The organism is Mesorhizobium prunaredense, from assembly GCF_900156895.1.
Taxonomy (GTDB): Bacteria; Pseudomonadota; Alphaproteobacteria; order Rhizobiales; family Rhizobiaceae; genus Mesorhizobium; species Mesorhizobium prunaredense.
Genome location: NZ_FTPD01000001.1, coordinates 137327 through 194997, shown reverse-complemented (window position 1 = coordinate 194997; position 57671 = coordinate 137327). Strand labels below are relative to the sequence as shown.

53 protein-coding genes (1 of these 53 cut by a window edge) are annotated in these 57671 nt (G+C 58.9%); 24 read left to right on the top strand and 29 right to left on the bottom strand.

Translation table 11 applies throughout. The features are described 5' to 3' along the window. The 9 genes from BQ8794_RS00990 to BQ8794_RS00955 all read right to left on the bottom strand — a co-directional run. Positions 1-1770 carry the 5' portion of a HAMP domain-containing histidine kinase gene (locus tag BQ8794_RS00990; protein WP_077371805.1) on the bottom strand. It extends 885 nt beyond the left edge of the window, so the window shows 1770 of its 2655 coding nt (coding positions 1-1770); it begins with the start codon at positions 1768-1770; its stop codon lies off the left edge, out of view. Next, positions 1736-2320, bottom strand: coding sequence for an SCO family protein (locus BQ8794_RS00985; RefSeq protein WP_077371802.1), 585 nt, complete (start codon positions 2318-2320; stop codon positions 1736-1738). The genes BQ8794_RS00990 and BQ8794_RS00985 overlap by 35 nt, the downstream gene beginning before the upstream one ends. After that, positions 2317-3327 carry an ABC transporter substrate-binding protein gene (locus BQ8794_RS00980; RefSeq protein WP_077371799.1) on the bottom strand — a complete coding sequence of 337 codons (1011 nt, stop codon included), beginning with the start codon at positions 3325-3327 and terminating at the stop codon, positions 2317-2319. Before BQ8794_RS00980 ends, BQ8794_RS00985 begins: the two co-directional genes overlap by 4 nt. A 30-nt stretch (positions 3328-3357) precedes the next feature. Next, complete coding sequence (locus BQ8794_RS00975; RefSeq protein ID WP_167378582.1) at positions 3358-4365, bottom strand: ABC transporter substrate-binding protein; 1008 nt, start codon at positions 4363-4365, stop codon at positions 3358-3360. 45 nt (positions 4366-4410) lie between these two features. Next, positions 4411-5424: an ABC transporter substrate-binding protein gene (locus BQ8794_RS00970; protein ID WP_077372447.1), complete on the bottom strand. Its 1014-nt coding sequence runs from the start codon at positions 5422-5424 to the stop codon at positions 4411-4413. Between the two features lie 42 nt (positions 5425-5466). Beyond that, positions 5467-6477, bottom strand: a complete 1011-nt coding sequence (locus tag BQ8794_RS00965) for an ABC transporter substrate-binding protein (protein ID WP_077371792.1) — start codon at positions 6475-6477, stop codon at positions 5467-5469. Positions 6478-6506: 29 nt separating this feature from the next. Further along, positions 6507-6611, bottom strand: a complete 105-nt coding sequence (locus tag BQ8794_RS34305) for a twin-arginine translocation signal domain-containing protein (RefSeq protein ID WP_143744420.1) — start codon at positions 6609-6611, stop codon at positions 6507-6509. 345 nt (positions 6612-6956) lie between these two features. Then, positions 6957-7964 (bottom strand): ABC transporter substrate-binding protein, encoded by a 1008-nt coding sequence (locus BQ8794_RS00960; RefSeq protein WP_077371789.1) that lies wholly within the window; start codon positions 7962-7964, stop codon positions 6957-6959. A 447-nt stretch (positions 7965-8411) separates the two neighbouring features. Continuing rightward, positions 8412-8630 carry a DUF2842 domain-containing protein gene (locus BQ8794_RS00955; protein WP_023798362.1) on the bottom strand — a complete coding sequence of 73 codons (219 nt, stop codon included), beginning with the start codon at positions 8628-8630 and terminating at the stop codon, positions 8412-8414. A 152-nt stretch (positions 8631-8782) separates the two neighbouring features. Here BQ8794_RS00955 and BQ8794_RS00950 point away from each other — a divergent pair, with 152 nt between their 5' ends. Continuing rightward, a complete protein-coding gene (locus BQ8794_RS00950; protein ID WP_077371787.1) occupies positions 8783-9874 on the top strand; it encodes a COX15/CtaA family protein in 1092 nt (363 codons plus the stop codon). Here BQ8794_RS00950 and BQ8794_RS00945 read toward each other — a convergent pair. From BQ8794_RS00945 to speB, 3 genes are read right to left on the bottom strand one after another with little or no spacing between them, the layout of a single operon-like run. After that, complete coding sequence (locus BQ8794_RS00945) at positions 9864-10703, bottom strand: aminoglycoside phosphotransferase family protein (protein ID WP_077371784.1); 840 nt, start codon at positions 10701-10703, stop codon at positions 9864-9866. The genes BQ8794_RS00950 and BQ8794_RS00945 overlap by 11 nt on opposite strands. After that, entirely contained in the window at positions 10704-11636 is a 933-nt protein-coding gene (gene argC, locus BQ8794_RS00940) for an N-acetyl-gamma-glutamyl-phosphate reductase (protein ID WP_077371781.1), read from the bottom strand. A 30-nt stretch (positions 11637-11666) separates the two neighbouring features. Then, complete coding sequence (speB, locus tag BQ8794_RS00935) at positions 11667-12674, bottom strand: agmatinase (protein ID WP_077371778.1); 1008 nt, start codon at positions 12672-12674, stop codon at positions 11667-11669. Between the two features lie 419 nt (positions 12675-13093). On the opposite strand from speB, the gene BQ8794_RS00925 reads away from it, so the two are divergent. Then, a complete protein-coding gene (locus BQ8794_RS00925) occupies positions 13094-14143 on the top strand; it encodes a glycerophosphodiester phosphodiesterase family protein (protein WP_077371772.1) in 1050 nt (349 codons plus the stop codon). Positions 14144-14417: 274 nt separating this feature from the next. Here the strand turns inward: BQ8794_RS00925 and BQ8794_RS00920 are convergent, their stop codons facing one another. Further along, the gene (locus tag BQ8794_RS00920; RefSeq protein WP_077371769.1) at positions 14418-15290 is read right to left on the bottom strand and encodes an aldo/keto reductase family oxidoreductase; all 873 of its coding nucleotides are present in this window, start codon (positions 15288-15290) and stop codon (positions 14418-14420) included. Between the two features lie 95 nt (positions 15291-15385). Here BQ8794_RS00920 and BQ8794_RS00915 point away from each other — a divergent pair, with 95 nt between their 5' ends. Beyond that, on the top strand, positions 15386-16288 hold the full coding sequence (locus tag BQ8794_RS00915) for a LysR family transcriptional regulator (protein ID WP_077371766.1): 903 nt from the start codon (positions 15386-15388) through the stop codon (positions 16286-16288). A 237-nt stretch (positions 16289-16525) separates the two neighbouring features. Here BQ8794_RS00915 and BQ8794_RS00910 read toward each other — a convergent pair whose 3' ends face one another. After that, entirely contained in the window at positions 16526-16828 is a 303-nt protein-coding gene (locus BQ8794_RS00910; protein WP_077371763.1) for a hypothetical protein, read from the bottom strand. Between the two features lie 220 nt (positions 16829-17048). Between BQ8794_RS00910 and BQ8794_RS00905 the strand changes: the two genes are divergently transcribed. Further along, a complete protein-coding gene (locus tag BQ8794_RS00905) occupies positions 17049-17999 on the top strand; it encodes a COG3904 family protein (RefSeq protein WP_244554816.1) in 951 nt (316 codons plus the stop codon). 78 nt (positions 18000-18077) lie between these two features. Then, a complete protein-coding gene (locus BQ8794_RS00900; protein WP_077371760.1) occupies positions 18078-19613 on the top strand; it encodes a hypothetical protein in 1536 nt (511 codons plus the stop codon). A 317-nt stretch (positions 19614-19930) separates the two neighbouring features. Here the strand turns inward: BQ8794_RS00900 and BQ8794_RS00895 are convergent, their stop codons facing one another. Beyond that, positions 19931-20161, bottom strand: a complete 231-nt coding sequence (locus tag BQ8794_RS00895) for a hypothetical protein (protein WP_077371757.1) — start codon at positions 20159-20161, stop codon at positions 19931-19933. A 371-nt stretch (positions 20162-20532) separates the two neighbouring features. Then, complete coding sequence (locus BQ8794_RS00890) at positions 20533-21006, bottom strand: hypothetical protein (protein WP_077371754.1); 474 nt, start codon at positions 21004-21006, stop codon at positions 20533-20535. Between the two features lie 370 nt (positions 21007-21376). On the opposite strand from BQ8794_RS00890, the gene BQ8794_RS00885 reads away from it, so the two are divergent. From BQ8794_RS00885 to BQ8794_RS00865, 5 genes are all read left to right on the top strand, one after another. Then, positions 21377-23806: a DEAD/DEAH box helicase family protein gene (locus BQ8794_RS00885; RefSeq protein ID WP_143744419.1), complete on the top strand. Its 2430-nt coding sequence runs from the start codon at positions 21377-21379 to the stop codon at positions 23804-23806. Between the two features lie 109 nt (positions 23807-23915). Then, on the top strand, positions 23916-25742 hold the full coding sequence (locus BQ8794_RS00880) for a type I restriction-modification system subunit M (RefSeq protein WP_077371748.1): 1827 nt from the start codon (positions 23916-23918) through the stop codon (positions 25740-25742). Further along, complete coding sequence (locus BQ8794_RS00875) at positions 25739-27049, top strand: restriction endonuclease subunit S (RefSeq protein WP_077371745.1); 1311 nt, start codon at positions 25739-25741, stop codon at positions 27047-27049. The genes BQ8794_RS00880 and BQ8794_RS00875 overlap by 4 nt, the downstream gene beginning before the upstream one ends. Next, a complete protein-coding gene (locus BQ8794_RS00870; RefSeq protein ID WP_077371742.1) occupies positions 27046-30174 on the top strand; it encodes a type I restriction endonuclease subunit R in 3129 nt (1042 codons plus the stop codon). The genes BQ8794_RS00875 and BQ8794_RS00870 overlap by 4 nt, the downstream gene beginning before the upstream one ends. Positions 30175-30226: 52 nt before the next feature. Next, positions 30227-30715, top strand: a complete 489-nt coding sequence (locus tag BQ8794_RS00865) for a hypothetical protein (protein ID WP_143744418.1) — start codon at positions 30227-30229, stop codon at positions 30713-30715. 226 nt (positions 30716-30941) lie between these two features. On the opposite strand, the gene BQ8794_RS34300 is transcribed toward BQ8794_RS00865, so the two are convergent. Then, positions 30942-31142 (bottom strand): hypothetical protein, encoded by a 201-nt coding sequence (locus BQ8794_RS34300; protein ID WP_143744417.1) that lies wholly within the window; start codon positions 31140-31142, stop codon positions 30942-30944. A gap of 21 nt (positions 31143-31163) precedes the next feature. Then, positions 31164-31724, bottom strand: coding sequence for a recombinase family protein (locus tag BQ8794_RS00860; RefSeq protein ID WP_077371736.1), 561 nt, complete (start codon positions 31722-31724; stop codon positions 31164-31166). Between the two features lie 155 nt (positions 31725-31879). On the opposite strand from BQ8794_RS00860, the gene BQ8794_RS00855 reads away from it, so the two are divergent. After that, entirely contained in the window at positions 31880-32872 is a 993-nt protein-coding gene (locus BQ8794_RS00855) for a DUF4062 domain-containing protein (RefSeq protein WP_077371733.1), read from the top strand. 135 nt (positions 32873-33007) lie between these two features. Here BQ8794_RS00855 and BQ8794_RS00850 read toward each other — a convergent pair whose 3' ends face one another. The 6 genes from BQ8794_RS00850 to BQ8794_RS00825 all read right to left on the bottom strand — a co-directional run bounded on the left by BQ8794_RS00850 (position 33008) and on the right by BQ8794_RS00825 (position 36815). Next, complete coding sequence (locus BQ8794_RS00850; protein WP_077371732.1) at positions 33008-34315, bottom strand: tyrosine-type recombinase/integrase; 1308 nt, start codon at positions 34313-34315, stop codon at positions 33008-33010. A gap of 157 nt (positions 34316-34472) precedes the next feature. Next, a complete protein-coding gene (gene rpsI / locus BQ8794_RS00845) occupies positions 34473-34955 on the bottom strand; it encodes a 30S ribosomal protein S9 (RefSeq protein ID WP_023717316.1) in 483 nt (160 codons plus the stop codon). 1 nt (position 34956) lies between these two features. After that, positions 34957-35421: a 50S ribosomal protein L13 gene (gene rplM, locus BQ8794_RS00840; protein ID WP_023798353.1), complete on the bottom strand. Its 465-nt coding sequence runs from the start codon at positions 35419-35421 to the stop codon at positions 34957-34959. Between the two features lie 278 nt (positions 35422-35699). Then, positions 35700-36098: a type II toxin-antitoxin system HicB family antitoxin gene (locus tag BQ8794_RS00835; RefSeq protein WP_077371729.1), complete on the bottom strand. Its 399-nt coding sequence runs from the start codon at positions 36096-36098 to the stop codon at positions 35700-35702. Between the two features lie 19 nt (positions 36099-36117). Further along, the gene (locus BQ8794_RS00830) at positions 36118-36309 is read right to left on the bottom strand and encodes a type II toxin-antitoxin system HicA family toxin (protein WP_077372441.1); all 192 of its coding nucleotides are present in this window, start codon (positions 36307-36309) and stop codon (positions 36118-36120) included. Between the two features lie 50 nt (positions 36310-36359). After that, positions 36360-36815: a PaaI family thioesterase gene (locus BQ8794_RS00825; protein WP_077371725.1), complete on the bottom strand. Its 456-nt coding sequence runs from the start codon at positions 36813-36815 to the stop codon at positions 36360-36362. Between the two features lie 131 nt (positions 36816-36946). Here BQ8794_RS00825 and BQ8794_RS00820 point away from each other — a divergent pair, with 131 nt between their 5' ends. The 5 genes from BQ8794_RS00820 to BQ8794_RS00800 all read left to right on the top strand — a co-directional run bounded on the left by BQ8794_RS00820 (position 36947) and on the right by BQ8794_RS00800 (position 40653). Continuing rightward, entirely contained in the window at positions 36947-37768 is an 822-nt protein-coding gene (locus tag BQ8794_RS00820; RefSeq protein ID WP_077372438.1) for an enoyl-CoA hydratase, read from the top strand. Between the two features lie 15 nt (positions 37769-37783). Next, positions 37784-38206 carry a VOC family protein gene (locus BQ8794_RS00815; RefSeq protein WP_077371722.1) on the top strand — a complete coding sequence of 141 codons (423 nt, stop codon included), beginning with the start codon at positions 37784-37786 and terminating at the stop codon, positions 38204-38206. Positions 38207-38312: 106 nt separating this feature from the next. Further along, a complete protein-coding gene (locus BQ8794_RS00810; RefSeq protein WP_077371719.1) occupies positions 38313-38834 on the top strand; it encodes a CoA-binding protein in 522 nt (173 codons plus the stop codon). 178 nt (positions 38835-39012) lie between these two features. Next, complete coding sequence (locus BQ8794_RS00805; protein ID WP_077371716.1) at positions 39013-40293, top strand: O-acetylhomoserine aminocarboxypropyltransferase; 1281 nt, start codon at positions 39013-39015, stop codon at positions 40291-40293. Between the two features lie 9 nt (positions 40294-40302). Further along, positions 40303-40653 (top strand): cupin domain-containing protein, encoded by a 351-nt coding sequence (locus tag BQ8794_RS00800; protein WP_077371714.1) that lies wholly within the window; start codon positions 40303-40305, stop codon positions 40651-40653. Here the strand turns inward: BQ8794_RS00800 and BQ8794_RS00795 are convergent, their stop codons facing one another. Continuing rightward, a complete protein-coding gene (locus BQ8794_RS00795) occupies positions 40654-41907 on the bottom strand; it encodes a cytochrome P450 (protein WP_077371709.1) in 1254 nt (417 codons plus the stop codon). Positions 41908-42162: 255 nt separating this feature from the next. Here BQ8794_RS00795 and BQ8794_RS00790 point away from each other — a divergent pair, with 255 nt between their 5' ends. The 5 genes from BQ8794_RS00790 (at position 42163) to BQ8794_RS00765 (ending at position 49126) form a co-directional block, all read left to right on the top strand. After that, a complete protein-coding gene (locus tag BQ8794_RS00790) occupies positions 42163-43266 on the top strand; it encodes an NAD(P)/FAD-dependent oxidoreductase (protein WP_077371706.1) in 1104 nt (367 codons plus the stop codon). A 322-nt stretch (positions 43267-43588) separates the two neighbouring features. Beyond that, on the top strand, positions 43589-44218 hold the full coding sequence (gene clpP, locus BQ8794_RS00780) for an ATP-dependent Clp endopeptidase proteolytic subunit ClpP (protein WP_077371702.1): 630 nt from the start codon (positions 43589-43591) through the stop codon (positions 44216-44218). A gap of 294 nt (positions 44219-44512) precedes the next feature. Next, positions 44513-45787 carry an ATP-dependent Clp protease ATP-binding subunit ClpX gene (gene clpX, locus BQ8794_RS00775; protein WP_027155315.1) on the top strand — a complete coding sequence of 425 codons (1275 nt, stop codon included), beginning with the start codon at positions 44513-44515 and terminating at the stop codon, positions 45785-45787. 321 nt (positions 45788-46108) lie between these two features. Next, positions 46109-48520, top strand: coding sequence for an endopeptidase La (gene lon / locus BQ8794_RS00770; RefSeq protein ID WP_077371699.1), 2412 nt, complete (start codon positions 46109-46111; stop codon positions 48518-48520). Positions 48521-48853: 333 nt separating this feature from the next. Next, positions 48854-49126, top strand: coding sequence for an HU family DNA-binding protein (locus BQ8794_RS00765; RefSeq protein ID WP_023798342.1), 273 nt, complete (start codon positions 48854-48856; stop codon positions 49124-49126). Between the two features lie 396 nt (positions 49127-49522). Here BQ8794_RS00765 and BQ8794_RS00755 read toward each other — a convergent pair whose 3' ends face one another. The 4 genes from BQ8794_RS00755 to BQ8794_RS00735 all read right to left on the bottom strand — a co-directional run bounded on the left by BQ8794_RS00755 (position 49523) and on the right by BQ8794_RS00735 (position 54705). Beyond that, positions 49523-50545 (bottom strand): aldo/keto reductase, encoded by a 1023-nt coding sequence (locus BQ8794_RS00755; RefSeq protein ID WP_077371693.1) that lies wholly within the window; start codon positions 50543-50545, stop codon positions 49523-49525. A gap of 344 nt (positions 50546-50889) precedes the next feature. Beyond that, complete coding sequence (locus BQ8794_RS00745; protein WP_077371690.1) at positions 50890-51807, bottom strand: carbohydrate ABC transporter permease; 918 nt, start codon at positions 51805-51807, stop codon at positions 50890-50892. 11 nt (positions 51808-51818) lie between these two features. After that, positions 51819-52940: a carbohydrate ABC transporter permease gene (locus BQ8794_RS00740; RefSeq protein ID WP_143744415.1), complete on the bottom strand. Its 1122-nt coding sequence runs from the start codon at positions 52938-52940 to the stop codon at positions 51819-51821. A 100-nt stretch (positions 52941-53040) separates the two neighbouring features. Further along, entirely contained in the window at positions 53041-54705 is a 1665-nt protein-coding gene (locus tag BQ8794_RS00735) for an ABC transporter substrate-binding protein (RefSeq protein WP_077371687.1), read from the bottom strand. 282 nt (positions 54706-54987) lie between these two features. Between BQ8794_RS00735 and BQ8794_RS00730 the strand changes: the two genes are divergently transcribed. From BQ8794_RS00730 to rbsK, 3 genes are all read left to right on the top strand, one after another. Then, positions 54988-56046 (top strand): ABC transporter ATP-binding protein, encoded by a 1059-nt coding sequence (locus BQ8794_RS00730; protein WP_077371684.1) that lies wholly within the window; start codon positions 54988-54990, stop codon positions 56044-56046. A 96-nt stretch (positions 56047-56142) separates the two neighbouring features. Next, positions 56143-56595: an RbsD/FucU family protein gene (locus BQ8794_RS00725; protein ID WP_077371681.1), complete on the top strand. Its 453-nt coding sequence runs from the start codon at positions 56143-56145 to the stop codon at positions 56593-56595. Positions 56596-56599: 4 nt separating this feature from the next. After that, positions 56600-57541, top strand: coding sequence for a ribokinase (gene rbsK, locus BQ8794_RS00720; protein WP_077371678.1), 942 nt, complete (start codon positions 56600-56602; stop codon positions 57539-57541). Positions 57542-57671: the final 130 nt, after the last annotated feature.

Below are 57671 nucleotides of genomic sequence, written 5' to 3'. Positions count from 1 at the left end.
CGGAACGATCAGGATACCGCGGTATCCGGCTTCGACGATCGTCTTTCTTACAAGGAAGGATGAGGCCTCCTCGCTGAGGTCGGGAAACTGAACCGGCATACAGCGCCCGGGTGCGTCGCCGATCCCCATGTCGGCCAGCCCGATCGTCTGGTGTGAGACTGCGGCGATAAGCTCATCGCTCATACCGAAGTTGGCGCGCGGACGGAATTGCTGCCGCGTGGTGCTGAACACGTAGATGGTGCCAGCATCCGTCTCCGACAACTGGACCGCTTTGGCGACGATCGTTTTCAGCACCGTGTCGAGATCCAGCGTCGAATTGACCGCCTTGCTCACCTCACCAAGCGCCTCGAGCTCACCAACAGACGCGGCGAGTTCGCGCGTCCGTGACTGCACCGCCTCGAAGAGCCGCGCATTCTCGATGGCGATCACCGCCTGGTCGGCGAATGTCTCGACGAGCGCGATCTCCTTGGGATTGAAAGGTTGCGGCTCAACCCTCGTCATGACGAATACGCCAACGAGATCACCTTCCCGCAACAGCGGGGCAGCGAGGACGGTGCGGAATCCGCCTGCCTCAGCGATCAAGGCAACGCGGTAGTCCGGATCAGCGGTCACGTCTTCGATTTGCACGATCCGCCGTTCTTCGATTACGCGCCCTACGGCGGAGCCTCGGCCTGCGGCAAGCGCTGGAAGTGGATTGGCGTCGACATAAGCACGGAAACTGGGCGGGTAGCCATGCGTCGACACATAGCGGAATACGCCATCCAGCAACTGCACGATACCACCCTTGTCGGCACGGCAGAGCCTGACAGCCGATTCCACCAACGTATCGAGCACGACCTGCAGATCGAAGGTAGAGCGGCTGATGACCTTCAGAACGTCTGCGGTGGCTGTCTGCTGCTGAAGGGCTTCGTCGAGCTGCTGGGTGCGCGTCTCAATCTCCTGATACAGGCGCCCCAGCTGGTCGGAGGTCTGGTTGACGTTAGCGGCGAGTACTCCAAGTTCGTCGCGATTGGCGACGGCAACCTGTTGGGCGAAATCGCCGGCCGCTATCTGGCTGAGACGCGTCTCGATCTTCTTGACCGGTTCGATCAACGACCAGGAGATGATGTAGCCGAGCCCCAACGCCAGCAGGATACTGCCCACCGCAAACGAGACCACGATCAGTCTGGACGTGCCGTACGCACCCTCGGTCGTTTCGATGGCCGCCACCATGTCGGCTTCGGCCATGTTGACCAGCTGGTTTGTCAGCCGCTCGAGGCTATCAGCCGACGGTATGATTTCATCAAGCTGAACTTTGCGCGCCTCCTCAGTGCGGCCGGCGCGGACGAGCTCTGCCACGTGCGTCACCCCGGCCGTCAGCCGTTCGTACTCTTGCCTGACCTGGCCGAGCACTTCCACCTCGGCTTTGGCGACGAACTCCATGCGGTCGAGGTCGTAGCCGAACTGATTGAGCTGGCGCAGCGCCGCATCCAGCATCCGGTCGTCCTGAAGCAACAGGGCGGTGGAGATGCCATAGAGCTGGGTGGTCGTATCGTGCTGTACCTGGCGGTAGGCCGCGATCCTGCGCTGCAGCTTGATCAGCTCGTTGGTCTGATCGTTCACCCCACTCAGCACCTGCAACCCGACGGCCCCGAGCACGATCAGCAGGCCGACGATCGACAGGAACGCGATCAAGAGCTTGGTCTGGACGCGCGCCGGCAGCCGGGCAACCCAGCCAACGAGCCGGTTCGTTATGCTATTTGGATTCGTCCAAGAGGCTAAGAAGGTCATCCCGGAACTCCTCCAGGTCGAACCGGACACCAAGATACTGTACTCGCAAGATGCCACCGGGGTCCACGAGCGACGTCAACAAGGTATGGTCGACATCTCCGTTCGCCGCCTTCTTCGCGATGACCCCGTATTTCCGTCCCACCTCATGGACGACCGCCGGATCACCGGTAAGAAACGACCAGCCCTTCAGGTCGGCGCCAAAACTCTGCGCATATTCCTTCAAGACATCGGGCGTATCGCGCTCCGGGTCGACGGTGATCGAAACGAAGGCGATTTTGGGTCCGAATGCACTACCCAACTTTTCCTGCACGCTGGCCATATGGGCGGTCAGCATGGGGCAGACGTCGGTACAGTACGTATAGATGAATGAGACCGCGACCACCTTGCCGCGAAAGTCGTGCAGCGACACACGCACGCTGTCCTGCGATACCAAGGTAAAGTCCGGCGCCGGTCCGATCGTCGGCAGGCGCTCGTCGTGCGGCGCGTCGTGCGCGTGTGCCGGCCCGGCCATCAGCGCCAGCAGCAAGATGCGCGCCGGCCACTCGCTCACGTTTTCATCTCGCGCTTGACCTCGTTGAGGAAACGCCAATCCGTGCCGTTGGCGATGATCTTGTTAGGGCCGGCCTTGATGAAGCCGACTTCATTCATCCGCAGTGCGTAGAAGCGCATTGTGTCTTCGGGGTCGAACTCCCGCCACACGTCGTAGCGCGCTTCACGCAAGCCTTCCAACGCATGGTCGTATCGATCGGTGAACTTGCCATCGACCGATAGTTGCGCAGCCAGTTCCGGATCCGACGCGCAGATGTCGGCGGCCTTGAGAATGGCTCGCAGCACGCGTTTGGTCGCGGCCGGGTGTCTGTCGACATAGTCCGCGCTGCCGGCAAGCATACAGCAGTAGTGTTGCGACCATGGCCGGTCGGCGGTCGTATTGAGGATCGTGTGGCCGAAGTTCCGGACGCGCTGCTCCTGCGGCTCGGGTGGCACCGCCAGAAAGGCATCGACCTTTCCTTCGTTAAAGAGTTGCATCGAGCTGACGTCCGGGTTCGCGACCCACTCGAGATCGGTGGCGGGATCGAGACCTACATAGGCGGCCATGAGGGTCACGAGCACGTGCGGAGCTGACGTCAGCGCGAACACGCCCACCCTCTTGCCCTTGAGGTCGGAGATGCTGTTGATGCTTTCCTTGACGATCAGTTCGAGGCAGCCGGAGTGCAGGCCGGTGACCACCTTTATCGGCATGCCGGCGTCGATCGCCATGATGTGCGCTGGTGGAAAGTCGGTGGTGAAATCCAGTTCGCCGCTTGCGAGCATCGCGGACGGGTCGGAGTCGGCGGCCAAGTCTATGTAGCGTACATCGGTGAACCCTTCGGCGCGCAATAGCTCCCCGGCGATATTCTTGGGCGCTTCGCAAAGGGCGCGGAACGTCCTTGGCAAACGCACTGTCGTGGTTTCTGGTGCCGGCTCGGCATTAGCCGATGTTGGCACGCTGACGAGGCCTGCGGCGCCGACCGCCGATAGGCCCACCATGAAACGGCGTCGATTCTGAATGATCCCCATGTCACGCTTTCTCCCTGGGACAAAGCAGGCTCAGATTTTCAACTCACGCTTGACCTCGTTGAAGAACTGCCAATCGGTGCCGTTCGCGATGATCTCGTTTGGGTTCGACTTGACAATCCCGGCTTCATGCAACCGCAACGAGAAGAACCTGATCGTGTCCTCGGGATCGAAGTCGCGCCAATTGGAATATGGGAGCTCGCGGAGCGACTGCACGGCGTAGTCGTATTGATCGGTGTGTCCGCCATCCACCAGGAGGCGTGCCACCCTTTCCGGTTCGGCCGCGCAGATGTCGGCCGATTTGATGATGGCCCGGATGACGCGCTTGGTGGCAGCTGGATTTTTCTCGGCATACGCGGCGTTGACCGCCAGCATGCAGCAGTAATATTGCGACCACGGCCGGTCCTTGGAACTGTCGAGGATGACGTGACCGACTTTGCGGGCGCGGAGGTCTTGAGCCTCAGGCGGAAAAGCCAGGAAGGCGTCGACCTTGCCCTCGGCGAAGAGTTCCGCCGGCTTTGCCTCGCCGACGATCCATTCGATGTCGCGTTGCGGATCGAGGCCGACATAGGTCGCCATCGCACTGACGAAGATATGCGGATCCGACGACAGATTGCCGCCGACGCCGACTTTGCGGCCCTTGAGATCCGCGATGCTCTTGATGTCCTCGCGTCCGAACAACTCGTAGCAGCCGACATGTACTCCGGAGATCACCTTGATCGGGGCGCCAGTGTCGACCGGAATGATTAGGGCCGTGGCAAAGTCTATGCCGAAATCGATGTCGCCGCGCGCCAGCATCTCGGTCTGGGCGATACCGGCGTCGGCGGCCACGAAGCCAAAATCCGAGAACCCCTCTGCGCGGATCAGATCCTCGGCGACGTACTGCGGAGCGATGCAGATACCCGGCGCCGCCGCAAAGCGGGCGACCGTGGTTTCAGGTGCCGCTTCGGCGGCGGCCGCGTTGCGGCCCCTTGCAAGACCCGCACCTGCGAGCGCGGACAGGCCTGTGAGGAAACGGCGACGGTTCTGGACAATCTGCACGAGTCTCTCCTTCCCTTGAAAAGGCGCCACGTGTCGGCGATAGGTCTACGTCTTCAGCTCACGCTTGAGCTCGTCGAGAAAGCGCCAGTAAGTGCCTTCGGTGATGATCGTTTGCGGGCCCGGCTTGACGATGCCCGTCTCCTGCATGCGAAGGGCGTAGAAGCGGATCGTATCCTCCGCATCGTATTCCCGCCATTTGTCAAAGCGCGCATCGGTCATCGCCTGCAGCGCGTAGTCGTAGCTGCTAGCGAAGCGCTTTTCGACCACGACTCTGGCCACTTGCTCTGGATCAGACACACAGAGGTCGACGGCCTTCAGCATGGCGCGCAGCACGCGCTTCGTCGCCACTGGATACCTTTGAACAAAATCCGAAGTTCCAGAGAGCATGCAACAGAAGTATTGCGACCACGGGCGGTCGAGGCTCGTGTTTAGAATCACATGGCCTAGCTTCCTGACACGCATTTCCTGCGGTTGGGGTGGTCCAGCGAGAAATGCATCAATCTTGCCGGCGGCAAACATTTCCACTGGGTTGAAGTTCGGGCTGGCAATCCAGTTGATGTCGTTGTTCGGATCAAGCCCAACGCTTGCCGTCATGATCACCAGGAGCATGTGGGGAACCCCAAAAATTGCATCGACACCGACGCGCTTGCCCTTAAGGTCTTTAACGCTGCGGATGCTGTCATTCGCGAACAGTTCGAGGCAGCCTGCATGCATGCCAGCCAGTACCGTGATAGGCACGCCGTTGGCGATCGAGCGGATATGTGCGGGCGGGAAGTTCCAATCGAAATCCAGTTCGTTGTTCGCTAGCCAGTCCGCGGAATCCGGGCCCGTGCCGGATGTTACGAACTGTACGTCCATGATGCCTTCGGCGCGCAGCAGTTCCTCCGAAACGTACATGGCCGCCTGGCAATCTGAGACATTGGGGAACGCGGGCAAACGGACGCTGGTGACTTCGGGCGGCGCCTCGGCCTGCGCTCGTGTCGTCGTGCCGATAAGTCCCGCGGCGCCTACGGCCGCGGCGCCGGCCAGGAAATGACGGCGGTTCCGGATGATCTGCATAAGCCTCTCCTTCCCTGATGGGCACGGCGTGTCGGCGATTGCCTACGTCTTCAACTCCCGCTTCAACTCGTCGAGGAAGCGCCAGTCCGTCCCGGTGGAGATTATCTCTTGCGGACTCGACTTGATCATGCCCGTTTCGTACATGCGCAGCGCGTAGAAGCGCATCGAGGCTTCGGCATCGAAATCCCGCCATCTGTCGTACCGGATGTCGCCAAGCGTTTGCAGCGCGAGTTCGTAGCTGGGGACGAAACCTCGATCGACCATCTGCCCTGCAGTCCACGACGGATCCGACGCGCAGAGGTCGGCGCCCTTGAGAATGGCCCTGAGCACGCGCTTCGTCGCCACCGGATGTCTGTCGACATAATCCGCAGTCGCGGAAATCATGCAGCAGAAATGCTGCGACCACGGCGGGTCGGTGGTCGAGTTGAGGATCGTATGGCCTACTTTCCTGGAGCGAAGTTCCTGCGTGCGGGGCGGTTGGCCGAGTACTGCATCGTACTTTCCTTCGACGAAGCCTTCAGCAAAATTGTGTTCTTCGATGACCCATTCGATGTCGTTGACGGGATCGAGCCCAACATAGGCGGCCATTAGAGAAACCAACACGTATTGCGGCGAATCAAGCGTAAAGACCCCAACCCGCTTTCCCCGCAGATCCGAGATGCCCTTGACGCTGTCGTTGGCGATCAGTTCGAGGCACCCGGAGTGCAGTCCGCTTAGTACCCTGATCGGCACTCCTGCATCGATCGATGCCAGATGAATCGGCACGTAGTTCACACTGAAATCCGTCTCGCCGTTTGCGATCCACGCCGAATGATCAACCTTCTTGTCACCTTGCACATAGCGGACATCGGTGAACCCCTCGGCGCGCAGCATCTCTCCGGCGAGGTACAGGCCCGCCCAGCAATAGGCGCCGCCGATGTACCGTGGCAGGCGGACGGAGGTGGTCTCCGGCGGCGGTTCGGCCCAGGCGGGTGTCGAGGTGCCGATAAGGCCCGCGGCGCTGGCTGCCGCAGCGCCGGCTAGGAAACGGCGGCGGTTCTGGATGAACTGCATGTCCACGTCTCCCCTTGAGACAAATGGGATCAGGTTTTCAGCTCACGCTTCAACTCGTCGAGGAAGCGCCAGTCCGTTCCGTCGGCAGCGCCTGTCATTGCAGCGCCGGCCAGGAATCGGCGGCGGGTTTGCATGATCTGAATCGGAACGCTCCTCTCTTCCGAATTGCAAAAAGGCAATTCTGGCCGAAACCGAGCAAAAGAGGTTTCGGCAGAGGCAGGTGGTCTCGTGAGCGCGACGAGTAGTTGTGGTTCTAGCGCGCCCAGTCCGATGCGGGAGTCTTGCGCTCTCAGTCGTCGGCGCATCTATTAGCAATCGACGATATGCCACGATACGCCCAATTTGCGTTGGTTGCGAGCGCAAAACTTACTCCGCCAAACGTCCTGCCCCCGCCTCGCGGCCAAGAGACCGTTTGCGCGGTTGAATGCGCCGGCAAGCAACGAGCAGCGCCAATAGCAAGACGCGTGCCGGCCTCATATTCACGTCTTCAACTCGCGCTTGAGCTCATTGAGGAAGCGCCAGTCCGTGGCCTTGGCGATGATCTCCTGGGGACTCGCGGCGATAGCGCCGGCCTCGCGCAGGCGCAGTGCATAGAATCGCACCGTGTCTTCCGCGTCATAGTCCCGCCACCGCTTGTAGGGGACTTCGCCAAGGGCTTGGAGCGCATAGTCATAATTAGCGGTGAATTTTCCCTCGACGAGACGGCGCGCGACCATGGCAGGGTCGGCGACGCACAGATCGGCTGCCTTGAGAATGGCACGCATCACCCGCTTCGACGCGACGGGATTGGCGGCGACGAAGCCGGGATTGCCGGCCAGCAGGCAGCAGAAATACTGCGACCACGGCCGATCGAGCGCACTGTTGAGGAGGACGCGGCCAGCCCCCTTGGCGCGCAGCTCCTGCGGCTCCGGCGGGAAGCCGAGAAAGGCATCGACATCGCCACGCAGGAATAATTCCTTCGGCTTCACGTCGGGATCGCTCACCCAAACGATGTCGCGCACCGGGTCCAGCCCGACATGGGCCGCTATGCTGACGATGAATAGATGCGGACTGGATCCGAGTGCCTGGACACCGACTTTCCTGCCTCTGAGTTGGAGGATGCTGTCGATGCCTGGCTGGACGAACAGCTCGAAACAGCCCGGATGAACGCCGCCCATCAATGTCAGCCTGTGCCCCTGATCGACGGCGACAATCGTGGGCGCGATGAAGTTCAGGCCAAAATCGATCTTGCCGCTCGCCGTATCTGTCGCCATCACAGTGCCAGGCTGGGTTTCGACATAATCCACATGCGTGAAACCCTCGGCATACAGCAGATCCTCCGCGACAAATTGCGGTGCGAGGCAGATGCCGAAGGTCTTGCTCAGACGAATCCGGCTGGTCTCGGGCGGCGGCTCGGCGCTGGCCGGGGTCGCGGCGCCGACGAGGCCGACAGCACCGGCTGCCGAGAGACCAGCCAGAAAGCGGCGGCGGCTTTGGATGATCTGCATCAGAACGCTCTCCGAACCGCGAAAATGTGCCTGGACCGGAATCGAGCAAAGAAATCCGGCAGAGGTGACATCTTGTCGTCGCGCCCGAAGGCTTGTGAGCTAGAGCGCGCTAGCCAGCGATAAACATTCATACGCCTTATTTCGGCGACTGTCAGTGGCGGCTTCGAGCTGCTTCTGGACGGCCTAGCTTACCCATCCCGGAACGACCGGATCAGATCACGTCACGACAATATTCCCACCGAGCTGAGGGTCCGCGATTTAAGATCCCGGACCCAAGGCTGTCGGTCTGCAATCGGCCCCAAACGCAACGCCTGAGTAGTGGTTCGGCAATGACCACTCTTGGCGCCGCGTTCCGATCGGCGACACGGAAGACGGAAACCCACCCTGAGCTGCCCTACGCGTCGGGTAGCAAACGTCAGGCTTTCACCATCTGGCGGCGAGCGAGCCTCAGTTCTTCGGCCGCGGCGGCTCCAGGATCAGCCATTTGATGATGCCCATGGCCGGCAGCACCCAGAGCATGCCGCTGAGCAGGAAGAACAGGAAATGCGCCCACGGACCCGATTCCGCCAGTTGGGCAACCGCCACGATCGATGCGACCAGCGCATAGACGATGACCAGCGCCACCAGCAGGATTGTTCCGATCAGCTTTTTCAGGCGAATGGGCATTTCGCGATCCGGTTGATCCCTATCGCTTAGGCCCAACGGAAGAGGCACGCAACCCGCAAGAAGCGGCGCGACGGCGTGCCGCGCTGTCCGGTCTTGCCAGTTGGATTGCGATGGTTCACCAATCCGCGACTGCAACCTGCCGGGACAAGTCTATGGCTGCCATATCAGCTGCCGCGCCATTCATGGCTCGCGACCGCGACCTGCGTAACCGGGCGCTGCTGCGCGGCTGGCTCTACGTCGTGCTCCTGGTGCTGTTTGTGCTGGTGCTGGTCGGCGGCGCCACCAGGCTCACCGAGTCCGGCATGTCGATCACCGAATGGAAGCCGATCCACGGCATCATCCCGCCGCTCAACGACGCCGAATGGCAGGAGGAATTCCAGCGCTACCAGCAGATCCCGCAATATGCCGAGCTCAACAAGGGCATGAGCATCGAAGCGTTCAAGTCGATCTTCTGGTGGGAATGGTTGCATAGGATCCTGGCGCGCGGTGTCGGCGTGGTTTTTGCCGTGCCGCTGGTGTTTTTCTGGGCGACGCGCCGCATCGAGCGCGGTCTTGGGCCGAAACTGTTGGGCATTCTTCTTCTCGGCGGCCTGCAAGGCGCGATCGGCTGGTGGATGGTGGCGTCCGGGCTGGTCGACCGGGTCTCCGTCAGCCAGTACCGGCTGGCGACGCATCTGACGCTGGCGGCGCTGATCTTCACCGCGACCATGGTGGTCGCGCGTGGATTGGCCCCGCATTCCGAGCCCGCCGCCGACCGTGCGACCCAGCGTCTGGCCGGCTTTCTGGTGTTGCTGGCGCTGATCCAGATCTATCTCGGCGGGCTGGTCGCCGGGCTCGATGCCGGCCTGAGCTACAACACCTGGCCGCTGATGGACGGCAAGCTCATTCCCGGCGATCTGTTGATCCTCGAGCCGGCATGGCGCAATTTCTTCGAGAGCCCGAAGACGGTCCAGTTCATCCACCGGCTCGGCGCCTACGCGATGTCAGTCGCAGCACTTTGGCACATGATCGCCACCCACCGCCGCCAGCCCGGCACCACCCATGCGCGCCGCGCGACGCTGCTGTTTCTGCTGGTGCTGGTGCAGGCCCTGATCGGCATTGGCACGCTGCTGATGCAGGTGCCGCTGCACATGGCGCTGACGCATCAGGCTTTCGCGCTTGTTCTGCTGGGGTTTGCCGCAGCGCATTGGCGCGGCACCAAAGGCGCTTATCCCATGCCCAACCAGATCGCCGTCAGAGGCTGAGCCGCACCGTCCTGATCGCCGTGGCAATGGACAATTCGCGGCTCTCATCGACCGCGTTGCCGTCTTCATGATGCCATGACGCCGACAGGCAGCCATAGGCAATGGCGTGATCCAGGATGGCTGGTGGCGTTTGGCCGAGCGTCCTGGCGAAGATTTCTGCCATGTCGGCAATCCGCCGGGGATCACGGCAAAGGTCGTCGCGGTCGAGCGGATTGTAGAACATGTTCGCCGCGTCGAAGCCGGGATCGCCGAGAACGCCCTTCGGGTCGATCGCCAGCCAGCCGCGCGCTCCGTGCAGGATGTTGTCGTGATGCAGGTCACCATGCAGCGGCAGCACGCCGACAGGATCGGCCAACAGCCGTTCCGCGGTCGCAGCCGCTTCGACATAGAGGGTCTTTTCGCCGGCGTCGCGATCGATCCTCGCCTTGTTGAACAGGCTGGAAAACCGTACCCGCAGCGGCTGCAGATCTGGTGGGGCAGGGTGGTCGGATGGCGAGAACAGTCTTGCCATCACTTCGGCCGCGATTGCTGTAGCGGCATTGTCTCCCTGCTCGGCGAGAACCTGTGACAGCAAGGTTTCACCGGCATATTCGAGCAGCATGCAGTGGCCGTCGCGGCCGAGCAGCCGCACCGCGCCTTCGCCGCGCCGCCAGGCGAGGAAATGGGCGCCGCGCAACTCGTCTTCGACGTCGTCGAAAGCTTTGAGCGCCTTGACGATCGCCGGCGAGCCGTCTGCGCGAACAACCTTCCAGATGCGGCTGCTGAACGTCTCGGCAATCAGTTCTGGCGCGGTGACCTTCCAGCGGCCTGGAAATGCCGGAGCGTCCATTCAGTGCCTGAGGCCGAGCATCAGATCCATGTTCTGCACGGCAGCACCCGAGGCGCCCTTGCCGAGATTGTCGTAGACGGCGAGCAGCAGCGCCTGGGCCCTGTCGTCGTTGGCGAAGACATGGAGCATCATCCGGTTGGTGCCGTTGTAGATTTCCGGATCGATCTCCGGCACGCGCTCCAGATGCGCATAGGGCGCCACCTCGACCACGCCGCCATCGATGGCGGCGAAATGGTCGGCGATCGCGGCATGAAGCTCGGCGCCGGTCGGCACATAGTCGAGGCCGCCGAGCTGCAGCGGCACCACGGTGATCATGCCTTGCGCGAAATTGCCGACCGCCGGCTGCATGATCGGATCATGCGACAGCTTCGCATAGGTCCTGAGCTCCGGCACATGCTTGTGCTGCAGGGTCAGCCCGTAGGGCAGGAATTCCGAGGCATCCTCGCCCTTGGCGACATAGTCCTCGATCATCGGCCGGCCGCCGCCCGAATAGCCGGTAATGCCGTTGACGGTGACGGGAAAATCCGGCGGCAACAGCCCGGCCGCCACCAGCGGCCTCAGCGTCGCGATCGGCCCTTGCGGCCAGCAGCCCGGATTGGTGACACGCTTCGCCGAAGCGATCTTGCGCGCCTGAGCCTTGTCCATTTCGGCAAAACCATATTCCCAACCTTCTGCCACGCGATGCGCGGTCGAGGCATCGATAACCCGTGTCGTGTCGTTGCTGATCAGCGAGACGCTTTCTTTCGCGGCTGCGTCCGGCAGGCACAGGATCGCGACATCGGCGGCGTTGAGGAACTCGGCTCTCGCCGCCGGTTCCTTGCGGCGCTCGGTCGGAATCGAGATGATCTCCAGGTCGCCGCGCTCGGCAAGCAGCGCCCTGATCTGGAGACCGGTGGTGCCGTGCTCGCCGTCGATGAAGATTTTCGGTTTCATTGCCTGCCTGAATCCCCTGATACTTCGAAATTATATGCCACTTGCCTGATTCAATCCGGCAACAATGTGATTGCCGTTGTTCAGCTCTTCGAGCCGGGCCTTTCGTTCCGCCAGCAGCCCGAGATAGTGCATGGCCACCGTCGACCCGGCAATTGCCGTTATATCGGCGTGATCATAGGCCGGCGCAACCTCCACGACATCGGCGCCGACGATATCGAGCTGATTGATCTGGCGCAGCACCGACAGGATCTTTGCCGAGGACGGCCCGCCGGCGACCGGTGTGCCGGTGCCGGGCGCGAAGGCCGGGTCGAGGCAATCGATGTCAAAGGTGACGTAGGCCTTCCTGCCGCCGGTGCGGTCGACGATGGCATAGGCGATATCGGACGCGCGCATGTCCTCGACTTCGTGGCCGTACAGGATCTTGATGCCGAAGGTGTCGGGCGCATGGGTGCGGATGCCGATCTGGATCGAACGGTCGGGATCGATGATCCCCTCCTTGACCGCACGGCCGACGAAGGAGCCGTGATCGATGCGCTTGCCGTCGTCCGGCCAGGTGTCCTGGTGGGCGTCGAACTGCACCATGGCCAGCGGACCGTGGATGGCGGCATGCGCCTTGAGCAGCGGCCAGGTTACGAAATGGTCGCCGCCGAGCGATAGCAGGAAAGCGCCGGATTTCAGGATCTTTGCCGCCTCGCGCTCGATCGTCCCCGGCGTCTTCTGGTGATTGCCGCTGTCGAGCAGGCAATCGCCATAGTCGACCACGGCGAGATGTTCGAACAGATCGCGCGAAAACGGGTATTGCGGGTCGTTGTCGAGAATGGTCGAGGCGCGGCGAATCGCCTGCGGTCCGAAACGCGCGCCCGGCCGGTTGGTGACGGCGGCGTCGAAGGGGATGCCCCACACCACCGCGTCCGCGCCCTTCACGTCCTTCGTGTATTTGCGTCGCATGAACGACAGCGCGCCGGCATAGGTCGGCTCGAAGGACGCACCCGTCCTGGCCCGGGCGGTAAAGGCGTGGTCGATGTTGGTGTTCGGCATGAAGCGATCTCCTGTGCGTCGAGGCGCAACCTTATTGGATATAATTCCAACAAATGCGACCCCTTCCGGGGGCCACGGCCGTTCGAGCTCGGTCACAACTTCTTGCTTGCCAGGTGAGCCCGCATGGCAAACCCGGAAATTGCGCAGATATGCATGAATACAACCGAAAGTGGCCAGCCGTCCTGTCGCGGGATCGTTGTCAGCCGGGTAACGCAGCAGGTTTCAGCACGCCAAGCCGGCCACCGACCGCCAGGACGGCGCATCGATCTCGGCAAGTTGATTGCCGTCGGTTCGAGATTGAAGAACGGCCGCTTCAGCCGGCATTGACCTGACTTTCCGGCATTTGCGAAGCCGGCTTCGTTCACTGGGCTGTCACGCGCGTCGCTTATCCGGGTTTGCATCCGGTAGGAGCGATTCTCATGCGAACGACCTGGCTGAAACTTGTGCTTGCCGCCGCCTCGGTGCTGTTCACTGGCTCGGCATTGGCTGGCGAAACACGCGCCAGGCAGATTCTCGACCGTTTCGAACACGCCAACCAATGGCGCGACCATGTCATGGTGGCGGCACACCGCGCCGGCAGCCTGCAGGCCCGCAAGACGCTGTTTGCGGAGAACTCGATCGCCGCCCTCGAGGCTTCGATCGCGCTTGGCGCCGAAATCGTCGAGGTCGACGTCAGGCGCTCGAAGGACGGCCAGTTCGTCGTCATGCATGACAGCTGGCTCGACCGCACGACGAACTGCAGGGGCGAGGTGGTCAAGCGCACGCTGGCCGAACTCAAAACCTGCAGGCTGGTGATCGAAGGCACCGGCGCCGTCACCGACGAGCCGGTTTCGACGCTGCGCGAGATGCTGATGGCGACCAGGGACAGGATCCTCGTCAACATCGACAATAAACTCGACGTCGACAGCCTGGCCGGCATGATCGCGGTGGCGCGTGACCTTGGCATGGCCGAACAGGTGATCGTCAAGGAGAACCTGTGGAACCCGGCCAGGATCACCACTGTCAAGGCCGCCATGGGCGCGATCGGCAGCGGTTTCCAGTTCATGCCGATCATTGCCGACGACGCGGTCCGCGACGCCGGTTTCGCCGAGAAGGTCAGCGGCGCATTTTCGCCGCGCGCGGTCGAGATGATCAACTGGCGCGACGGCGCGGAGACGCTGACCGAGACCGGCGGTCCGCTGTTCAGCCCGCGCATGCGCGCGGCGGCGATAAGGGGCGACTGGCACATCTGGGCCAATACCTACGCCATCGTCAACAAGCCGGGCGGCTTCCTTGCCGGCGGTCGCGGCGATGAACTGGCGGTGTTCGCCAGCCTGCCGCGCGAGACCTACGGCTTCTGGGCCGAGCGCGGCGCCACCATCATCCAGACCGACGAGCCGAAAGCGGCGATCGACTGGCTGGCGGCGAACGGCTACCGCGTGCCATATTCAGATGAGGCGCGCCCGGCGAATACGGCGAGCATCAATTAGAAATTCGACGTGGGTGCTTCACCCCACCCGGCGCTTCGCGCTGACCTCCCCATCGAGGGGAGGTAGGGCGTCGCGCTTTACATTTCGGACCATCGTTCCGTCACCCGGCCGGCTTTTGCAGATCGTTCGGCGAGCGGGGAACTGCCGCGACCTCCTACTTCCCCTTGATGGGGAGGTCGCGCCGGAGGCGCGGGTGGGGTGACAGCCGAGCAGCAAGAAGGCCGTCCGAAGGCGGCCTTCTTGCTTACGAAGCTGCGTGGCTCCTCGCCAATCCTCATGCAGCCATCGCCACGCCGTCCAGCTCCCTGACGGCGTCCTCCGGCAGATTGAGTTCGGCTGCGGCAAGATTCTCCCGCAAATGCGCGACGGAAGAGGTGCCGGGGATGAGCAGGATGTTGGGCGCGCGACGGAGCAGCCAGGCGAGCGCGACCTGCATGGGCGTGGCGCCCAGGCGCTGAGCGACGCCCGATAGGGTAGACGACTGTAGCGGGTTGAAGCCGCCGAGCGGAAAGAACGGCACATAGGCGATGCCGTCATGGGCAAGTTCGTCGATCAGCGCGTCGTCGCTCCTGTGCGCCAGATTGTACTGGTTCTGCACGCAGACGATCTCGGCGATGCGCCGTGCTTCTTCTATCTGCGCCGAGGTGGCATTACTCAACCCGATGTGACGCACCAGACCCTTTTGCTGCAGCCCGGCCAGCACAGCGAATTGTTCTTCTATCGACCCTTCAGCGGGCCCATGCACATCGAATGTGATCCTGAGGTTGACCACGTCCAGCACGTCGAGCCCGAGATTGCGCAGATTGTCGTACACCGCCTGGGTCAGCTCCTCGGGAGAGAAGGCGGGGAGCCATGAACCATCGGCGCCGCGGCTGGCGCCGATCTTGGTGACGATGGTGAGGTCGTCGGAATAGGGCGCGAGCGCTTCGCGGATGAGCCGGTTGGTGACGTGTGGGCCGTAGAAGTCACTGGTGTCGATATGGTCGACGCCACGCGCGACGGCTTCGCGCAGCACGGCCAGGGCTGAGTCATGATCCTTAGGCGGGCCGAAAACGCCGGGTCCGGCGAGTTGCATGGCGCCATAGCCGAGCCGCTTCACGGAGCGGTCGCCGAGAGTGAATGTACCTGACTTGTCGATGCTGGGCATGATCTGTCTCCTTCGGATGATGAAGCAGAAATAGCCGCTGTGCGCTGTCCTGATAATCCGCTACAATCCGCACGGGTTGTGCGGGATTGCGAACAGTGAATGTCGAACTTGGTGATCTGAATGCCTTCCTGGCGGTGGCGCGCGCCGGCGGTTTTCGCGAGGGCGCTCGTGCAAGCGGCGGCAGCGCGTCGGGTCTGAGCGAGGCGGTGCGCCGGCTGGAGACTCAACTCGGCGTCCGGCTGCTCAATCGCACGACACGCAGCGTCGCGCTGACCGACGCGGGTGTCGGCTTGCTGGCGCGGCTCGGCCCGGCCCTGAACGAGGTCGAGGCAGCACTTGACGTGGTGAACGGTTTTCGTGACCGGCCGGCAGGTACGTTGCGGCTTAATGTGCCGGTCAGCGCGGCGCGGCTGGTGCTGCCCGGCATCGTCCCGGGGTTTCTCGCTGCCTATCCCGGCATCCGGCTGGAGGTGATCGCCGAGGAGAGCTTTGTCGATGTCCTGGCGGCAGGCTGCGATGCCGGCATCCGTTACGACGAGCGGCTGGAGCAGGACATGATCGCGGTGCCGATCGGACCGCGCCTGCAGCGCTTTGCCGCCGCCGCCAGCCCTGCCTACCTTGATCGCCATGGCCGGCCGCAACACCCGCGCGACCTGCTCGGCCACGCCTGCCTGCGCGGCCGCTTCGCCAGCGGGGCGATGCCGCCATGGGAATTCGAGCGTGCCGGCGAGGTGGTGCGGGTCAATCCGACGGGGCCGCTTCTCGTGACTTTGGGCGGCGCGGCCGATCTCGCCGTCGATGCAGCCATCGCCGGTACCGGCATTGTCAGCCTGTTCGAGGACTGGCTGCGCCCTTGCTTTGAGAGCGGTGCGCTCGAACCCGTCCTCGAACCTTGGTGGCAGAGCTTCCCCGGGCCGTTCCTCTATTATCCCGGCCGGCGTCTCGTGCCGGCGCCGTTGCGGGCGTTTATCGATTTTATCAGGGACAGCCGGACCTGAGGTCTGCGCCAGGCATGAACTGCGCCGGGCGCCGTCACCCCTTGATGGGGAGGTCGCGCCGCAGGCGCGGGTGGGGTGATGGCTCGGCACCGAAAGAAAAGGCCGCCCGGAGGCGGCCTTTTCGACTGTCTGAAGCTGAAGCAGTGCTTAGCGCTTCGAGAACTGGAATGTTAATTTGTGTATAAAAATCAAGGAGTAACCGTCAGAAAATTAACATGTCAAACATTTGTCAACAGATCAGACACGGGGTTCGTAAACCGCACCTGTCGAAAATAGGTTGCCCGGTGCAACTCTACCCTTCTTGTTCGTCGTCCAGCCCTGCGCCTCCATAATCTCCCGAACCCAACGACCGATTAGCTTCTTCTCATCGTCGGTAAGGGGTTTTCCAAGCGCCTCAATTCGCTTTCCCACCGTTTGAACAGCGGGGATTCCATGCTCGCTGAGATAACGCATTCCGATGATGTTGTCCCTGTCGGTGAGCACTTCACCAACCCGTCTGCCAAACTCGCTTTGCTTAAAATTATCAAGGCCGAAAGCCATTGATTCCCTCCTGCGCAAGCCAAGGCGCTTGATTGCGACCTTATATTTTGCAATATACCTTAACGCAACCTAACTGTCAAGCAGATTGCGGAAAGCAGTCTTGTGCAGCACAAGGTCGGCGGGCCGACATCATCCCTCCGGCGAATGCAAATGTCTTTATCCCATCCTGAACTTCGGGATGGGTTTTTGATTTCAGCGTTCAGTCAAACTGAGATAAAGTGTGGTTCAGAAGTGGGCTTTGGGGGGTGAATTGAAAAAATCGGGATGGTTGGTGGGGATGTACCTTTTGATGGGTACAGCCCACGCAGCGGTGATCGAAAAGATACCACAGGCCGCCGGTTCACCGGACCTGATCGTAATAACGGGCGTTATCGAATCAAGCGATGACGCTCAATTCAACCAGATAGCTGCGACAACTGGACAAGCCGTCGTCCTTCTCAATAGCGGGGGAGGTTCGGTTCTGCCTGCCCTCGAAATAGGCCGGGCTATTCGGCTTAAGGGTTTCGCTACCGCTGTGGCGAATGAAACTCTCTGCGCCTCTGCATGTGCTTTGACATGGCTTGCCGGCGCACCACGATTAGCGGGCGAAAGTGCCAACATTGGCTTCCACGCATCTTACGTAGTCAATGATGGGACGGCGAGCGAGAGCGGCGTCGGGAACGCTCTGATTGGCGCCTATCTGAACCAAATCGGATTGTCGCAGGATACCATCGTGTTTGTCACTACTGCGCCGCCTGATGGGATGGCTTGGCTGTCAGGAGAGAAGGCGAGCGAGCTCGGCCTTCAGTTCGCCTCGTATCAAACGAACGCTATGTCGTCAGATACTGTTGAGACGCAAATCGCTCCCGAGCCATACGATCCAATGAAGGTGGTCGCTGCCTTTTACAATGCGCTGTCGAATGCTGATGGCGTCTCCGCTTCGGCGCTGGTTATTCCGGAAAAGCGTGGCATTGGTCCGTTCAACGAAGCTTCGATCCACTCGTTCTTCGGGGGCCTTTCCACTCCGCTGCGCCTCGAATCGATTGCAAGGCATGGGGCCGATAAGACTGTCGTCACATACACATATGCCCGTTCGGATGGTTCGGTCTGCAAGGGCAAGTCAGAGGTGCAGACGATCTACAAGTACGGCAAGACCCTGGTCAGCAAAATTCGAGCCTTTAATGGATGCTGACTGTCAGGCATCAGGCTCGTAACCCGCACCTGTCGAAAACAGATTGCCGCTACCCCTACGGAAAACAACACGCCCACCATGAAGAAATTTCTGCGCAATCATCGCCGCCTACGCAATCGTCTGGCATCAGCGCCGCTGCTTGAATCGTTGGAAGTCATCCATGCCTACATGGTGTTCTTTCAGTTTGGAACGCCACTTCCTGCGTGGATCAAACCCATAGAAAATTTCGAGACCAGAGACAAAATCGAGTTGGGGCTTTTTGAATGGGAACTGGACATCCTTTGTCGTGAATTGCTGCGTTACGCTTCACGGTGGGGAACTCGAAACTTTGCACATTGGGATGGGCTGGCCGACGCTATAAACCACATGAAGGAGATTCATGGCGATGTTCAGAATGCCTATTCGGACATATTGGACACGAAGATCATGTCCGAAGTATTCCGGATTCAGAACCAACAGTTTCCATGGCAGACGAAACCAAGTAGCCGCTGGCTTGTGCGGTATCTAAAGATATTTGGTATGAAAGAGTTGGACGAAATGATCGTCCAGAAGGTCGGATTGCCAATCGAGAAGATTTTAAGAATAGGTATGGCCTTCTTTGCGATCTATATGAAGAACTTTTCTCAAAGTATTCCGATTAAAGTTGATAATAATTTTGCAACTGCCGAAGAAATGTCAACCTTTGTAATGCATTTTTCGAGTCAGTTTTGGAACTTATTTGAGGAGGCAGAAAGCACCGGAAGTATGGGAGAAGATTTTATTTATGTTAGGAATCCATTGGTCGTTAAGCCCCTCATACTTCACGATCTAAATGGGTCAGTGGAGCTTGTATGCCCTGTCCCAAACTACCTTATCCGAAGAGTATCGGAAGGGTTATATTATGAGATATGCGCTCTGCCGAATTTCTCAGAGTTTTTTGGGCCTGCTTTTCAGAGTTATGTTGGCGAGATGTTTGAAGCGGCAAATAGGGCTGGGACGTTCGGAATTACGCCGGAGGTAACCTATATTTCTGGCGGCAGTCCCAAACACACAATTGATTGGATTGTTTCCGACAAAACGGCCCATTTGTTCGTAGAGTGCAAAACGAAGAGAATTACATATCTCGCCAAAACCAAGATTCTTGACAGTTATTCGCTCGACGCTGATGTAAAAGAATTTGGCAAGGCAGTAGCACAGACCTATAAATCCTTGCAGGCTGCGCTCGATGGAGAACACCCACTTTGGAAAAACGACAACACACCGATTTATCCTATCGTTGTAATGCTGGAAGATTTCTATGCGGTAGGACTATACGAACCAATTCGGAAGGTTGCCGTTGAGAATCTTGAAAAATCCGGGATCGATACGAAGCTAATGGAGCAATACCCTTTCACGCTGACATCGGTGTGGGATCTAGAGCTTGCCGTATTGATTATGTCGGATGTCGGGATTGAAACGTTCATGGGCAAGAAGGTCGATGGCGAGTCCAAGGAATGGGACTTGCAGGTCTACACGATGAACAATTTCAAGGATAAACTTAGAGGACTGAACGGCAGCCTATTCCCGAAGGAGATGGATCGTATTTTCTCGGGCCTTGCCGAGACAAAGAGCGACGAGGCGGTGGCGAACTCGTAGAGTCGGTCGCATGGCGTGAGCGTGGGAGTGCTAAGCCGGCAGCGACATTCGAAGTTCGAATGCGCTATCGTGCAGAACCCACTTTGCATGATATTTCGATGCGTAGTGCACCGTGTTGGCAAGGTGCTGGTGCGTTTCATCCGCTGCCAATCTGTCTCAGTCGACCTGACTTCTCGGACCATCTCTCAAAGCCCTTTACAATGGCCGTAGGGACGCAACAGACGGCATGCCTGTTGGCATGGATTGAAGACTGTCAGCCGCATCCTAGCCGGCAGACTAGCTGACGGGGCAGGCGAGAACGGATCAAGAGCATATTCCTATGCGCCGGGCTCGCTGAACCCACGCCAAATCCAGTCAATTATTACCCAAACGACTGCCGCAGCAAACAGGAGCATCAGAAACTCCATGGTCGCAAGCCTGTAGGCTTCAACTCGCCGGTCGTAGCTGGCCTTCGATATAAAGGACAGCAGCGGGTGCACCACCAGCACCAATTCGGCTGCTACCACGCCGATAATGTAGATCCGCTTGAAACCCTGTCTGACGTTCATAACGCTGCCCCTCATTGATCAGGACAGCCTTACACCAGCGGTCATATCAGTGGATAGGTGCAGCGGCACTGGTTGCTGTGAGGGATTCAACGAAATCAGAAATCCGAGTTGACGGTTTTGCGTGTCGAAATTGGGTTGCAACTCTGCATCCGTCCATCTTGTCAGTTATCGGCTTTGGTCTGGCTGGCGCTTTGTCTGGTCTTATGGCGTTGTTCGTACTGAGTTTCCATCAGGCGCAGATGGTAAATTGGTGGGACAAGCTGTTTCCCGAAAATTGGAACTATTCAAGAAATCGGTGGCAATGTTCTTTATCCAGACGCTCTTTCTCATGCCTGTAACGATCGTCTGTCAAGGTTGGAATTGTGGCTAATTTATCGGTGACCATTGGAGGGTTTGGCAGTCTTCTCTTTAACTTCAATCCAACGCTCCTGAAAACAGCCATCATCGCCTGTGGCTTTCGGAAAATCTGAAAGATTATTCAACACCCTTAGTCCGCCTTCCATCAAGTCTGTATAATCATCTGGTGATAGTTCGATGATATTCCGTTCCTCGATGCATTCGAGGCTATCATTCAGCCACTCGATAGAATTGCGGATATCCCGCAATGCATTTTTGGCAAGAGTTTGGTTGCTATACCTCGGCATTATCTTTGTTTCCTTTTTAATTGGCTTTTTGGAATCTCGTTCCCCAGTTTCGGGAAGCTCACGTTCAATCCATGGGGGAATATAGCCCCACGGATTTTCTCTCAGCATTCTGTCAGCCATGGCGGTGGTGGCTACTTCACCATCGCCAAGATTGGAATTGCGAGCGTTCAAGGCCGGTATGTGGCGTTTGGCGTCCACCATTCAAGTATAAAAAATCGACAGCCACGAAAAAAAGAATTTTATTCTATCACTTTATACATTTTGCAAATATTGGAGGATTCGATATCGAATCGCAGAGTTACGGGATATTCCTAGGATAGAAATCTACGAAAGTGGCAAAAATTAGGATAATGCGGGCCAACGTCAGGATTGTCGAGCCCATGCGGGACTTGAAATTCCGTCAGAATGGGAGCATCTGCATGTTGTTGTTGTTGATGATGTGTGCCTTACTCGTCGATATTGATGGATTCTGTCTTAGCGACGTAATTACAGAGAAGTTTATATAGCAAACTTTGTTTGCAAAGGACGCCATCATTTCTGGCGAAAGCTTGTCATTTTGAAGAGAGAGATTGTGAAAGTTCGTTATTTGAATGCGCCTGCCGGGTCGGGCAAATCCTATCAAGCTATTTCGACACATGCGGTCCATCTGGCCCTGCATGGCGAACGGGTTGTGATCGCCATGCCAACGAAACAGGTCATTTCAGAAACGATGGGAAGGCTTGATCTGAGCGGTAACAACGTTCGGATATTCTCCGTTGTGAGTGAAACCGATCACGACACGACCAGTGTCGCCAGCAGGCTCGTTTGCAAACTTCGTGAACCATCGAGCGGCGGCGAAATCGTCTTCATCACCCACGCCGGTTTGATGCTGCTGCCCTATGCCGGCCAACTGGATTGGCATTTGATTGTCGACGAGGCGCCCACCATTCACTCCAGCATCGATCCGTTGATTGATGACGAGCTCAGGCAACTGGCGAATGCCGGCGATTTCCATCCCAGCCCCTTCGAGGGCCTACGAACCTTCAAGCTCTCGAACCACCCAGAGAAGGTTCTAACCTTTCCAAGAGATTCTGAAAACAGAGGCAAGATCCACGAACTGGCGTGGGCAGCCTTTTCGAAACATTCTCTTGTTCTTGTGCCGGATGCTTCGGCACAGACGTTGAGTTCGTCGGATTTGGAGATCCGGAGATTCCAAGCCTTTTCGCTTGTCACGCCAAGGTTAGTGGAACGCTTCGAGAGCGTTCTAATGTTGAGCGCCAATTTTCAAAACACTCTGCCCTTTCAGCTTTGGACCAAGCACGGCGCTCGCTTTGTCGAGGATCAAAATCTGGCTAGCGGATTAAGATTCCGAAAGCATGATGGAAGCCGAGCGACGATCAGCTACGTTGCCGAACGGGACTGGTCCAAGCAGCTTCAGGATCGCCCATTACAGGATGGTTCTGGATGCACGATTCATGCTCGGATCGTGGAGAAAATATCACAATTCTTCGAAAGCCGGCCATTCCTTTGGGTAGGCAACAAGAGGTTTGGCAATCTCTTTTCGGCCAATGAAAACGCCGAACGGCTGCCAAGTGTCTCTCATGGACTAAATGCCTATCATCACTTCAACAATGTCGTTTTCCTCTCGGCCTTGAATCCTAGCCCTGCGGAATTTTCATACTTCAAACAGTTGGGTCTGACGGAAAAACAGGCGAAAGCAGCTCGCTTCCACGAAGCCGTCTATCAAGGGGTTATGAGGTGCTCGCTCCGCACGCAGGACGATTCTCGTCCTGTTCAGATTATTGTTATGGATCGGGCAACAGCAATTTATCTGCATGAATTGTTGCCGGGTTCAACACTCCAGAAACTGGATTGGATTCCGATTGGAGACACGATCAAAAAGTCGGCTGGCCGACCCAAAAAACACGTGGATCCTGCAGCAAGGAAACGGGCCAGCCGAAGCCGGCAGAGGGCCATCAAAGCTCATGATTGCCTCGTGTCACAAGCAAATGCGCTGGTTCTGTCGGACCACTTCGCCTCCAATGGCGGTCACGAAATTCCTATAGAGTCTATTGGACAAAACGTGACCAAGTGGTTTTGGGGAATGCAATTCCAAACGATTACAGCGGCAATAGCCAACGATAGTTTCTGGTTCGAAACGCCGGATGGCTTTGTGGCTGATCTTCAACGCATGGCCGGACAGCGCATCACATCAAAGGACGAGCGTTCACTCATTAGCCCCGCATACTTCAATCCGGACAAGGTCGAGGAAACCGACAGGGGCAACGCCAATATCGAATTCCTACGGGGAATTTGGTTGGATAATGACGGTGGAGGCATTCCACCGGATGAGGTTCCAAAGCTCTTTCCGGGACTCCAAGTTGTGATTTTCAACTCCTTTAACAGCACGAAAGCGTGCCCTCGCTACAGGGTGTTCATTCCGACGACTGCGGTCTTCGGCCTCCAAACCCACGACACGATAATCAACGAGATCTGGTCACGATTTCATGAGGCCGGATACGAGGCGGACACATCTGATCAATGCGGAGATGGCCGTCGGTTTCACGGATTTGACCGAAGCAAAAAGTCTGCGTCGAGCGTGTTTTATCTACCGTCGCAGGCAGCCGATCCGTGTGGGAATATATTCCTTTCGTGCAATGCTAGCGACAGGAAGCCATTGGAGCCGAGAGACTGGATTAGAAGATACCATCGAGAGCCAGAAATCCTGATCGAGAAAGCCGTTGGCGACGAGACGGACCCCTCAGTTAATTGGGCAAAAGTGGAGGCTGCGAAAGCGGCATGGCGTAATTCGCCCAAAACGCCCGGAAGCGGGAACGGCCATTTTTTCAAACTGGGCCTGAAGCTACAGGCGGCTGGCATGTCGCTGACTGAAATTGAAGTTCAGCTTCACCAAGAAGCTATTTTTGCACGGAGCCCAATGAAGCGTCGCCGGCGAATTCCATCCATCATAAGCTCTCTGAAAATTTATACGATGGACCAGAAAACCCGGAAGGCAGCATAGTCGTAACCTCCGGGTCAGTTTCAGGCAGTATCATTCATGCTGGATCGGCTTGCTGCGATGTGTTGCGGCTGGTTCAATAGCCGTTCTGCCAAACTGGTCCGGAGTCATCATGAATCACCAAACCCTTTCATCGTTCATCTGGTCAGTGGCCGATCTGCTCCGGGGAGACTATCGACAGTCAGATTATGGAAAGGTCATCCTGCCGTTTACGGTTCTCAGGCGATTGGATTGTGTTCTCGAGTCAACAAAGGCGGCGGTTCTGGCCGAGTTTGCGGAAAAGACGAAGGCCGGGCTGAATCCCGATCCGTTCCTGCTCAGGAAGTCGGGGCAGAGTTTTTACAACACGTCCGAAATGGACATGAAGAGGCTGTTGGGTGATCAGGACCACATCCGTGAAAACCTATTTGCTTACATCCAAGCCTTTTCGCCGGAAGTCCGAGACATCTTTGAACGGTTCGACTTCGCCACTCAGGTCGAACGTTTGGGGAAGAACAGGCTGCTCTATCTGGTGGCCGAGAAATTCGCCGGCATCGACCTGCATCCGGAGCGGGTCAGCAACAGTCAGATGGGGCATGTTTTCGAAGAACTGATCCGGAAGTTCGCTGAAATTTCCAACGAGACCGCTGGGGAGCATTTTACACCCCGTGAAGTGATCCGGTTGATGGTCAATCTCATCTTCGTGGAGGATGACGACGCATTGTCGAAGCCGGGTGTCGTTCGCACGATCTATGACCCAACTGCCGGCACCGGCGGTATGTTGTCGGTGGCCGGCGAGCATCTTGAGGAAATGAATCCGCAAGCTCGACTGACCATGTTCGGACAGGAGCTCAATGATGAGTCCTATGCGATCTGCAAGGCAGACATGCTCATCAAAGGGCAAAATGTGGCCAACATCGTCTCCGGCAATACGCTCTCCGATGACGGTCACCATAGCAAGAAATTCGACTACATGCTGTCCAATCCACCTTTTGGCGTTGAATGGAAAAAGGTCGAAAAGGAAGTTCGTCGGGAACATGAAAGCCAAGGCTACAACGGTCGCTTTGGTCCGGGACTTCCGAGAGTGTCGGATGGCTCACTTCTATTCCTAATGCACCTGCTTTCGAAGATGCGACCAGCTTCCGAAGGTGGTTGCCGCTTCGGCATCGTTCTGAACGGTTCGCCATTGTTTACCGGCGGGGCTGGCAGTGGCGAAAGCGAAATCCGCCGTCATTTGATGGAAAACGACCTGGTCGAAGCGATCATCGGGTTGCCGACCGATATGTTCTACAACACCGGTATTTCCACCTACGTCTGGATCGTATCGAACCGAAAGCCGGACCATCGCAAGGGCAAGGTTCAGTTGATCGATGCATCCTCTATGTGGCGGAAGATGCGAAAAGGCCTCGGATCGAAGCGCCGGGAGATGAGTGATGATCAGATCGCTTCGGTGACGAACCTCTTTGGTCAGTTCGTCGAGGCGCAGCTGGCGACAGTGTTCGGCAAAGAAGTCAGCGACGCAGTAGTGCAGATTGGAGAACCTATCCCCGTCGCTCCGGAAGGTGGCAGTGTGAAGCTTGCCCCTGTATCCCGCATCTTCAACAATAAAGCCTTCGGCTATCGAACGATCACCGTCGAGCGTCCACTACGAGACGATAATGGGAAAATAGTCCTAGTCCACAAAGGTAAACAAAAAGGCAAACCTCAGGCCGACTCGTCGCTGCGTGACACCGAAAACGTGCCGCTAACGGAGGATATTGAGAGCTATTTCAAGCGGGAAATTTTGCCCCATGCGCCCGATGCGTGGATCGATCACGACAAAACAAAGATCGGGTATGAGATTCCATTTAGCCGGCACTTCTATGTTTTCGAGCCGCCAAGGTCTTTGACCGAAATCGATGCCGATCTGCAAAGAGTCACCGGGCGGATTAAGGCAATGATTGAAGGTTTGGCGGCATGAGTTTTCTAGGATACAAGAACTACAAAAGTACAGGAGTTGATTGGTTAAGAGAGGTGCCAAGTCACTGGCAAATTCGGCGAATCAAATCTCTGTTCGAGATTAAGAAATCCATCGCAAACGCAGATGGATTTGATGTTCTCTCCGTTACGCAGGGAGGGTTGAAGGTTAAAAACATTGAAAGTAATGAGGGGCAACTTTCAATGGATTATTCGAAATATCAAGTCGTCGAACCCAATGACTTCGTCATGAATCACATGGATCTGCTCACTGGGTCTGTCGACATTGCCAGCGTTAATGGGGTTACAAGCCCGGACTATCGTGTATTTACTCCGAAGTCTGATCAAGTATGCGATCGGTTCTTTCTCTATCTATTTCAAAATGGGTATAGGCAGAAGATCTTTTACGCCTTTGGCCAAGGATCGTCACAGCTTGGCCGTTGGCGGATGCCAACGAAAAGCTTCAATGATTTCGTTTTCCCATTCCCGCCTCCCCAAGAACAAGCCGCTATCGCAGCCTTCCTTGACCGGGAAACCTCAAAAATCGATGCGCTGGTTGCGGAGCAGAAGCGGCTGATCGAACTGCTGGGGGAGAAGCGGCAGGCCGTTGTTTCTCATGCCGTCACCAAAGGCCTCATTCTTAATGTTGGGATGAAGGATTCAGGCGTTGAATGGTTGGGTGAAATTCCCGAACATTGGCAAGTCTACCGTCTGGGGGACCTGTTTGGTGAATCCATGGAAACGGGTGATGAAACGTTGCCAATTCTAAGTGTATCAATTCACACCGGTGTTTCTGATAGGGAGCTTGATGAAAGAGACTTCGATCGTAACGTCACCCGCAGCGAGGACCGGACAAAATACAAGAGCGTCCAACCCAACGATCTGACTTACAATATGATGCGTGCTTGGCAGGGCGGATTTGGCACGGTCCTCATTAACGGTATGGTAAGCCCGGCCTATGTTGTTGCCCGGCCCAAACGAAATTTCTTCACGGCTTTTGTTGAGCAGCAGCTGCGGACGCCTCATGCGATTGAAGAAATGCGCAGACATTCAAAGGGAGTGACCGACTTCCGACTTCGACTTTATTGGGATGAATTCAAATCCCTAAGAGTCGCAATTCCAGATATGGGAGAGCAGGCGACTATAGTTGGTTTCGTGGCAGCCCAAACTCAGACCATTGGTGCGCTGAGCGCAGAGGCGGAAGCCGCAATCACTATTCTTCAAGAGCGTCGTTCCGCCCTGATTTCCGGAGCCGTCACGGGAAAAATCGATGTGCGTGATCGAGTACCGCAACAGGTAGCTGCGGAATGACCCTTCACAAAGAAATCAGCTTCGAAGACGAAATCTGCGCAAACCTTTCTGCTCATGGATGGCTTTCCGATAGCGGCAGCGCCAATTTTTATGATCGAGGCCGTGCTCTGTTTCCGTCCGATCTCATAGGTTGGATTCAGGAAACGCAGCCAAAAGCATGGGAAACTCTCGTCAAGAACCATGGCGCCTCTGCCGAATCCGTCATGTTCGATCGCATTCGTAAGCAGCTTACCGATCGTGGTACATTGGATGTGCTACGCCACGGTGTTGAGTTGATCGGCCTGAAACAGCCTTTGTCGCTGGCTCAGTTCAAGCCGGCGATGACAATGAATCCCGAGATTGTGGCCAAATATCAGGCCAACAGGCTTCGTGTCGTTCGACAGGTACGGTACTCGAAATCCAATGAAAATTGCCTAGATCTGGTGCTGTTCCTCAACGGCATCCCGGTCGCCACTGCCGAGTTGAAGACCGACTTCACACAGACCGTTGACGATGCCGTCGACCAATACCGGTTTGACCGAAATCCGAAGCCAAAAAGCCAATCGCAAGAACCACTTTTGAACTTTCCGAGCGGGGCATTGGTTCACTTCGCTGTCAGCAACAGCGAAGTTCATATGACTACGCAACTAGAAGGACAAGCGACCCGCTTCCTGCCCTTCAACTTGGGTGACAACGGTGCCAAGGGCAACCCGGTCAACCCGCATGGCCATCGCACCAGCTATCTATGGGAGCAGGTTTGGCAGCGAGAAAGCTGGCTCGAAATCATTGGCCGATATCTGGTCACGAAGCGGGATTCGAAGAAGCGGATCATCGGTGTGATATTCCCCCGCTACCATCAATTGGACGCTACCAGAAAACTACAGCAAACCGTGTTGTCCGAAGGGGCCGGCGGCAAGTTCCTGATTCAACATTCGGCAGGGTCTGGAAAAACGAATTCGATCTCGTGGTCGGCTCATTTTCTAGCCGATCTGCATGACGACAAGAATGAGAAGCTTTTTTCCACCATCATCGTGGTTTCCGACCGCAACGTCATTGATTCACAGTTGCAGGAAGCCCTGTTCGATTTTCAACGGACCACCGGCGTGGTGGTCACCATCAAGAGCGAAGGAGAAAGCAAAAGCGGGCAATTGGCCAAGGCGCTGAATGAAGGCAAGAAAATCATAGTCTGCACCATCCAAACTTTTCCGTTTGCGTTGGAGGCGGTTCGGGAATTGGCCGCAACTCAAGGCAAGAAATTTGCCGTCATCGCCGATGAGGCGCATTCGTCACAGACCGGTCAGGCGGCCTCGATGCTGAAGCAAGTTCTTTCGCCGGAGGAAATGGCCGAATTGGGTGACGGCGGCGAGGTCAGCACAGAAGATATGCTGGCGGCCCAAATGGCGGCACGGGCGAATGAAAAAGGCATCACGTATGTTGCCTTCACCGCCACTCCGAAGGCAAAAACGATGCAGTTGTTCGGGCGGCTCCCGAAGCCGAATGAGCCTGTTGGTTCCGACAATCTCCCTGCACCCTTTCATGTCTACTCGATGCGGCAGGCCATCGAGGAAGAGTTCATTCTCGATGTCCTTAAGAACTACACGCCCTATCGGCTGGCTTTCAAATTGGCGAATGGTGGCAAGGAATGGGATGACAAGGAAGTTGAACGTGATGCGGCTCTGAAGGGCATCATGCAATGGGTTCGGCTTCACCCCTACAACATCAGCCAGAAGGTTCAGATTGTCGTCGAACATTTCCGGGAGAACGTTGCTCCTCTGCTCGATGGCAAAGCCAAGGCGATGGTGGTTTTGGCGAGCCGGAAAGAGGCAGTCCGCTGGCAGATCGCCATCGAAAAATACATCAAATCCAAGGGCTATAGGATCGGAGCGTTGGTAGCGTTTTCCGGCGAGGTTGACGACAAGGAAAGCGGTCCCGACCCATTCACGGAAAACAGCAAGGAGCTAAATCCGAACCTTAAGGGAAGGGAAATCCGGGAAGCCTTTGCCTGCGAGGAATACCAGCTGCTCCTGGTGGCCAACAAATTCCAGACTGGTTTCGATCAGCCGCTTCTGTGTGGCATGTATATCGACCGGCGGCTCGCCGGGATTCAGGCGGTGCAAACCCTCTCCCGGCTGAATCGTTCTCATCCCGGCAAAGATACGACCTACATCCTCGATTTCGTGAACAGTTCGGACGAGATCCTTGCGGCCTTTCGAACCTACTACGACACAGCGGCACTGGAGGCTGTTACCGATCCGAACCTTGTGTTCAACCTCCGGGCCAAGCTGGATGCCAGCGGCCACTATGACGATTACGAAGTGGATCGGGTGGTTAGGGTGGAAATGGACCCCAAAAGCCGGCAAGGCGACCTTGTGGCGGCTTTGGAGCCTGTGGCTGACCGATTGCTCAAGAAATTCAAAAGCGCTCAGGAGGGGCTCCAAATCGCCTTGGACAAGGGGGATGAAAAGGCAGCTAAGGGCGCACGTGACGAAATCAATTCGCTGATCCTGTTCAAAGGCGACATGGGAGCCTATCAGCGGCTCTATAGCTTCCTGTCGCAGATATTCGACTACGGCAACACCGCCATCGAGAAGCGTTTCATCTTCTACCGGCGGCTGGTTCCGCTGCTGGAATTTGGCCGGGAACGGGAAGGCATCGACCTCTCAAAAGTGATCCTGACCCACCACAATCTGAAATCTCAGGGCCGACTGCCGCTGTCGGTCAACGAGGGCGAGAAGGAGAAGCTTGCACCGCTTTCCGAGGCGGGGTCGGGCGGCGTACAGGACAAGGAAAAGGCGCTCCTTGCCGAAATAATTGCCAAGGTGAATGACCTTTTTGAGGGTGATCTGTCAGACGATGATCAACTGGTTTACGTGAACAACGTGATCAAGGGGAAACTGCTGGAATCTAAAGAGTTGGTTTTGCAGGCCACCAACAACACCAAGGCGCAGTTTGCCAATTCGCCCACGCTGCCGGACGAAATCACGAATGCCATCATGGATGCGCTGGCGGCGCACACCGCCATGAGCAAACAGGCGCTCGAATCCCAAAAGGTGAGGGACGGTATCAAAGACGTGTTGCTTGGGCCGGCGCAGCTTTATGAGGCGTTGCGGGACAAGGGGAGCGCCGAAGTCGTGACAGGGGAGTGAATGAACAAGTTTGCATGCCTGCCTCCCATTTTACTGGAGAGGCCGTGCGGAAGTGTACGCCACCTTCAGATCTGGAAAATTCTTATCGGCAAAATTCAAACGGTGCGGGATGCTAAACGGTGTCATGATTGCACTTAAGGCCAATGAGATCGAGGCCGCAAATCGTGCTGAAGTTACCGCACTTCTGATACGATGCGGCTACCGGGTGTATCGACCGGAGGCTGATGTCTATGGCGAGGACTTGGTCATTCGCACGCCTGAAGGCCATCTAATTCCAGTCCAGCTCAAGGGGCGTCTGTCAGTCGATTTTGTCCGGTACGGCGGGCGTAGCCCAGCAATGTGGATGCTTTTTCCCGACCAGCCCTACAAACAAGATATCAGACGTGATTGGTTTCTCGTACCGCACGATCGACTGTTTGATCTGCTCAAATCGAAACACGGCCATTCAGCAAAGTGGCGAGATATCTGGAATGTGCGCACTGTGTCACGGGATCAACGGGCATTTCTGGACCAATGGAAGCTCTCGACCTTGAACGGCTAAGCTGCCCAGACAAAATTGGTTAGTCCGATCTCCAATCTTGTTGGTTCGTGGTGTTTGCAGACAAACGCCCTCGATAGCGGGACCGGGAGGTTCAGCGCCTGGTCAATTGGATCAAATCCTCCAATCGTTAAGGGGCGACCATGATTTTCAGGATGCGCACGTCGAGCGCCCAATCCAATCACCACCAACCAGGCCAAATTGCCGGCAGTTTCCGCAGTTCCTTACTTCATCGATTTGGGCGGCGCTCATTGTCATTTCTTCCATGGAGAGGCGTTGGCCCTGACGCCCTTCGTTCCTCATTGGCGAAATATTTGTCGAAAGCGTCCATCAAATGTTCGAAACGCTCGACGCCATCCCTCTGATCGAGTTCAGCCAGTGTGAATCCGGGAATCGCCTTTCGTTTGGCCTTGGTTGATTTGCTGTTCATTTTTAATCCGGCTTTGGCTTTCTATTGGGCCGGGGCGTCGGCGATGATCCGGTAAACCGAGGAGCGACCGACTCCGGTTGCCATGGCGATTTCGGATGCGCCTTGCCCGGCCCGATGCAACTCCATGATCTGGTGCGCCTTGCGGCGTGCGGTTGGTGCTCTGCCCCTGAACTTATTTTCAGCCTTCGCCTTGGCGATGCCCTCACGCTGTCGTGCCAGCATGATTTCACGTTCGAACTGCGCAATCGATCCGACGAGGTTCATCAGCAGCCGACCGGTCGGCGAAGTCGTATCAATCGCCATGTCCAAAATCTTCAGACCGACCTGCTTGGCTTCGAGCCGGGCGACGATCTGGCTCAGGTCGGAAACCGAACGAGCAAGGCGGTCCAGTCGGGTAACAACGAGAACGTCGTTCTCACGAGCAAAATCGATTGCCCGCTCTAACTCTGGACGACTGGAATTGACCGAGGAAACCTGCTCGCCAAAAATCTTCTCGCAACCCGCCGCATGTAGGTCACGCAACTGCGCCTCGTAACCCGCAACTTGGTCAATCTGACTTGTCCGTGAATAGCCGACAAACATACCAAATCCTTCCCAATAGCCCCTTAGAGGCTATGGGACATTATTCCTAAAATGTCAATGGAACTCTTGTGGGACACGGATCGTCAGATACAGTCGTTCCCATAAGATCAGGCGCTAGCGGGACAGTTCGTTGAGTCGCAAATTCACGGTGGGATATGAAGAAATATCAAGTTTTTGTATCATCTACATTTCGGGACTTAATCGACGAGCGCACGGATGCAATACGTGCAATCCTCGACCTGGGTCACATCCCCTCCGGAATGGAGCTGTTTCCGTCTGCTGATATTGAGCAATTCGAATACATAAAAAAGGTAATCGATGAGTGTGACTACTACGTTCTTATAATAGGAGCGAGGTATGGGTCAGAGGACGAATCGGGAATAAGTTATACGGAAAAAGAATTCGATTATGCTGCTCATTCTGGGAAGACAATATTGGCGTTTATTCACAATGATACGGAGAAGATCGTTTCAGGAAAGGTAGATTACAAGCTTGAAACGGTAGAAAAACTGCAGAAATTTAGGTCAAAGGTATCTTCAGGTCGCCTCGTAAGTTTTTGGACGACGAGGGAAGGGCTGGAGGCGAAAGTCATAAAATCACTAGCCAAGGCGTTCTCTGAGAGTCCGGCTTTAGGTTGGGTGCGTGGCGGCAATGACGACAGAGAAGAACTCCTTGAGCAGATAAATAAACTTAGGTTGGAAAATGAAGAGGCGCAGCGAATTCTGGCTAAGAATGACAATTATGAGGAAGTGGATATTGATGATCTCGCCGGACTGGATGACAAGTTTGATTGCAATGTAATTGCGGCAGAATATTCGGATGGTAGCGGAAAAAGACAAAGTGAGACCAAGACCATAACATGGGGGACGGCATTTTCGTTGGTCGCTCCGTCTTTGCTGGGCGGTTTGACGACGCAGTTATTCAGCAAAAAGATAATCCAAGGTTTAAGAGAGCTGTTCGAGGATCCAACCTTGGTATCCATATCTTCTACAGACGCTGACATAATAAAGGTGCAAATGCTTGCCTTGGGTCTGGTGAAGCTCGACTTAACTGATGTCGGCGGAGAGAAGATTCTTCTGACAGATAAAGGAAAGGCAACAATGTTTAAGCTGATGGCCGTGAAAAAGGACGCAGGCCAAAAAAGCTAGTCTTTCGCCGAGCCTTTCCGGCTCCTTTCCCTGTTAGTCTCGATGGCATACAGTCGGCCGGGGCTGAGCCTGGGTTAATTTCAACAGGATAAATGCGAACAGGGAGCGACCGTGGAAAGATGCTTTGATGCGGGCCTATAGATAGAGGCCTTTGCGGCTCAGTTCTGGCCGAAGCGAACCGCCCAGAATGTGTGCCTTCTGACGAGTCGTGACATGTCGATAGTGCGCAAAAATTGTTGCCGGCGATGTGCCCATGTTTGCCGCTAGATCTTCAATCGGAACCTTTCCATATAGCAGGCGAAACGTAGCGTACGTGTGCCGGAGGCTGTAGACCGTCCTTTCTTTCCCAAACCGATCTTTCAACAGCTCGGACTGGTTAAGGACCTTTTTGAATGTCTTTCCGAAATTTTCAATTGGTCTTCCGTTCTGGTCAGAAAAGATGATGTCGTTCGGCTTTGTATGACTCGACGCCGCACGAATCCGTTCCAGCACAACGGTAGCGTTTCGCAACGGTATGCATTCACGCTCCCCAGTTTTGGTTTCCGGAGACACATGTAAGACGGCGTGCCTGGTGCCCTGATCGTCTTCGTGAAAGTCAATGTCCCGCCAGCGAAGCTGCCGGGCCTCGTTGGGACGCAGGCCTGAAGCGCACATGAATAACACGTAGTTGCGAAGCAACTGTCGATGCCAGCGATGCAAGCCGTTGCCGCCATCTCCGGCTGAATCGCCATTATTTCCATCCGTCGCCCATCTCCTGAGATAGCGGTAGAGTGACCGCCATTCGTCAAGATCGAACGCCGGCCGTCTCGATACTTGATTCCCGCTCTTCAGCTTTGGTGCTTTGATAAGCGGCATGTGCGCTATCATGCCGTGGCGGGCTGCCCATCCGAATATTTGGCGCAGCACGGCCTGTTCCATTGAGAGTGACTTCTGCGCCGGCACCTTGGCGACGTTGCCGAGCTTTTGTTTGTAGGGGCGCTTCTTCGTAGTCCGTGTTTTTTGAGCGGATACGATCTTCGCTTTGCCATCTGGTGAGTTCCAGTACCCGATGCGCCAGTCCCAATAGTCGGCAATCATTTTGTCGGATATCAGCGCAACATGGTGGCCACCCAAAAAGGGCAGGAGATATCGATTTAGGGTGCCTTCAATGTACTTTAGGCGATGAACGGACAACGAGTGCCGATGAGCCTGTTGCCAGCGCTGCCACAGTGAGGAGAAGGTGTGTGTGCCAATCTCCAATCCATGGCGCAACTTGTATCGGAAATCGTCATACAGCTCTTCAGCTACCCGCTTCGCTTCGTCGAGGTTCGTCTTTTTAGTCGATTTGACGATGTATCCATCGATTCCGTCGACAGATAACCGGGCGTGAAAAGTTGGCCGGCCATTGCGAGTATATAAAATTATGCGCCCTTCACGTAGAGCGTGCCGGTTCTCGTAGCCCATGATGTCACTGTCACTAATGGGTTTCGACAATCATTTGTCGAACTTGAGAACTGGAGTTTGCGGGATTTCATGGGTTTGTCAATGTTATGTCAAAAAACAAAAAGGGGCTGCGAATAGGCAGCCCCTTTGAAAACGTTGGTAAAAAATAGATATCTGTTTAGCGCTTCGAGAACTGGAACGAGCGGCGGGCCTTCGCCTTGCCGTACTTCTTGCGCTCGACGACGCGGCTGTCGCGGGTCAGGAAGCCGCCCTTCTTGAGCACGGCGCGCAGCGCCGGCTCGTAATAGGTCAGCGCCTTGGATATGCCGTGGCGCACGGCACCGGCCTGGCCGGAAAGGCCGCCGCCGATGACGGTGGCGACGATGTCGTACTGTCCGGCCCGGTTGGCGGCGATGATCGGCTGGTTGAGGATCATCTGCAGGACCGGGCGCGCGAAATACTCGGCGAACACCTTGTCGTTGACGACGATCTTGCCGGAGCCGGGCTTCACCCAGACACGGGCGATGGCGTTCTTGCGCTTGCCGGTGGCATAGGCGCGGCCCGACTTGTCGAGCTTCTGGACATGGACGGGTGCAGCCGGCTGCGTGTTGGTGTTGCCGGTGGCAGTTCCGAGTTCTGCGAGCGAGGAAAGCTCAGCCATTTTACGAAACCTTCTTGTTCTTGGCGTTCAGCTTGGCCACGTCGAGCGTGACGGGCTGCTGGGCGACATGCGGATGTTCCGTGCCTGCATAGACGCGGAGATTCTTCATCTGGCGACGGCCGAGCGGACCACGCGGGATCATGCGTTCGACGGCCTTCTCGACGACACGCTCGGGGAAACGGCCCTCGAGCAGCTGGCGCGCGGTGCGCTCCTTGATGCCGCCAGGGTGGCCGGTGTGCCAGTAATAGACCTTGTCGGTGAATTTCTTGCCGGTAAACACCACCTTGTCGGCATTGATGACGATGACGTTGTCGCCATCGTCGACATGCGGGGTGAAGGTGGGCTTGTGTTTGCCGCGAAGATGATTGGCGATGACAGTGGCGAGACGGCCGACGACGAGACCCTCGGCGTCGATCAGCACCCACTTCTTCACCACATCCGCAGGCTTCTGCGAAAAGGTTGCCATGGATTGTTGCTTTCGGTTCGGACCTTCCCCGTCGTCAAACGACAAGGAAAGGCGTTTCTTGTTGCTTGGATCGACGCCGAGCGCTCGCCCGCCGCCAATAACAAAACGGCGGCCTTTGCGGGCCGCTGTTCCGTGAAGGCTTATAGGCGAGGGGGGGCGTCACGTCAAGGCGAATTAAAAGGCGAGTAGCGAAGAAAATGAAGCAAAAACAAAGGATTGATTAATAGGTATTATTTTACCACATTGATCTAGTGTTAATTGCGGTGCCGAATCTGGCCTTAGTGCTTTGCCTCGATTTCCTTGCGGGCCGCGCTGGAGAGGAACGCAGATCGGGTTATGCCGCGTTCGCGCGCTGCCATGTCGATCGCCCGCAAAACGCCGCGCTCGAACGTCACATTTGCCCTGACGACTGCGCTGTCATTATCGATGAGCGGCACCGAGACCAGATAGGCTCCTTTGGCGAGCGCGTTGCGTATGTCCGCAAGCGCGACAATCGCTTCGTGGCTGGACGGCTCTGGAACGGGCATATCCTCTGCCCACAATTGCAGGGCTTCAACGGCATTGGGCACGATGTCTTCCGCCGCGTCCGCAGCCGAAAAGCAGCCGGGAATGTCCGGAAAGCGGATGCCGAAGGCGCTGTCGGGATCTTTGTCGACCAACGCGAAATAGTTCTTCATTTGCAATCTCCAGGACGCTTCAGCTCGTCCTTATCCAGCCTGCCTGCTTGGCGATCGCGCGAGCGGTACCGGTTGGCAGATCCTTCTCGGGATGCGGAACGATCAACACAATCTCGCCCCTTCGGAATTTGTGATGCGAGCCGCGTACGGAAATCAGTTCGAAACCATCGTCTTTGAGACGCTTCACGATCTTGCGGCTGTCGCGTTCCAGCAAAGGTCACCTATGCGCACATATATACACATCAACCGGAAATGCAATTGTCAAGATGGCGACCGCTTCGGCGGGATCGAATAGGTTCCCGTCGCGTGCGCTACCGTATGTCCGTCCGGTCCGGCGACGATATCGATTTCGAACACCATCAGGCTCTTGCCCAGTTTCAGGATGCGGCAATGGCCGTCGATCGGTCCGGCCTCGGCCTTGCGGACGAAATTGATGGTGAGGTTGGTGGTCACCGAAAGCGCATCCGGCCCGGCATGTGAAAGCACGCAGACATAGCCGCCTATGTCGGCCAGCGTGAACAGCGACGGGCCCGACACGGTTCCGCCGGGGCGCAAATGCCGCTCGTCGGCATTCAGGCGCACCGTGCAGCCGCCCGCAAACACCTCGGTCGCCTCGTAGAAGGTGAACTGGTCGTTGAGCTGAGGGTAGACGGTCTCCATCAGCGTATTGACTTGCGCCGCAGTCAGCACCGGCTTGAGATTGTTTTGGGCAGGCATTGGCGGTTTCCTGTATGTGCCGTGGCCTGAGAAAACACGCCTTAAGCCTGTTCTTCAATCGGCGGCGTGCTAGTTCTTTTGTTCCACGGCCCGCGAATCCGATGCCGCTGGCCAATGAAGAGGTTTGGAAAATGGCTGAAATCGTCGCCATCAAGCCGGCTGTTGCCGAAGGTCCTGTTGTCACGAGGCTGGACAAGGGCGTGCTCGGCCTCACGCTCGACAATCCGCCGGCCAATGCCCTGTCGCTGGCGGTCATGGCGGCGCTGACGGCGGAACTCGACCGCGCCAAATCAGACAGATCCGTCCGTGTCATCGTCCTGGCGGCAGCCGGCAAAGTGTTCTGCGCCGGACACGACCTCAAGGAAATGACCGCGCGCCGCGGCGATGCCGATCGCGGCAAGGCGTTCTTCGAGGAGACGTTTTCCGCTTGCGCGGCACTGATGCAGGCGATCGTGCGCCATCCCAGGCCGGTGATCGCCGAGGTCGATGGCCTGGCGACGGCGGCCGGGGCGCAACTGGTCGCGAGCTGCGATCTGGCGATCGCCTCGCACGAGGCGACCTTCTGCACCCCCGGCGTCAATATCGGCCTGTTCTGCTCGACGCCGATGGTGGCGCTGTCGCGCAACGTTTCGCGCAAGCACGCGATGGAGATGCTTTTGACCGGTGAGACCATCGATGCGGCGACGGCCAAGGAATTCGGCCTCATCAACCGCGTCGTGCCGCGTGAATATCTCAATCAGATTGTCACCAAATACGCGCAAACCATTGCCGCCAAATCGTCTTTGGTCGTGAAGACCGGCAAGGAAGCCTTCTACGAACAGGCCGAGATGGGGCTGGCCGACGCCTATGCCTATGCCGGCCGCGTCATGGTCGACAACATGCTGGCGCGCGACGCGGAAGAGGGCATCGGCGCCTTCATCGGCAAGCGCAAGCCGGAATGGACGCAGGAATAGGGACGGAGAATAGACATGGAGCCTCGCATCTCCATCATCACCATTGCCGTCGACGATCTCGAGCGCGCCACACGTTTCTACGAGGCGATGGGCCTCACCCGCCATGCCGGCATCACCGACGGCGTCGCCTTCTTCCAGATGGGCGGCGTCATTCTCGGGCTGTTCTCGCGCGAAAGCGCCGAAGCGGATTCAGGCATTACTTTCGGTACGGCGCCGTCGGCGATTTACCTCGCCTACAACACCCGCTCCGACGCGGAGGTCGATGACGTGCTGACGATGGCCGAGAAGGCCGGCGGCCGCATCGTCAAGCCGGCCGGCCGCGCCTTCTGGGGCGGCTGGTATGGTTATTTCGCCGACACCGAAGGGCATGTCTGGGAAGTGGCGCACAATCCGGCTTTTCCGATCGCGGAAGACGGCAGCATCTCGTTGCCGGGTTGACCGCGTTTCCCACCGCTTTCCACGATACCGATCATTTCTGCATGATGCGCAGTTTCTGCAACGGTCCGGATGGTTTTCTCGCCGAAGCTCTGTATGAGGACGAGGCATGAACCATGACGCCTACGACACTGCCTATATCGCCGACATCCTCAATTCGGTGAAGACCATCGCCATGGTCGGTGCGTCCGCCAACGATGTGCGGCCGAGCTACTTCGTCCTGAAATACCTGCTGGGCAAGGGGTTTTCGGTGTTCCCGATCAACCCCGGCCAGGCCGGCAAGGAAATCCTTGGCCGGATGACCTATGCCAGGCTCGCCGACGTTCCCGAGCCGATCGACATGGTCGACGTTTTTCGCGGCTCGGCGGCGGTGCCGGGCGTCGTCGACGAGGTCTTGCGGCTCGATCCGTTGCCGAAAGTCATCTGGATGCAGCTTGGCGTGCGCCATGACGAGGCAGCCGCACGCGCCGAGGCCGCCGGCATCAAGGTGGTGATGAACCGTTGCCCCAAGATCGAATATGGCAAACTGTCGGGCGAGATCGGCTGGACCGGCGTCAACTCAGGCGTGCTGTCGTCGAAGAAGCCGCTGATGCGGCCGGGATTCCAGAGTTTTGGCGTCCGCCGGAAGTAGGTGGTGAATGGTGAATAGAAGGATTTTTCTGGAAGGCGGATAAAGCGGCATATGAGCCGCTTGCAATCAGGATGGGGCTGGCCGACCTTGCCTTCACCCTTCACCCTTCACCCTTCACCCTTCACCCTTCACCATTCGCCACAACAACTCAGCATTCAGCATTCAGGGGAGATCTTCGATGACCCGCACGCCCGGTTTCAACACGCTCGCCGTCCATGCCGGCGCCAAGCCCGATCCGGCGACCGGCGCGCGTGCCACGCCGATCTACCAGACGACCTCCTTTGTCTTCGATGATGCCGACCATGCCGCCTCGCTGTTTGGGCTAAAGGCCTTCGGCAACATCTATACCCGGATCATGAACCCGACGCAGGCGGTGCTGGAAGAGCGTATCGCGGCACTCGAAGGCGGCACGGCGGGGCTGGCCGTGGCGTCGGGCCATGCAGCGCAGGTGCTCGTTTTCCACAACCTGATGCAACCCGGCGACAATTTCGTTGCCGCGACAAGGCTTTACGGCGGCTCGATCAACCAGTTCGGCCACGCCTTCAAGAATTTCGGCTGGCAGGTGCGCTGGGCCGACACCAACGAAATCTCGACCTTCGAAAGCCAGATCGACGAAAAGACCAAGGCGATCTTCATTGAGAGCCTGGCCAATCCGGGCGGCGTCTTCGTCGACATCGAGAAGATCGGCGACATCGCCCGCAAACACGGCCTGCCGCTGATCGTCGATAACACGCTGGCCTCGCCCTATCTGGTGCGGCCGATCGAGCATGGCGCCGACATTGTCGTGCATTCGCTGACCAAGTTCATCGGCGGCCACGGCAACTCGATCGGCGGCGCCATTGTCGACGGCGGTACGTTTGACTGGTCGAAATCCGGCAAGTATCCGATGCTGTCGGAGCCGCGCCCCGAATATGGCGGCCTCGTCCTGCACGAAACCTTCGGCAATTTCGCCTTCGCCATTGCCGCGCGCGTGCTCGGCCTGCGCGACATGGGCCCAGCGATCTCGCCCTTCAATGCATTCCTGATCCTGACCGGCCTGGAAACCCTGCCGCTCAGGATGCAGCGCCATTGCGACAATGCGGTCACTGTCGCCGGCTGGCTGTCCAACCACCCCAAGATCGCCTGGGTGTCCTATCCCGGCCTGCCCAGCGACAACAACAACGCGCTGCAGAAAAAATACTCGCCGCTTGGCGCCGGCGCGGTGTTCACCTTCGGCCTGAAGGGCGGTTATGCGGCGGGCATCAAATTCGTCGAGGCGCTCGAACTGTTCTCGCACCTCGCCAATGTCGGCGACACCAAGTCGCTGGTCATCCATCCGGCATCGACCACGCACCGGCAACTGTCCGACGAGCAGAAGGTCGCGGCCGGCGCTGGGCCGGATACGGTCAGGCTCTCGGTCGGCATCGAGGATGTCAACGACATCGTCGCCGATCTGGAACAGGCTCTCGCCAAGGTTTGATCAGTTTTCATGACCGCGCCGAAATTCCTCTCCGTCGATATTGAAAGCGTCGACCCAGAACCTGGCGCGCCGGCGCCGGATCGCCTGATTTCAGGCGATCCAAAATTCCGCACCTGGAATGTCGAGGAACGCGACGGTGGCCTCTATGCCGGCATCTGGGAGGCGACGCCGGGCAAATGGCGCATCGAGTATGACGAGTGGGAGTTCTGCCACATTCTATCCGGCGTCTCGGTGATATCAGAGGAGGGCGGCGAGGCGCGCACCGTCAGGGCCGGCGACAGTTTCGTGCTCAGGCCGGGGTTTAACGGAAGCTGGGAAGTGCTTGAAACGACACGCAAGGAGTATGTGATCAAGCTTTGATCATTGCCCGCTGTGCACGACGAGCCTTTCCAGCCCGTGGAAATGATAGGTGTCGCGAAAACGCGGCTGTTCGGCCAGATGGAGCCGCGGTAGCCGCTCGAACAAGGTTTTCAGCGATACCTGCAGTTCGAGCCGGGCGAGCGGCGCGCCGATGCAGAAATGAATGCCGGCGCCGAACGAGACGTTCTTCTGGTCGGCGCGATCCGGCCTGAAGGCGAAGGGTTCGGCAAAGGCCGCCGGGTCGTGATTGGCCATGCCGAGCAGCAGGCCGATCGTCTCGCCCGGCCGCACCAGAATGCCTGGAACGACCTCGATCTCTTCATAGGCATAACGCGTGAACATGTGCAGCGGCGAGTCGAAGCGCAGGCATTCCTCGACCGTGGCGGTGGTCGTTTGTGGCGAGGTGAAGAAGCGAGGCGGGTCGCCGCCTTGCGCGAGAATCGCGCGCACCGCATTGCCGGTCTGGTGGACGGTCGCCTCGTGGCCGGCATTGAGCAGCAGGATGGCCGAGGACACCAATTCGTCCTCCGAGAGTTTTTGGCCATCGTCTTGCGCCGAGATCAGCAGCGACAACAGATCGTCGCCGGGTTTCTTCCGTCGCTCGGCAACATGGCCGCGCAGGAAATCCGAAAAATCATGTGCTGCGCGATTGGCCGTCTCTTCCGTTTGGCGTGTGCGGCCGTGCATGTACATGGCGACCATCTGATGCGACCAGTCGAGGAGTTGCGGTCCCATCTCGACTGGCACGCCGAGCATTTCGGCAATGATGATGATCGGCAAAGGCGATGCGAAGGCTGGCAGCAGGTCGACCTGGCCCGGCTCGAAACGGTCGATCAAGTCGTTGGCCAGCGCCTCGACGCGCGGCCTCAGCCGCTCGACCTGACGCGAGACGAAGGCGCGGTTGACCAGCGTTCTGAGCCTGGTGTGAACGGGCGGTTCCAGCTCCAGCATCGAATTGGCCTCAATGCCGTCGAAGCTGCTGAGATGGGTGCGGTCCTCGCCGGCGCCGCTTCTGTCAGGGATGCCGGCCGGGTTGTGGCGGCCGAAGCGCCGGTCGCGCAGCAGCCGGCTGACGTCGTCGAAGCCGCCAAAGCACCAGAAGCCGAACTCTTCCCAGAAAAAGACATTCGATGCGCCATGCATGAAGGCATAGGCCGCGTAGGGGTTCTGGAAGAAAGCCGGCTCGTGCGGGTTCAGTCGCAGATGGCGGGTCGAGGAATCGAAGGCAAGATAGGTCAGCTTCAATTTGGTCATGCCAGACAATTAACGCATGACCCCGAAAACCGGAATCGGTTTTCGGAAAGGATCATGCGCAGATTCAAAGTTTTGGAGCGTCCTTTGCGCGTCGAACGACGCGCGGCGCTCCAAGGCTTGCCAGCTTGATGCCAGACCGTATGTTGGCGCCGGCAATCTGATGCATGTCGCCCAAAAGTGTGAGGCGGATTTGGGACAACGACATGCACAAAAGCGCATTTAGCCAGCCGGCGCGGCTGCGGAAAGACTGACTTGATGAATGTAATCGTGGTTGGCGCAGGCATTGCGGGGCTGTCAACGGCCTGGTCGCTGGTCAAGGCCGGGCACCGGGTTTCGATCGTCGAGCAGGGACCGATTCCCAATCCGCTTGCCGCCTCGGGCGACCATCACCGCATCATCCGCCGCGCCTATGGCGCAGCCTCGGGTTATGGCCGGCTGATCACCGAAGCCTATCAGGCCTGGGACGAGATGTGGGCCGATCTCGGCGAGAACCATCTCGACCCGCGCGGCTTCATCTGCATTTCGCGCGAGCCGGGAGACGAAGCCGAGGAATATCGCGAGGGCATGGAAGCCGGGAACTACCCGATCGAACTGTTCGAGCCGGACGCCGCGGCCAAGCGTTGGAAGTTCCTGCAGCCCGGTTCGTTCCGCTACGCGTATTTTTCGCCGGAGGGTGGTGCGTTGCATTGTCGCAAGATTGCCTCCCGCCTCGCCGAATGGCTGCGGAGAACCGGCGCCAATGTCTACGAAAACAGCAAGGTGGTGGAGGTCGACGCCGAGGCTGGCCGCCTCGTGCTTGAAAGCGGCGAGACGATGCAGGCCGACCGCATCGTCGTCACATCAGGTGCCTGGGTGCTGAAACTGTTTCCGGAATTGGGCGGCGACCTGAAGACCTGGCGCACCGCGCTCGCCTATGTCGAACCGCCGGCGGATCTGAAAGCGGCGTGGCATTCGGCCCCGGTCATCCTCGATGTCGGCGGCGCTGTCGATGGCTACGTGATCCCGCCGTCCGGCGGCGCCGGCATGAAATTCGGCTCAGGGCTGCACAGGGTGCCGACCAGCGATGCCGACTGGAACCGCCAGCCGGTGGCGGGCGAGGGCGAGGCCATCCGCAACCTGTTTTCGCCGCCGATCGCCCGCATCGAGGAGTACAGGCTCACCGAGGTCGTCACCTGTGCCTACACGTTCACCGCCGACGAAAAGTTCCTGGCGCATGAGAAGGGCAAATGCCTTGTTGTCTCGGCCTGTTCCGGCCACGGCTACAAGTTCGGCGCGGCGGTCGGCAGGCGTGTCGCAGCGACCGTCGGCAATGGCGACGTCGGCGGCTTGAAAGCGTGGCTGCGGGCGGAGGCAGCCTGACCTAAAACCGGCAGTGCCGCGCAATTCGCACCTGCCGCCAGCGCGACGCGCCCTCGCGGACCAGAACCCGGCGCGCCACTGTCTGGTAGGAGGCGGGAATATTGACGATCCGCCGCAGTCGCGCCGCTTCAACAGCAGCCGGCGCAGCTTCGGGCGAATTCTGTGCAGAAACCTTGATTCGACTTAACCGGATGGCTAGGAGGGGCGGCCTTGCGCTAGGGTGAGCCGACATCCTATTTTAGGGATAACGATCCAGAACCGATTCTGCCCCGACTTGCTAATCTCCCGGCGCCGGAATCCCATCTTCAATAAGGGATAACCCATGAAGAACCCCGTCGAAACCTACATGAACCTCGTTCCGATGGTGGTCGAGCAGACCAATCGCGGCGAGCGGGCCTACGACATTTTCTCACGGCTCCTGAAAGAGCGCATCATTTTCATCACCGGTCCGGTCGAAGACGGCATGGCGACGCTGGTCTGCGCGCAGCTCCTGTTCCTCGAAGCGGAGAATCCGAAGAAGGAAATCAACCTCTACATCAATTCGCCCGGCGGCGTCGTCACCTCGGGCATGGCGATCTACGACACCATGCAGTTCATCAAGCCGGCGGTGGCGACGCTGTGCATCGGCCAGGCCGCCTCGATGGGCTCGCTGCTTCTCACCGCCGGCGAGAAGGGCATGCGCTTCGCCACGCCGAACGCCCGCATCATGGTCCACCAGCCTTCCGGTGGTTTTCAGGGCCAGGCTTCTGACATCGAGCGCCACGCCCAGGACATCATCAAGCTGAAGCGCCGTCTCAACGAGGTCTATGTCAAGCACACCGGCAAGAGCTACGAGGAGATTGAAAGGACGCTCGACCGCGACCACTTCATGACCGCTGACGAGGCGAAGGATTTCGGCCTCATCGACAAGGTCATTTCGTCGCGCGAGCCGGCTGAGGTTGCCGCCGCATAAGCCCGGTGGCGGTTGGATGGTGCGAAAACGCGCTTTTGACGCCGCTTGCGGCATTTCGGCCACAATTGGCTGTTCCCTCGACGGGAGCGATTGCCTACGTTAAGCCTATGTTGATTTTCGACGGCTTAGCTTTGTGCGGGGTTGATGCGAATCATTGCGACGTTTTCTGATATGTGTTTCGTATGGAATGCGTTGCGGGAGCCGGACTACTGGCGGCGGCGATTTCCCGCGATAGATTGAGATATGCGCCCTTTCAACCAGACCATCGGCGGGCGGCTATGAAAGGACATGAAAATGAGCAAGGTCGGCAACAGCGGCGGTGATTCCAAGAACACGCTTTATTGCTCGTTTTGCGGCAAAAGCCAGCACGAAGTGCGCAAGCTGATCGCCGGCCCGACGGTGTTCATCTGCGACGAATGTGTCGAGCTCTGCATGGACATCATCCGCGAGGAGAACAAGACCTCGATGGTGAAGTCGCGCGAGGGCGTGCCGACCCCGCAGGAGATCCTCAAGGTTCTCGACGACTACGTCATCGGCCAGCCCTACGCCAAGCGCGTGCTGTCGGTGGCCGTCCACAACCACTACAAGCGCCTCGCGCATGCCGGCAAGAACAACGACGTCGAGCTGGCGAAGTCCAACATTTTGCTGATCGGCCCGACCGGTTGCGGCAAGACTCTGCTTGCGCAGACGCTGGCCCGCATCATCGACGTGCCGTTCACCATGGCCGATGCGACGACGCTGACCGAGGCCGGCTATGTCGGCGAGGACGTCGAGAACATCATCCTGAAACTGTTGCAGTCGGCCGACTACAATGTCGAGCGTGCCCAGCGCGGCATCGTCTACATCGACGAGATCGACAAGATTTCGCGCAAGTCGGACAATCCCTCGATCACCCGCGACGTGTCGGGCGAGGGCGTGCAGCAGGCGCTGTTGAAGATCATGGAAGGCACGGTCGCGTCCGTGCCGCCGCAGGGCGGCAGGAAGCATCCGCAGCAGGAATTCCTGCAGGTCGACACCGCCAACATTCTGTTCATCTGCGGCGGCGCCTTCGCCGGGCTGGACAAGATCATCTCGGATCGCGGCCGCAAGACCTCGATCGGCTTCGGCGCCACCGTCGCGTCGCCCGAGGACCGCCGCACTGGCGACGTTTTCCGTCTGGTCGAGCCTGAAGATCTGTTGAAGTTCGGCCTCATTCCCGAGTTCGTCGGCCGTCTGCCGGTCCTGGCAACTCTGGAGGACCTCGACGAGCCGGCGCTGATCCAGATCCTGACCGAGCCGAAGAACGCGCTGGTCAAGCAGTACCAGCGGCTGTTCGAGATGGAGAATGTCGACCTGACCTTCCACGAGAATGCGCTGTCGGCGATCGCCAAGCGCGCCATCGAGCGCAAGACCGGCGCGCGCGGCCTGCGCTCGATCATGGAGGCGATCCTGCTCGACACGATGTTCGAGCTGCCGGCGCTGGAAGGCGTGCGCGAAGTGGTTATTTCGGAAGAGGTGGTGTCCGGCAACGCCAGGCCGCTCTACATCTATTCCGAGCAGAAGGAAAAGAAGGGCAACGTCAGCGCCTGACGTCAGCCCTTTGGTGGAGTTCTTCAACGGCGCCGCAAGGCGCCGTTTTGTCATTGCGGATGGGCAGGCTATGATGGACGGCCCGACTTGTGATGAACGGATTGTGACTTGTGATGAACGGATTGTGACGGATGGATGAACGGTTTCGTGTCGACCCTTGATCTTTGCCTCGCGTGCCTCCAACTAACGGTGGAAGGCCGTGGCGCCGAATTCTGTGCTGTAAAACTCCCGTCACAAACGGTGGTAGGCGGAACCATCCCCGGTCGTTAATATGAGATTCGCGGTTGGCCGATTGGCGGTCGCGACATGAAAGGTTGGACAATGGCCAAAATATCCAAGGCTCCCAGCGACGGCGTCTTCGCAGTCCTCCCACTGCGCGACATCGTGGTGTTCCCGCACATGATCGTTCCGCTCTTTGTCGGGCGTGAAAAGTCGATCAAGGCGCTGGAAGAGGTAATGGGTCAGGAAAAGCAGATCCTGCTTGCGACCCAGATGAATGCCGCCGATGACGATCCCGAGTCCGATGCGATCTTCGACATCGGCACGCTCGCCAATGTGCTGCAGTTGCTGAAGCTGCCGGACGGCACCGTCAAGGTGCTGGTCGAAGGCGCTTCGCGCGCGAAAATCGTTTCATTCACCGACCGTCCCGACTTCCACGAGGCCCGCGCCGCGGCGCTGGTCGAACCGGATGAGGAAGAGGTCGAGGTCGAGGCGCTGGCCCGTTCCGTCGTCACCGACTTCGAGAACTATGTCAAGCTGAACAAGAAGATCTCGCCCGAAGTGGTAGGTGCCGCCAGCCAGATCGACGACTATTCCAAGCTCGCCGATACGGTTGCCTCGCATCTTGCCATCAAGATCCCCGAGAAGCAGGAGATGCTGGCCACGCTTTCGGTCAAGGAGCGGCTGGAAAAGGCGATGGGCTTCATGGAAGCCGAAATCTCCGTCCTGCAGGTCGAGAAGCGTATCCGCTCGCGCGTCAAGCGCCAGATGGAGAAGACGCAGCGCGAATACTACCTCAACGAGCAGATGAAGGCGATCCAGAAGGAACTCGGCGAGGGCGAGGACGGCCGCGACGAGGCCGCCGAGATCGAGGCGCGCATCAAGAAGACCAAGCTCTCCAAGGAGGCCCGCGAAAAGGCGGAAGCCGAACTGAAGAAGCTGCGGACGATGTCGCCGATGTCGGCTGAATCGACCGTCGTGCGCAACTATCTCGACTGGATCCTGTCGATACCGTGGGGCAAGAACTCCAAGGTCAAGCAAGATCTGGCCTTCGCGCAGAACGTGCTCGACACCGACCATTTCGGCCTCGACAAGGTCAAGGACCGCATCGTCGAATATCTCGCCGTGCAGAGCCGCCAGAAGAAGCTGAAGGGGCCGATCCTGTGCCTCGTCGGACCTCCCGGCGTCGGCAAGACCTCGCTCGGCAAGTCGATCGCCAAGGCGACCGGTCGCGAGTTCATCCGCATGGCGCTGGGCGGCGTGCGCGACGAGGCCGAGATCCGCGGTCACCGGCGCACCTATATCGGCTCGATGCCCGGCAAGGTCATCCAGTCGATGAAGAAGGCGAAGAAGTCCAACCCGCTCTTCCTGCTCGACGAGATCGACAAGATGGGCCAGGATTTCCGCGGCGACCCGTCGTCGGCGCTGCTCGAGGTGCTCGATCCCGAGCAGAACTCGACGTTCATGGACCACTATCTCGAGGTCGAATACGACCTGTCGAGCGTGATGTTCGTGACCACGGCGAACACGTTGAACATCCCGGCACCCTTGATGGACCGCATGGAGATCATCCGTATCGCCGGCTACACCGAGGACGAGAAGATCGAGATCGCCAAGCGCCACCTGATGCCCAAGGTGATCCGCGATCACGCGCTGCAGCCGAAGGAGTTCTCCGTCGGCGAGGACGCGATCCGCGGCATCATCCAGACCTACACCCGTGAAGCGGGCGTCAGGAGCCTGGAGCGCGAGCTGATGAAGCTCGGCCGCAAGGCGGTGACCGAGATCCTGAAGACGAAGAAGAAGACGGTCGACATCACGGCGGACAATCTCGCCGATTACCTTGGTGTTCCGCGCTTCCGCTTCGGTCAGGTCGAGGCCGATGATCAGGTCGGCGTTGTCACCGGGCTGGCCTGGACGGAAGTCGGCGGCGAGCTGCTGACGATCGAAGGCGTCATGATGCCCGGCAAGGGCCGCATGACGGTGACCGGCAATCTGCGCGACGTGATGAAGGAATCTATCTCGGCGGCGGCCTCCTACGTCCGCTCACGGGCTATCGATTTCGGCGTCGAGCCACCGCTGTTCGACAAGCGCGACATCCACGTCCACGTGCCCGAGGGCGCAACGCCCAAGGACGGACCGTCGGCGGGTGTGGCGATGGCGACGGCGATCGTCTCGGTGCTGACCGGCATCCCGGTCAGGGCCGACGTGGCGATGACCGGCGAGATCACGCTGCGCGGCAGAGTGCTGCCGATCGGCGGGCTCAAGGAGAAGCTGCTTGCAGCACTGCGCGGCGGCATCAAGAAGGTGCTGATCCCGGAAGACAACGCCAAGGACCTGGCGGAGATTCCGGACAACGTGAAGAGCGGTATGGAGATCGTTCCGGTCGCGCGGGTCGGCGAAGTCTTGCGCCATGCGCTGGTGCGTATGCCGGAGCCGATCGAGTGGATCGAACCGGTCAATGCGCCGGCTGCGGTGGATGCCGGAGACGACGCCGGCAAGTCACTGGCGCATTAGAGCGCCGCGCGTCCAATTGGACGCGCAAAGGACGCTCTAACGCTGGTGAGCGCCGCGCGTCCAATTGGACGCGCAAAGGACGCTGAGTCTATGCATGACCCCCGAAAACCGAAACCGGTTTTCGGGGGTCATGCGTTAGCTCTTGCTAAAGTTGCAATGCACAACAGAGAGCCGGGCCTTGCGCCCGGCCTTTTCATGTGAAAAACCCCGGAATTCCGGGGTTTTTTCGACTCTTTTGACGCTTTTCGACTTGGTTGCGGAAGCGCTTCTTTCTAAAGTCCGTTTCCTGCCGGATGAGTCGTACGGTCCGGTTTCTCATGGAAGGGAATTTTTATGAACAAGAACGAACTGGTGTCCGCTGTCGCCGATGCCGCGAGTATTTCGAAGGGTGACGCGCAGTCGGCGGTCGATGCGGTGTTCTCCGTCATCACCGGCGAACTGAAGAAGGGCGGCGATGTCCGGCTTGTCGGCTTCGGAAATTTCACCGTGTCAAAACGCGCTGCTTCGACCGGGCGCAATCCGCAGACCGGCGCCGAAGTGCAGATTCCGGCGCGCACCGTGCCGAAGTTTTCGGCCGGAAAGGGCCTCAAGGACGCAGTCAACTAAGAGACCGTTTGGAAACTCTACTCTGGCGGCCATCTGATGGCGTTTTCTGCGCTTCCGGCCTTCGCCGGCCGAAGCACTTTGAGCGGTCGTGGCAGTTAAAGCTACGGCCGGCGTAGGCCGGTGCTCACGGACCCAGCGCATGACCCCGGAAACCGATTTCGGTTTCCGGAAAGGATCATGCGCAAATGCAAAGTGTTAGAGCGTCCTTTGCGCGTCCAATTGGACGCGCAGCGCTCTAATGCCCGCTGCGCGCCGGTTCTCGAAACCACCACCATATGACTCGCCAGAGCGAATTTCGAAACAGTCTCTAAGCGCCTTCGTCCCCTTTTCAGAGACCAGAAAAGCCGGGCATGCCCGGCTTTTCTTTTACGCCTGCTCGGCCAGCAGCAGGCGGCTTTATGCCGTTGGCGCATCGGCGCGCATCAGCCCTTCCTGCTTGAGATCGGCCCAGAGTGCCGATGGCAGCTTCGCGTCGAGCAGCGACCGATTGCTTTCGACCTCGCTCGGCCGCTGGCCGCCGGGGATCACCGACACGACCGAAGGGTGCAGCAGCGGAAATTGCAGTGCCGCCTCGATCAGGCGCACACCGTGGCGCGTGCAGACAGCCTCGATGCGCGCGACGCGGTCGAGGATGTCCTGCGGCGCCTCGGTATAATCGTAATAGGCGCCGGGCTTCGGACCGGTTGCCAGGATGCCGGAATTGTACGGCCCGCCGAGAACGATGCCGATGCCGCGCTTCTGGCATAGCGGCAGCAAGGATTGCAGCGCCTCCTGCTCCAGCAGCGTATAGCGCCCGGCAAGCAGGAAAAGGTCGAAGTCGCCGCGCTCGGCAAGCGTCTGGGCAACCTGCCATTCGTTGATGCCGCCGCCGAACGCCTTGATGACGCCCTGGTCACGCAGGGACAGCAGCCCGTAATAGCCCGAGCGCATGAACTCCTCGATGCGCTGCTCCGCGGCCTCCTTGCTGCCATGGGTGAAGACGTCGACGTCATGCACGAAAAGAATGTCGATGCGGTCGACGCCGAGGCGTTCCAGCGAGGCTTCGAAGGAGCGCATGACGCCGTCATAGCTGTAGTCGTAGACCTCGCGGCGCGACGGCGTGTCGAAGAACTTGCCGATGCCGGTGCGCTGGTCCGGCGGGCAGGCGCGCATGATGCGGCCGACCTTGCTCGACAGCACATAATCGTCGCGCTTTTTCGAGCGCAGGAACGGATTGAGCCGCGTTTCCGACAGGCCAAGCCCGTAGAGCGGCGCGGTGTCATAGTAGCGGCAGCCGACCCGCCATGCAGCCTCCAGGGTGGCGTTGGCATCCTCATCGGAGACGGCGCGATAGAGGTTGCCGAGCGGCGCCGTGCCGAAGCCAAGTTCCGTGAACGCGATGCCGCCATTGCCGATGCGGTCGAAATGCCTTGTCTTCATATGCTGCCTTTCCTCATTTCCGTGTCCGGACATTATCATGCTTCGAACCGCCCCTGGTGCCTCGATGGACGGGCAAAAAGGGCGTCGCGATGGCGCGCTAGGCTGTGCTTAGACGCGCTCTGTAGTGGTGCAGGATGAAAGGCGTAGCGATCCTTCGCGCCCCCCTCTGTCCTGCCGGACATCTCCCCCACTTGGGGGGAGATTGGCAGCTTCCGCGTTCCGATTGCCTACAACCGTTGGAGATTGGCGAAAGCCAATGCGACATCCAATCTCCCCCCTCGTGGGGGAGATGTCCGGGAGGACAGAGGGGGGCGCTGTCCCGCCGGCATCAAAGAAGCAACCGCCTACTTCACCGCGCCTGCGGTCATGCCCATGATCAGGTAGCGCTCCAGCGCGATGCCGATGACGGCGAGCGGCGTTATCGCGGCGGTGGCGAGTGCGGCCATCGACCACCAGTTGATGCCCTGCGAGCCGGTCTGGCTCGCCACCATGACGGGAATGGTTTTTGCGTCGGTCGAGGTCAGCAGTGCGGCGAAGAAATACTCGTTCCAGCACAGCACCATGGCCAGGATGAAGGCCGCGACCATGCCCGGCAACGCGATCGGCATGACGATGCGGAAGAAGGCGCCCCAGATCGACAGGCCGTCGACGAGCGCTGCTTCCTCCAGTTCGACCGGGATCGAGTTGAACTGGTCGCGCATGATCCAGATGACGATCGGCAGCACCATCAGCGTGTAGAGCAGGATCAGCCCGATGCGCGTGTCGAGCATGCCGACTTCCCGGTACAGCACGAGGAAGGGCAGGGCGAGCACCACCGGCGGCAGGATCAACTGCGACAGGAAGAAGAAGGAGATGTCCTCGTTCTTGAACCAGGCGAAATGATAGCGGTAGCGGGTGAGGCCGTAGGCGGCGAGGCTGCCGATGACGATGGCGAGGCTCGATGCACCGACCGAGGTGATGACCGAATTCATGAAGCGCTTGATGAACTCGTCGCGCACCGTCGACGTCCGGAAGATCGCATCCGGCGACAGGCCGAGCGAGCGCCAGCCCTTCCAGTCCGGCCGGAAGTCGACGAACGGGATGAGATGGCCCTGGGTGACGTCGACCGCGGTCTTGAACGAGGTGGTTATCGTCCAGTAGATTGGGAACAGGCAGATGAAGGCCCAGAACACCAGCGCGCCATAGATGAAGACGCGGTTGGCGAAAAAGCTCGCCGGCGAGCGGATTTCGGAAGCGGCATAGTCGGTGGTCTGGACGCTCATCTGGCCGCCTGTCAGTTGACGTTGCGCACGAAGCGGTTGGCGAATTTCAACAGCCACGTCACGAACACGATGATGATGATGAGGTAGGCCATCGCCAGCATGGTGCCGTAGCCGACATTCGAGCGGTCGCGATACTCGCGGTAGATGAAGCTCGACACCGAATCGGTTGCACCACCCGGGCCGCCCGAGGTGACGGTGATGATGATGTCGGCAAGCTTCAGCTTGAAGATGATGCGCAGGATGATCGCCGTCACCGATACCGGCAGCATCAGCGGGAAGATGACCTGCCAGAAGGTCTGCCAGGCATTGGCGCCGTCTACCCTGGCCGCCTCGAGAACCTCGCGTGACATCGCCTGAAGGCCGGCGAGCAGCATGATCATCATGAACGGGATGAACGTCCAGGCATCCAGCACCATGATCGAGATGCGGGCGGTGATCGGGTTTGAGAAGAAGGCGGGGTTCTCCCAGCCGAGCTGGCGCGCCAGCGCTGCGGCCGGCCCGAACCGGTATTCCATCAGCGACTTGCCGATCATCCACGATACCGCGACAGGCGACAGCATCAACGGCAGGAGGAAGACGACGCGGAAGAATTTGCGCGCCCTGATCTGTGCGTTGAGCAGCAGTGCAAGGCCGAAGGCGATGACATACTCGACCAGCACCGCGAGCACATAGAGCACCATGTTGAACAGCGCGTTGCGGTAGTAGGGGTCGGCCAGCATCTGCCAGAAATTGTTGAGACCGTTGAACTTCCGCCCACTGAAGGAACTGAGGTTCCAGTCGGTCAGCGCGATGTAGAAGCCGAACAGCGTCGGGAAGATCACCATGGCGATGGTGAACAGCAGCGCCGGCAACAGGAACAGCGCGCGCTGGCCGTCTTCGCCCCGCGTCAGCACCTGGCCGATACCGAGCGCAACACCCCACAGCACATAGGCATAGACGACCGGCCGCCAGGTCTCGAAGCCGATGGTGTCGACCTCTGTCTTGTAGAGGATCTGAACTGCGATCACTGCCAGCAGGCCGAGCGTCGCAATAGCCATCAACGCCCGGCCGAGCCGCTTGCGGCCCGGCGATATCAGATCGGATGGAGCGGCGTTTGCCGGCCACGCATTGGTGGGCAAAGTCTGGTCAGCCACGCGTCTCGTCCGTTCACTGAAGGCTTCATGACCGGCTGGCCGGTCAAGCTGGGGTCCGGCGGCTTTGCGTCGCCGGACCACGGTTCACTATAGTCTCAGCCTACATGCCGAGCGAGGCCTTGTAGAGCTTGATCTGGTTTTCGCGGCCGATCTGGTCGGTCAGCTTCTCCCAGGCGGCTGCGATGGCGTCGGCGCCTTCCTGCGCCTTCATCTTGCCGGCAAAAGTGTTGGCCAGGATATCCTCGGCGGCGCTGTAATATTGGAAGATGCCGGGGATGCGCGGCTCGATCGCCGCATTCGGGTGGTTGTAACTGTCGGCTTCCGACTTCAGATAGGAGCTGATGAACGCCTCGTCGTAGCCCGCCGCCACCCATTCCGGAATGTTGAAATGGCTGTTGCGGTAGGGCTGGAAGCCGGACGGATATGCCGCGCACCAGAGCGACAGGTCCTTGCCGCCGAGATGGGCCGCGGCAGACCAGGCCGCCTTCTTCTTCTTTTCATCCGAATCGACACGAGCCATGACGTAGACGCCCCAGCCGATATAGGCGCAGTTCGGCGCATGGTTCGGGCCGCTGGCGAGCTTTTCCCACTGGCCGGTCTTGGAGTTGTAGACATCGTCTGAGCCCGGCAGGATCGAGAAGCCGGTGACGTCGCCGACAACCGACGAGTCGTTGGTTTTAACGTTCGAGCCGGCATCTCCCCACCAAACCAGCATCGAACCGGTGCCGCCCAGGAATTGCGAGAAACAGGTCTGGTTCGGGTCGGCATTGATTTGATCTTGCGGTTCGGAAGGCAGAGCGTCGATTACGTCCTGGATCGCCCGCACCCAGGCCGGGTTGTTGATGCGCGGTTTCATCGTATCCGGATCGAACAGCCAGGCCTTGTCATCGGGATGCTTGGCGTAAGCGCTGGCGCGACTGCCGAGGAAGTAGAAGCCGAAGCCGCCCCAGGGCTTGGGCGCATCGAGATAGCCGAAGACGTCCTGGCCGTTCACTTGCTTGCCCTTGAGGAACTTGGTCACCGCCTGCACCTGCTGCCAGGTCTTCGGCACGCCCCATTCACCGCCACCGCCGCCGTCCTTCCATGCCTTGGCGAGGTCGGCATCGGCGAACACGTCGGTGCGGTAGTTGAAGTTGTGCGCATCGCCATCGACGGTCACGCGATACTGCTTGCCGTCCCAGGTGCCGACCGGCGGCTTCAGGTAGGCCACCAGGTCGTCCATGTCGATCTGCTGCCTGACCCAGTCCGGCATTTCGGAGGTGAGGCCTTTGCCACAGACATCGCCTTCGAACGGCGCTCCCATCTCGACGATATCGAAGTCGATTGTGTTCGTGGCGATCGCCTGCTGCAGGCGCGGATTGTAGTCGGCCTGGGCGAGGTCGATCCAGTTGATCTTGGCGCCGGTATAAGTCTCCCACGCCTTCAGGAAGCCGCGAAACAGCACATTGTGCAGGTTCTGGTTGTTGAGCCCCATGAAGGTGAGCTCGACACCGGCGAATTCGCCTTCCTTGACGTTGGCCTTGGTGGCTCCCAGGCAAAGCTCGCCGACCTGCTGGAAGTCGGCATCGGTCGGCTGGCCCTTGCCGACCCCGGGGATCTGCAGGATCTGCGCCCGCAGATCATCGGCGGCGGCAGCCGGGCGCGTCAGCGCGCCAAGCCCGGCGCCGGATGCCGCTGCGACCGCGGCCATGCTGGCCGCGCCTTTCATGACGTCGCGCCGGGTTGCACCCGCGCGGACAAGTTGGTTGTAAAGGCTGACTTTCATCTCATTCCTCCCAGAACTTTTGTGTGGGTTGTTTCGGATGCTGGAGCGCTGGACGTGTTCCCCAACAACAGCGCCTCCTCAAGTTTTCCTCCCGCAACGCTTCGATTTCCGTGGTCCGGACAAGCGTGCCGGCGCGCCCGGAACAGGGTCAAAAGCCGAGCCCTTTCACTATTCTCACAACCAGGTGCCGTGTCAAACGAGAACGGGGTTTTTTATCTATAAAAGACCGACTTGCCCTCGCCGTTTGCCTTGTTTAGCTTCACCGCAACGAAAGGGGGGCCAATGGCTCAAGTCGCGATCAGCAATGTGGCCAAGGCGTTCGGAACCGTCAAGGTCCTGCACGGTGTCAGCGTCGACATCGCCGACGGGCAGTTCGTGGTGCTGGTCGGCCCTTCGGGGTGCGGCAAGTCCACGCTGCTCAGGATGGTGGCGGGGCTGGAGACCGTTTCCGGTGGCACGATCGCCATCGGCGACCGTATCGTCAACCATCTGCCGCCGGCCAAGCGCGACATCGCCATGGTGTTCCAGAATTACGCGCTCTATCCGCACAAGACGGTCGAGCAGAACATGGCCTTTGCGCTGAAGCTGCGCAAGACCGATCCGGCTGATGTCGCCGAGCGGGTCAAGCGCGCCGCCGATATCCTCGACCTCAATCCCTATCTCAAGCGCTATCCGCGCCAGCTCTCCGGCGGCCAGCGCCAGCGCGTCGCCATGGGCCGCGCCATCGTGCGCAACCCGCAGGTGTTTTTGTTCGACGAGCCGCTGTCTAACCTCGACGCCAAGCTGCGCGTGCAGATGCGCACCGAGATCAAGGAACTGCACCAGCGGCTGAAGACCACCACCATCTATGTCACGCACGACCAGATCGAGGCGATGACCATGGCCGACAAGATCGTGGTGATGCGCGACGGCCGCATCGAGCAGGTCGGCGCGCCGCTGGAACTGTTCGACCGGCCGGCCAACCTGTTCGTCGCCGGCTTCATCGGCTCGCCATCGATGAACCTGCTCAGGGGCGTGGTGCGCAAGGGCGACAAGCCCATCGTCGAGATCGCCGGGACGCCGTTCCCGATGGCTCAAAACAGCAAGGTGGAGGACGGGCGCAATGTCGTCTACGGCGTCCGGCCCGAGCATCTCGAAATCCACCCCGACGGCGTGCCGGCGAAGATTTCCGTCGTCGAGCCGACCGGTTCCGAAACGCTGGTGTTTCTGCGTTTCGGCGAGGGCGAGATGGTGGCGCTGTTCCGTGAGCGCCACGACTTCAAGCCGGGCGACACGCTGCATCTGAAACCGCGGCTCGACCAGGTCCATCTCTTCGACGCAGAGACCGGCAATCGTCTTTAAACACTTTGAATTGCGCATGATCTTGTCCGAAAACCGACAACGCTTCGGGATCATGCGCCAGGCTTCGCATCAAAAAAGCCCGTTCGGGAGGGAACTATGCTCAAAGGGATCAATCCGCTGCTCAATGCCGACGTGCTCCAGGCGTTGCGGGCGATGGGCCATGGCGACGATTTGATCATCGCCGACACCAACTTCCCCGCCGATTCGGTGGCCCGACTGACGGTGCTCGGCCGGCTGCTGCGCATCGATGCGCCGGCCGCTGACGTGGTCAAGGCGGTGCTGTCGCTCTATCCGCTGGACACTTTCGTCGACGATGCCGCGGCCCGCATGGAGATCGTCGGCAAGCCGGACGAGATTCCCGCCGTGCAGCAGGAAGTGCAAAGCGAGATCGATGCTGCTGAGGGCAAGGCCTGGCCGATGATTTCGGTCGAGCGCTACGCCTTCTACGAACGTGCCAAAAAGGCCTATTGCGTCATCCAGACCGGCGAGCGCCGCTTCTATGGCTGTTTTGCGTTCCGCAAGGGCGTCGTGCCGCCGGACGCGGAGTAGCGGGATGCCAGGCAAGCCTGTGGTCATCAAGCCTGTCGTCATATTGGGCGTCTTCGTCGCCGACACCGCCTACCGCGCCGCCCGCCAGCCGCGCATGGGCGAGACGATCCTTGGAACATCCTTCGCGCTCGGTCCGGGCGGCAAGGGCTCCAACCAGGCGGTTGCGGCCGGCCGTCTCGGCGCCGACGTCACCTTTCTGACGCGCCTTGGCGTCGATCCCTTTGCCGATATGGCCAGGCAAACCTGGACGCAGGCCGGGGTAAAGAGCGCTATCATCGACACGCCGGAGAGTTACACGGGTGCGGCCTATATCTTCGTCGAGGAGACGAGCGGCAACAACGCCATCATCGTCAGTCCGGGTGCGGCCATGCTGATTTCCCCTGACGACATCGAGGCCCATGCCGGCCTGATCCGCTCGGCCGGCGTTTTCGTCACCCAGCTCGAGCAGCCGATTGAGGCGGCGATGCGGGCGCTGGAGATCGCGCGCGGGGCAGGGGTGACGACCATCCTCAACCCGGCGCCGGCCGCAAGCCTGCCCGAGCGCATCTACACGCTCTGCGACTATGTCACGCCCAACGAGACCGAGGCCGAGGAACTGACCGGCATCAAGGTGTCCTCCATCGACGATGCCCGCCGCGCCGCCGACAGTCTGCTCGAAAAAGGCGCCGGCGCGGTTATCGTGACGCTCGGCGAACAGGGCGCGCTGTTGCATACCGGCAGCCGCTCCGAGCATGTCGGCGCGATCAATGCCGGTCCCGTGGTCGAGACCACCGGCGCCGGCGACGCCTTCAATGGCGGCCTGGCCGCAGCACTTGCGAGAGAGGTGGAACCGCTGCAGGCGGTCCGCTTCGCCTGCGCCGTCGCCGGCATCTCGGTGACGCGACCGGGCACGGCGCCGTCGATGCCGACGCTGCAAGAGGTCGAGGCGCTGCTCGCCAGGGGTTGAGGACGACGGCCAAAACGGATCGTATCAGGGCGCTGGCATCCATTCCGTGACATCGGAGCGCTGCTGCGGTGCAGAACCTTTGATCGCCGAGGGACAGTGCCCCCTCTGTCCTGCCGGACATCTGCGCATT

Coding starts and splice junctions, on each gene's coding strand:
- BQ8794_RS00980 (WP_077371799.1), bottom strand. CDS start 3,327: ATGGGGATCATTCAGAATCGACGCCGTTTCATGGTGGGCCTATCGGCG.
- BQ8794_RS00970 (WP_077372447.1), bottom strand. CDS start 5,424: ATGCAGATCATCCGGAACCGCCGTCATTTCCTGGCCGGCGCCGCGGCC.
- BQ8794_RS00965 (WP_077371792.1), bottom strand. CDS start 6,477: ATGCAGTTCATCCAGAACCGCCGCCGTTTCCTAGCCGGCGCTGCGGCA.
- BQ8794_RS34305 (WP_143744420.1), bottom strand. CDS start 6,611: ATGCAAACCCGCCGCCGATTCCTGGCCGGCGCTGCAATGACAGGCGCT.
- BQ8794_RS00960 (WP_077371789.1), bottom strand. CDS start 7,964: ATGCAGATCATCCAAAGCCGCCGCCGCTTTCTGGCTGGTCTCTCGGCA.
- BQ8794_RS00955 (WP_023798362.1), bottom strand. CDS start 8,630: ATGCCCATTCGCCTGAAAAAGCTGATCGGAACAATCCTGCTGGTGGCG.
- BQ8794_RS00950 (WP_077371787.1), top strand. CDS start 8,783: ATGGCTGCCATATCAGCTGCCGCGCCATTCATGGCTCGCGACCGCGAC.
- BQ8794_RS00945 (WP_077371784.1), bottom strand. CDS start 10,703: ATGGACGCTCCGGCATTTCCAGGCCGCTGGAAGGTCACCGCGCCAGAA.
- argC (WP_077371781.1), bottom strand. CDS start 11,636: ATGAAACCGAAAATCTTCATCGACGGCGAGCACGGCACCACCGGTCTC.
- speB (WP_077371778.1), bottom strand. CDS start 12,674: ATGCCGAACACCAACATCGACCACGCCTTTACCGCCCGGGCCAGGACG.
- BQ8794_RS00925 (WP_077371772.1), top strand. CDS start 13,094: ATGCGAACGACCTGGCTGAAACTTGTGCTTGCCGCCGCCTCGGTGCTG.
- BQ8794_RS00920 (WP_077371769.1), bottom strand. CDS start 15,290: ATGCCCAGCATCGACAAGTCAGGTACATTCACTCTCGGCGACCGCTCC.
- BQ8794_RS00910 (WP_077371763.1), bottom strand. CDS start 16,828: ATGGCTTTCGGCCTTGATAATTTTAAGCAAAGCGAGTTTGGCAGACGG.
- BQ8794_RS00900 (WP_077371760.1), top strand. CDS start 18,078: ATGAAGAAATTTCTGCGCAATCATCGCCGCCTACGCAATCGTCTGGCA.
- BQ8794_RS00895 (WP_077371757.1), bottom strand. CDS start 20,161: ATGAACGTCAGACAGGGTTTCAAGCGGATCTACATTATCGGCGTGGTA.
- BQ8794_RS00890 (WP_077371754.1), bottom strand. CDS start 21,006: ATGGTGGACGCCAAACGCCACATACCGGCCTTGAACGCTCGCAATTCC.
- BQ8794_RS00880 (WP_077371748.1), top strand. CDS start 23,916: ATGAATCACCAAACCCTTTCATCGTTCATCTGGTCAGTGGCCGATCTG.
- BQ8794_RS00875 (WP_077371745.1), top strand. CDS start 25,739: ATGAGTTTTCTAGGATACAAGAACTACAAAAGTACAGGAGTTGATTGG.
- BQ8794_RS00870 (WP_077371742.1), top strand. CDS start 27,046: ATGACCCTTCACAAAGAAATCAGCTTCGAAGACGAAATCTGCGCAAAC.
- BQ8794_RS34300 (WP_143744417.1), bottom strand. CDS start 31,142: ATGAACAGCAAATCAACCAAGGCCAAACGAAAGGCGATTCCCGGATTC.
- BQ8794_RS00860 (WP_077371736.1), bottom strand. CDS start 31,724: ATGTTTGTCGGCTATTCACGGACAAGTCAGATTGACCAAGTTGCGGGT.
- BQ8794_RS00855 (WP_077371733.1), top strand. CDS start 31,880: ATGAAGAAATATCAAGTTTTTGTATCATCTACATTTCGGGACTTAATC.
- BQ8794_RS00850 (WP_077371732.1), bottom strand. CDS start 34,315: ATGGGCTACGAGAACCGGCACGCTCTACGTGAAGGGCGCATAATTTTA.
- rpsI (WP_023717316.1), bottom strand. CDS start 34,955: ATGGCTGAGCTTTCCTCGCTCGCAGAACTCGGAACTGCCACCGGCAAC.
- rplM (WP_023798353.1), bottom strand. CDS start 35,421: ATGGCAACCTTTTCGCAGAAGCCTGCGGATGTGGTGAAGAAGTGGGTG.
- BQ8794_RS00835 (WP_077371729.1), bottom strand. CDS start 36,098: ATGAAGAACTATTTCGCGTTGGTCGACAAAGATCCCGACAGCGCCTTC.
- BQ8794_RS00825 (WP_077371725.1), bottom strand. CDS start 36,815: ATGCCTGCCCAAAACAATCTCAAGCCGGTGCTGACTGCGGCGCAAGTC.
- BQ8794_RS00820 (WP_077372438.1), top strand. CDS start 36,947: ATGGCTGAAATCGTCGCCATCAAGCCGGCTGTTGCCGAAGGTCCTGTT.
- BQ8794_RS00815 (WP_077371722.1), top strand. CDS start 37,784: ATGGAGCCTCGCATCTCCATCATCACCATTGCCGTCGACGATCTCGAG.
- BQ8794_RS00810 (WP_077371719.1), top strand. CDS start 38,313: ATGAACCATGACGCCTACGACACTGCCTATATCGCCGACATCCTCAAT.
- BQ8794_RS00805 (WP_077371716.1), top strand. CDS start 39,013: ATGACCCGCACGCCCGGTTTCAACACGCTCGCCGTCCATGCCGGCGCC.
- BQ8794_RS00800 (WP_077371714.1), top strand. CDS start 40,303: ATGACCGCGCCGAAATTCCTCTCCGTCGATATTGAAAGCGTCGACCCA.
- BQ8794_RS00795 (WP_077371709.1), bottom strand. CDS start 41,907: ATGACCAAATTGAAGCTGACCTATCTTGCCTTCGATTCCTCGACCCGC.
- BQ8794_RS00790 (WP_077371706.1), top strand. CDS start 42,163: ATGAATGTAATCGTGGTTGGCGCAGGCATTGCGGGGCTGTCAACGGCC.
- clpP (WP_077371702.1), top strand. CDS start 43,589: ATGAAGAACCCCGTCGAAACCTACATGAACCTCGTTCCGATGGTGGTC.
- clpX (WP_027155315.1), top strand. CDS start 44,513: ATGAGCAAGGTCGGCAACAGCGGCGGTGATTCCAAGAACACGCTTTAT.
- lon (WP_077371699.1), top strand. CDS start 46,109: ATGGCCAAAATATCCAAGGCTCCCAGCGACGGCGTCTTCGCAGTCCTC.
- BQ8794_RS00765 (WP_023798342.1), top strand. CDS start 48,854: ATGAACAAGAACGAACTGGTGTCCGCTGTCGCCGATGCCGCGAGTATT.
- BQ8794_RS00755 (WP_077371693.1), bottom strand. CDS start 50,545: ATGAAGACAAGGCATTTCGACCGCATCGGCAATGGCGGCATCGCGTTC.
- BQ8794_RS00745 (WP_077371690.1), bottom strand. CDS start 51,807: ATGAGCGTCCAGACCACCGACTATGCCGCTTCCGAAATCCGCTCGCCG.
- BQ8794_RS00735 (WP_077371687.1), bottom strand. CDS start 54,705: ATGAAAGTCAGCCTTTACAACCAACTTGTCCGCGCGGGTGCAACCCGG.
- BQ8794_RS00730 (WP_077371684.1), top strand. CDS start 54,988: ATGGCTCAAGTCGCGATCAGCAATGTGGCCAAGGCGTTCGGAACCGTC.
- BQ8794_RS00725 (WP_077371681.1), top strand. CDS start 56,143: ATGCTCAAAGGGATCAATCCGCTGCTCAATGCCGACGTGCTCCAGGCG.
- rbsK (WP_077371678.1), top strand. CDS start 56,600: ATGCCAGGCAAGCCTGTGGTCATCAAGCCTGTCGTCATATTGGGCGTC.